Source organism: Streptomyces phaeoluteigriseus (genome assembly GCF_001896135.2).
GTDB classification, from domain to species: Bacteria; Actinomycetota; Actinomycetes; order Streptomycetales; family Streptomycetaceae; genus Streptomyces; species Streptomyces phaeoluteigriseus.
Genome location: NZ_MPOH02000016.1, coordinates 523,010 through 580,680, shown reverse-complemented (window position 1 = coordinate 580,680; position 57,671 = coordinate 523,010). Strand labels below are relative to the sequence as shown.

47 protein-coding genes and 6 pseudogenes (1 of these 53 cut by a window edge) are annotated in these 57,671 nt (G+C 70.2%); 28 read left to right on the top strand and 25 right to left on the bottom strand.

The window, feature by feature from the left end; translation table 11 throughout:
- The 5 genes and pseudogenes from BM536_RS44975 to BM536_RS27220 form a co-directional block, all read left to right on the top strand.
- A pseudogene (locus BM536_RS44975) lies at window positions 1–1,074 on the top strand (type I polyketide synthase); its annotated part reaches 8,723 nt to the left of the window's first position; the annotation flags it as partial.
- Window positions 1,075–1,188: 114 nt separating this feature from the next.
- Window positions 1,189–1,968: pseudogene (locus BM536_RS44970) on the top strand (polyketide synthase dehydratase domain-containing protein); the annotation flags it as partial.
- Window positions 1,851–2,504, top strand: a pseudogene (locus BM536_RS44965) (SpnB-like Rossmann fold domain-containing protein); the annotation flags it as partial. The pseudogenes BM536_RS44970 and BM536_RS44965, both read left to right, overlap by 118 nt.
- 57 nt (window positions 2,505–2,561) lie before the next feature.
- Complete coding sequence (locus tag BM536_RS27225) at window positions 2,562–4,901, top strand: thioester reductase domain-containing protein (RefSeq protein WP_170109959.1); 2,340 nt, start codon at window positions 2,562–2,564, stop codon at window positions 4,899–4,901.
- 103 nt (window positions 4,902–5,004) lie between these two features.
- A complete protein-coding gene (locus BM536_RS27220; RefSeq protein ID WP_073493394.1) occupies window positions 5,005–6,177 on the top strand; it encodes an acyl-CoA dehydrogenase family protein in 1,173 nt (390 codons plus the stop codon).
- 167 nt (window positions 6,178–6,344) lie between these two features.
- Here BM536_RS27220 and BM536_RS39750 read toward each other — a convergent pair whose 3' ends face one another.
- From BM536_RS39750 to BM536_RS27175, 10 genes are all read right to left on the bottom strand, one after another.
- Window positions 6,345–6,548 carry a ferredoxin gene (locus tag BM536_RS39750; RefSeq protein ID WP_073493396.1) on the bottom strand — a complete coding sequence of 68 codons (204 nt, stop codon included), beginning with the start codon at window positions 6,546–6,548 and terminating at the stop codon, window positions 6,345–6,347.
- Window positions 6,549–6,574: 26 nt separating this feature from the next.
- Window positions 6,575–7,798: a cytochrome P450 family protein gene (locus tag BM536_RS27215; protein WP_211362954.1), complete on the bottom strand. Its 1,224-nt coding sequence runs from the start codon at window positions 7,796–7,798 to the stop codon at window positions 6,575–6,577.
- Between the two features lie 145 nt (window positions 7,799–7,943).
- Window positions 7,944–9,380: a flavin monoamine oxidase family protein gene (locus BM536_RS27210; protein WP_073493400.1), complete on the bottom strand. Its 1,437-nt coding sequence runs from the start codon at window positions 9,378–9,380 to the stop codon at window positions 7,944–7,946.
- Window positions 9,381–9,923: 543 nt separating this feature from the next.
- On the bottom strand, window positions 9,924–10,544 hold the full coding sequence (locus BM536_RS40390) for a hypothetical protein (protein ID WP_094103622.1): 621 nt from the start codon (window positions 10,542–10,544) through the stop codon (window positions 9,924–9,926).
- 27 nt (window positions 10,545–10,571) lie between these two features.
- On the bottom strand, window positions 10,572–11,102 hold the full coding sequence (locus tag BM536_RS27200) for a flavin reductase family protein (RefSeq protein ID WP_073493404.1): 531 nt from the start codon (window positions 11,100–11,102) through the stop codon (window positions 10,572–10,574).
- 57 nt (window positions 11,103–11,159) lie between these two features.
- Window positions 11,160–12,044, bottom strand: coding sequence for a 3-hydroxybutyryl-CoA dehydrogenase (locus BM536_RS27195; RefSeq protein WP_073493406.1), 885 nt, complete (start codon window positions 12,042–12,044; stop codon window positions 11,160–11,162).
- Window positions 12,041–13,039, bottom strand: coding sequence for a 3-oxoacyl-ACP synthase III family protein (locus BM536_RS27190; protein WP_073493408.1), 999 nt, complete (start codon window positions 13,037–13,039; stop codon window positions 12,041–12,043). Before BM536_RS27190 ends, BM536_RS27195 begins: the two co-directional genes overlap by 4 nt.
- Window positions 13,039–14,364, bottom strand: a complete 1,326-nt coding sequence (gene ccrA / locus BM536_RS27185; protein WP_073493410.1) for a crotonyl-CoA carboxylase/reductase — start codon at window positions 14,362–14,364, stop codon at window positions 13,039–13,041. Before ccrA ends, BM536_RS27190 begins: the two co-directional genes overlap by 1 nt.
- A 41-nt stretch (window positions 14,365–14,405) precedes the next feature.
- The gene (locus BM536_RS27180; protein ID WP_073493412.1) at window positions 14,406–14,804 is read right to left on the bottom strand and encodes a YybH family protein; all 399 of its coding nucleotides are present in this window, start codon (window positions 14,802–14,804) and stop codon (window positions 14,406–14,408) included.
- A 75-nt stretch (window positions 14,805–14,879) separates the two neighbouring features.
- Complete coding sequence (locus tag BM536_RS27175; protein WP_073493414.1) at window positions 14,880–15,269, bottom strand: YybH family protein; 390 nt, start codon at window positions 15,267–15,269, stop codon at window positions 14,880–14,882.
- 325 nt (window positions 15,270–15,594) lie between these two features.
- Here BM536_RS27175 and BM536_RS27170 point away from each other — a divergent pair, with 325 nt between their 5' ends.
- Genes BM536_RS27170 through BM536_RS27145 form a run of 6 tightly spaced genes read left to right on the top strand, consistent with a single transcriptional unit; the run spans window position 15,595 to window position 22,103 of the window.
- Complete coding sequence (locus BM536_RS27170) at window positions 15,595–16,749, top strand: DegT/DnrJ/EryC1/StrS family aminotransferase (RefSeq protein ID WP_094103621.1); 1,155 nt, start codon at window positions 15,595–15,597, stop codon at window positions 16,747–16,749.
- A gap of 33 nt (window positions 16,750–16,782) precedes the next feature.
- The gene (locus tag BM536_RS27165; protein ID WP_073493416.1) at window positions 16,783–17,397 is read left to right on the top strand and encodes a dTDP-4-dehydrorhamnose 3,5-epimerase family protein; all 615 of its coding nucleotides are present in this window, start codon (window positions 16,783–16,785) and stop codon (window positions 17,395–17,397) included.
- A complete protein-coding gene (locus BM536_RS27160; protein WP_073493418.1) occupies window positions 17,394–18,461 on the top strand; it encodes a glucose-1-phosphate thymidylyltransferase in 1,068 nt (355 codons plus the stop codon). Before BM536_RS27165 ends, BM536_RS27160 begins: the two co-directional genes overlap by 4 nt.
- Window positions 18,458–19,495, top strand: a complete 1,038-nt coding sequence (rfbB, locus tag BM536_RS27155) for a dTDP-glucose 4,6-dehydratase (RefSeq protein WP_079275003.1) — start codon at window positions 18,458–18,460, stop codon at window positions 19,493–19,495. The genes BM536_RS27160 and rfbB overlap by 4 nt, the downstream gene beginning before the upstream one ends.
- On the top strand, window positions 19,492–20,877 hold the full coding sequence (locus BM536_RS27150) for an NDP-hexose 2,3-dehydratase family protein (protein WP_073493420.1): 1,386 nt from the start codon (window positions 19,492–19,494) through the stop codon (window positions 20,875–20,877). Before rfbB ends, BM536_RS27150 begins: the two co-directional genes overlap by 4 nt.
- Window positions 20,878–20,930: 53 nt before the next feature.
- The gene (locus BM536_RS27145) at window positions 20,931–22,103 is read left to right on the top strand and encodes an acyl-CoA dehydrogenase family protein (protein WP_073493422.1); all 1,173 of its coding nucleotides are present in this window, start codon (window positions 20,931–20,933) and stop codon (window positions 22,101–22,103) included.
- Between the two features lie 92 nt (window positions 22,104–22,195).
- On the opposite strand, the gene BM536_RS27140 is transcribed toward BM536_RS27145, so the two are convergent.
- On the bottom strand, window positions 22,196–23,074 hold the full coding sequence (locus BM536_RS27140) for an NAD(P)-dependent oxidoreductase (RefSeq protein WP_211362953.1): 879 nt from the start codon (window positions 23,072–23,074) through the stop codon (window positions 22,196–22,198).
- 338 nt (window positions 23,075–23,412) lie between these two features.
- On the opposite strand from BM536_RS27140, the gene BM536_RS27135 reads away from it, so the two are divergent.
- Together BM536_RS27135 and BM536_RS27130 are read left to right on the top strand one after the other, a co-directional pair.
- Window positions 23,413–24,756, top strand: a complete 1,344-nt coding sequence (locus BM536_RS27135; RefSeq protein ID WP_094103620.1) for a nucleotide disphospho-sugar-binding domain-containing protein — start codon at window positions 23,413–23,415, stop codon at window positions 24,754–24,756.
- Window positions 24,757–24,765: 9 nt separating this feature from the next.
- Window positions 24,766–25,752: an aldo/keto reductase gene (locus tag BM536_RS27130; protein WP_073493426.1), complete on the top strand. Its 987-nt coding sequence runs from the start codon at window positions 24,766–24,768 to the stop codon at window positions 25,750–25,752.
- A 114-nt stretch (window positions 25,753–25,866) separates the two neighbouring features.
- On the opposite strand, the gene BM536_RS27125 is transcribed toward BM536_RS27130, so the two are convergent.
- The gene (locus tag BM536_RS27125) at window positions 25,867–27,297 is read right to left on the bottom strand and encodes a flavin monoamine oxidase family protein (RefSeq protein ID WP_073493428.1); all 1,431 of its coding nucleotides are present in this window, start codon (window positions 27,295–27,297) and stop codon (window positions 25,867–25,869) included.
- Between the two features lie 106 nt (window positions 27,298–27,403).
- On the bottom strand, window positions 27,404–28,642 hold the full coding sequence (locus BM536_RS27120; protein ID WP_245873799.1) for an acyl-CoA dehydrogenase family protein: 1,239 nt from the start codon (window positions 28,640–28,642) through the stop codon (window positions 27,404–27,406).
- Window positions 28,643–28,765: 123 nt separating this feature from the next.
- Here BM536_RS27120 and BM536_RS27115 point away from each other — a divergent pair, with 123 nt between their 5' ends.
- A complete protein-coding gene (locus tag BM536_RS27115) occupies window positions 28,766–29,392 on the top strand; it encodes a TetR/AcrR family transcriptional regulator (RefSeq protein WP_073493432.1) in 627 nt (208 codons plus the stop codon).
- A 61-nt stretch (window positions 29,393–29,453) separates the two neighbouring features.
- Here BM536_RS27115 and BM536_RS27110 read toward each other — a convergent pair whose 3' ends face one another.
- The 3 genes from BM536_RS27110 to BM536_RS27100 form a co-directional block, all read right to left on the bottom strand.
- Complete coding sequence (locus BM536_RS27110; protein WP_073493433.1) at window positions 29,454–30,326, bottom strand: NAD(P)-dependent oxidoreductase; 873 nt, start codon at window positions 30,324–30,326, stop codon at window positions 29,454–29,456.
- Window positions 30,327–30,431: 105 nt separating this feature from the next.
- Window positions 30,432–31,694, bottom strand: a complete 1,263-nt coding sequence (locus BM536_RS27105; protein WP_342748843.1) for a nucleotide disphospho-sugar-binding domain-containing protein — start codon at window positions 31,692–31,694, stop codon at window positions 30,432–30,434.
- 148 nt (window positions 31,695–31,842) lie between these two features.
- Window positions 31,843–32,217 (bottom strand): GNAT family N-acetyltransferase, encoded by a 375-nt coding sequence (locus BM536_RS27100; RefSeq protein ID WP_073493437.1) that lies wholly within the window; start codon window positions 32,215–32,217, stop codon window positions 31,843–31,845.
- A 165-nt stretch (window positions 32,218–32,382) separates the two neighbouring features.
- Between BM536_RS27100 and BM536_RS27095 the strand changes: the two genes are divergently transcribed.
- A complete protein-coding gene (locus BM536_RS27095) occupies window positions 32,383–33,147 on the top strand; it encodes an SDR family NAD(P)-dependent oxidoreductase (protein WP_073493439.1) in 765 nt (254 codons plus the stop codon).
- Between the two features lie 157 nt (window positions 33,148–33,304).
- Here BM536_RS27095 and BM536_RS27090 read toward each other — a convergent pair whose 3' ends face one another.
- A complete protein-coding gene (locus BM536_RS27090; protein ID WP_143650972.1) occupies window positions 33,305–34,087 on the bottom strand; it encodes a ScbA/BarX family gamma-butyrolactone biosynthesis protein in 783 nt (260 codons plus the stop codon).
- Window positions 34,088–34,350: 263 nt separating this feature from the next.
- On the opposite strand from BM536_RS27090, the gene BM536_RS27085 reads away from it, so the two are divergent.
- From BM536_RS27085 to aspA, 4 genes and pseudogenes are all read left to right on the top strand, one after another.
- Window positions 34,351–35,010 (top strand): ScbR family autoregulator-binding transcription factor, encoded by a 660-nt coding sequence (locus tag BM536_RS27085; RefSeq protein WP_073493443.1) that lies wholly within the window; start codon window positions 34,351–34,353, stop codon window positions 35,008–35,010.
- A gap of 169 nt (window positions 35,011–35,179) precedes the next feature.
- Window positions 35,180–36,349 carry an IS701 family transposase gene (locus BM536_RS27080; RefSeq protein ID WP_245873797.1) on the top strand — a complete coding sequence of 390 codons (1,170 nt, stop codon included), beginning with the start codon at window positions 35,180–35,182 and terminating at the stop codon, window positions 36,347–36,349.
- A 242-nt stretch (window positions 36,350–36,591) separates the two neighbouring features.
- Window positions 36,592–37,353 (top strand): AfsR/SARP family transcriptional regulator, encoded by a 762-nt coding sequence (locus BM536_RS27075; RefSeq protein WP_245873795.1) that lies wholly within the window; start codon window positions 36,592–36,594, stop codon window positions 37,351–37,353.
- A gap of 289 nt (window positions 37,354–37,642) precedes the next feature.
- A pseudogene (gene aspA / locus BM536_RS43220) lies at window positions 37,643–37,804 on the top strand (aspartate ammonia-lyase); the annotation flags it as partial.
- 153 nt (window positions 37,805–37,957) lie between these two features.
- Here aspA and BM536_RS27070 read toward each other — a convergent pair.
- Entirely contained in the window at window positions 37,958–39,487 is a 1,530-nt protein-coding gene (locus BM536_RS27070) for a helix-turn-helix domain-containing protein (RefSeq protein ID WP_073493449.1), read from the bottom strand.
- 64 nt (window positions 39,488–39,551) lie between these two features.
- A complete protein-coding gene (locus BM536_RS27065) occupies window positions 39,552–39,752 on the bottom strand; it encodes a DUF4236 domain-containing protein (protein WP_073493451.1) in 201 nt (66 codons plus the stop codon).
- A 515-nt stretch (window positions 39,753–40,267) separates the two neighbouring features.
- Here BM536_RS27065 and BM536_RS27060 point away from each other — a divergent pair.
- Window positions 40,268–42,568, top strand: a complete 2,301-nt coding sequence (locus BM536_RS27060) for an aconitate hydratase (RefSeq protein ID WP_425444685.1) — start codon at window positions 40,268–40,270, stop codon at window positions 42,566–42,568.
- The gene (locus tag BM536_RS44960; protein WP_425444684.1) at window positions 42,511–43,101 is read left to right on the top strand and encodes a hypothetical protein; all 591 of its coding nucleotides are present in this window, start codon (window positions 42,511–42,513) and stop codon (window positions 43,099–43,101) included. The genes BM536_RS27060 and BM536_RS44960 overlap by 58 nt, the downstream gene beginning before the upstream one ends.
- 200 nt (window positions 43,102–43,301) lie before the next feature.
- Here BM536_RS44960 and BM536_RS43215 read toward each other — a convergent pair whose 3' ends face one another.
- Both BM536_RS43215 and BM536_RS43210 read right to left on the bottom strand, forming a co-directional pair.
- Window positions 43,302–43,703, bottom strand: coding sequence for a hypothetical protein (locus BM536_RS43215; RefSeq protein WP_245873793.1), 402 nt, complete (start codon window positions 43,701–43,703; stop codon window positions 43,302–43,304).
- Window positions 43,704–43,762: 59 nt separating this feature from the next.
- Window positions 43,763–43,987 carry a hypothetical protein gene (locus tag BM536_RS43210; protein WP_245873791.1) on the bottom strand — a complete coding sequence of 75 codons (225 nt, stop codon included), beginning with the start codon at window positions 43,985–43,987 and terminating at the stop codon, window positions 43,763–43,765.
- A 59-nt stretch (window positions 43,988–44,046) separates the two neighbouring features.
- On the opposite strand from BM536_RS43210, the pseudogene BM536_RS27050 reads away from it, so the two are divergent.
- Window positions 44,047–44,720, top strand: a pseudogene (locus BM536_RS27050) (hypothetical protein).
- A 42-nt stretch (window positions 44,721–44,762) separates the two neighbouring features.
- Here BM536_RS27050 and BM536_RS40860 read toward each other — a convergent pair.
- On the bottom strand, window positions 44,763–44,906 hold the full coding sequence (locus BM536_RS40860; RefSeq protein ID WP_158086545.1) for a hypothetical protein: 144 nt from the start codon (window positions 44,904–44,906) through the stop codon (window positions 44,763–44,765).
- 100 nt (window positions 44,907–45,006) lie between these two features.
- On the opposite strand from BM536_RS40860, the gene BM536_RS27040 reads away from it, so the two are divergent.
- On the top strand, window positions 45,007–45,561 hold the full coding sequence (locus BM536_RS27040; RefSeq protein ID WP_073499682.1) for a hypothetical protein: 555 nt from the start codon (window positions 45,007–45,009) through the stop codon (window positions 45,559–45,561).
- A gap of 502 nt (window positions 45,562–46,063) precedes the next feature.
- Here the strand turns inward: BM536_RS27040 and BM536_RS27035 are convergent.
- From BM536_RS27035 to BM536_RS27025, 3 genes are all read right to left on the bottom strand, one after another.
- A complete protein-coding gene (locus tag BM536_RS27035; protein WP_245873790.1) occupies window positions 46,064–46,348 on the bottom strand; it encodes a helix-turn-helix domain-containing protein in 285 nt (94 codons plus the stop codon).
- Window positions 46,348–46,845, bottom strand: coding sequence for a DUF2975 domain-containing protein (locus BM536_RS27030; RefSeq protein ID WP_073498535.1), 498 nt, complete (start codon window positions 46,843–46,845; stop codon window positions 46,348–46,350). The genes BM536_RS27035 and BM536_RS27030 overlap by 1 nt, the downstream gene beginning before the upstream one ends.
- 138 nt (window positions 46,846–46,983) lie before the next feature.
- Complete coding sequence (locus BM536_RS27025) at window positions 46,984–50,760, bottom strand: GH92 family glycosyl hydrolase (RefSeq protein WP_073498533.1); 3,777 nt, start codon at window positions 50,758–50,760, stop codon at window positions 46,984–46,986.
- A gap of 907 nt (window positions 50,761–51,667) precedes the next feature.
- Here BM536_RS27025 and ngcE point away from each other — a divergent pair.
- The 5 genes and pseudogenes from ngcE to BM536_RS27000 all read left to right on the top strand — a co-directional run.
- Entirely contained in the window at window positions 51,668–53,131 is a 1,464-nt protein-coding gene (ngcE, locus tag BM536_RS27020) for an N-acetylglucosamine/diacetylchitobiose ABC transporter substrate-binding protein (RefSeq protein WP_073498531.1), read from the top strand.
- A gap of 28 nt (window positions 53,132–53,159) precedes the next feature.
- Window positions 53,160–54,086 (top strand): carbohydrate ABC transporter permease, encoded by a 927-nt coding sequence (locus BM536_RS27015; protein ID WP_073498541.1) that lies wholly within the window; start codon window positions 53,160–53,162, stop codon window positions 54,084–54,086.
- 2 nt (window positions 54,087–54,088) lie between these two features.
- Window positions 54,089–55,006 (top strand): carbohydrate ABC transporter permease, encoded by a 918-nt coding sequence (locus BM536_RS27010; protein WP_073498529.1) that lies wholly within the window; start codon window positions 54,089–54,091, stop codon window positions 55,004–55,006.
- Window positions 55,007–55,221: 215 nt separating this feature from the next.
- On the top strand, window positions 55,222–56,421 hold the full coding sequence (locus BM536_RS27005) for an ROK family transcriptional regulator (protein WP_073498527.1): 1,200 nt from the start codon (window positions 55,222–55,224) through the stop codon (window positions 56,419–56,421).
- 122 nt (window positions 56,422–56,543) lie between these two features.
- A pseudogene (locus tag BM536_RS27000) lies at window positions 56,544–57,671 on the top strand (sugar ABC transporter substrate-binding protein); the annotation flags it as partial.

Sequence of the window (57,671 nt, the reverse complement as noted above, 5' to 3'; positions counted from 1 at the left end):
CTGGCCACCGGCCGCTCCCAGCTCGGCCATCGGGCCGCCGTCATCGGCACCGGACAGGACGAGGTGCTCGCCGGTCTGCGTGCGCTGAGCACCGGCGAGAACTCGGCGCACGTGGTCACCGGACGGGTCGCCGAACCCGGCAGGACCGTCTTCGTCTTCCCCGGCCAGGGCGGCCAGTGGCCCGGCATGGCCGTCGAACTCCTCGACAGCTCCGAGGTGTTCGCCGCGCAGATCCACGCCTGCGCCGAAGCGCTCGCGCCCTACGTGGACTGGTCCCTGGAGGACGTGCTGCGCCAGGCCGACGGCGCCCCGTCGCTCGACCGGGTCGACGTCATCCAGCCCGTGTCCTTCGCGGTGGCCGTGTCCCTGGCCGCGCTGTGGCGTGCGCACGGAGTCGAGCCCGCGGCCGTCGTCGGATCCTCCCAGGGCGAGGTCGCCGCGGCCTACGTCAGCGGCGGACTGACCCTCCAGGACGCGGCGCGCGTGGCGGCCATCCGCAGCCAGGTCACCAGCGTCCTCGAAGGCCGGGGCGGCATCGCCTCCGTGGCCCTGTCCCGTGACGAACTGGCCGCCCGCATCGAGGGATGGGGCGACCGGCTGTCGATCGCGGTCGTCAACGGTCCGGGGTCCACGGTCGTGTCCGGCGACCACGAGGCGTTGGAGAAGTTCGTCGAGGGGTGCAAGGCCGAGGGCATCCGCACCCGCCGCTTCCACGCCGACTACGCCTCCCACTCCGCCCAGGTGGAGGAGATCCGCGACCGGCTGCTGCACGACCTGGCGCCCATACGCCCCCGGCAGGGCACCGTGCCCTTCTACTCCACGGTCACCGCCGGCCCGCTGGACACCACCGAACTCGGCGCAGAGTACTGGTACCGGAACCTGCGCCGGCCCGTGGAGTTCGAGGAGACGACCCGCGTCCTGGTCGGCCACGGGCACCACACCTTCGTCGAGGTCGGGCCCCACCCGGTGCTGGCACCCGTTCTGGAGGACGGTCTCGACAGCCCCGTCGTCGTCGGAACCCTGCGACGCGAGGCGGGGGGCATGACGCAGTTCCTGACCTCGCTGGCCAAGCTGCACGTAGGCGGCGGAACCGTTGACTGGCCCACCCTCTTCGCCGGGCACGACGTACGTCGCGTACCCCTGCCCACCTACGCCTTCCAGCGCGAGCGCCACTGGTACGAGGCGTCCGTGACCGCCGGCGACCCGGGCCGCCTGGGGGTGGCCGCGGCCGGCCACCCGCTGCTCGGCGCGGCCGTCGCCGTGGCCGCCTCCGGCGAGACCCTCCTCACCGGCAGACTCTCGGCGCGCACCCACCCCTGGCTGGCCGGACACACCCTCCACGGCGCGACGGTGGCGGCACCCGCCCTGCTCGCGGAGCTGGCGGTGCGGGCCGGCGACGAACTCGCCCTCGACGCCGTCGACGAACTCACCGTCCACGAGCCCCTGGTGCTCCCCGAACGGCAGGGAACACAGATCCAGATCGCCGTCGCCGAAGAGGACCCGTCCGGCGCGCGCGCCTTCACCGTGCACGCCCGGCCCGACGGCGGCGACGTGACCTGGCAGCGCATCGCCTCCGGCCGGCTCGGCCGGCAGGGCACCGGCGGCGCCGACGGGCTGACCCAGTGGCCGCCGGCCGGAGCCCGTGCGCTCTCACCGGACGCCGTCCACGAGCGGCTCGGCGACGGCCACCCGACCTCCGTCTGGCGCCGCGGCGACGAGGTGTACGCGGAGGTCCGGCTGCCCGACGAACTCCAGCGCCAGGCAACGGACTTCGCCCTCCACCCCGTACTGCTCCAGGCCGCGCTGCGGCCGCTGCCGCTCGCCTTGGACCCGGCCGGAGCGACCGGGGCGTGGCTCGCCACCCGCTGGCGGGGCTTCCACCTGCACGCCACCGGCGCCGCCGCCCTGCGGGTACGCATCCGCCCCCTGGGACCGGACGCCGTGACCGTGACCGTCGCCGACCAGCAAGGACGGCCGCTGGCCACGATCGAATCGCTCACCGCGCGCGCCGTCACCCCCGCCGAACTGGGCCGCGGCGCGGCCCGTGTACAGGACGACCTGCTGCGCGTCGGCTGGCGGCACCTCCGGCTCACCGCCGACGAGGAGCCCCTCGCCCTGGTGCAGTTGGACACCGACCGCTTCGACGCGGCACCGGCGGCGGACCTGGACGCCGTCGCGCGGCCGTCGCCGGGCCCCGTCCCCCGGCCGCCGTGCTCTCCTGGCACGCCACGCCCGCGGGCGGTGACCCCGTGCGCGCCGTGTACGACGCCACGCACCGGGCCCTGGAACTGGTCCGGCGCTGGCTCGCCGACGACCGCCTGGAGAACGTGCCGCTGGTTCTGGTCACCCGAGGCGCCGTCGCGGTCGGCGACGAGGACGTCACCGATCTCGCGGCCGGCGCCGTGTGGGGCCTGCTCCGCTCGGCGCAGGCGGAGTCGCCGGGCCGGTTCGTCCTCGTCGACATCGACGGGGACGAGGCCTCCCGCGCGGCGCTGCCCGCCCTCGTACGCTCAGGCCAGGCCCAAGCCGCCCTGCGCGCCGGGCGGGCCCTCGTCCCGCGCGTGGCACGCGTCACCGAACCGGCCGCCGACACCCTGCCCGGCGGCACCTGGAACCCGGACGGAACCGTTCTGATCACCGGCGGCACCGGCACCCTGGGCGCCCTGCTCGCCCGGCACCTGGTCGTCGAACACGGCGTACGGCACCTGCTGCTGACCAGCCGCAGCGGCCCCGCCGCGCCCGGTGCCGACGACCTGCGCGACGCGCTCACCGCACTGGGCGCCCAGGTCACCATCGCCTCCTGCGACACCGCCGACCGGCAAGCGCTCGCCGAACTGCTCGCGGCCGTCCCCGCCGACCGGCCCCTGACCGGTGTCGTGCACGCGGCGGGTGTGCTCAGCGACGGCCTCGTCACCGCGTTGAGCCCCGAACGGCTCGACGCCGTGCTGCGCCCCAAGGTCGACGCCGCCTGGCATCTGCACGACCTCACGCGGGACCTCGACCTCTCGGCGTTCGTGCTGTTCTCCTCCCTCGCCGGGGTGATCGGCAGCGCGGGCCAGGCCAACTACGCCGCCGCCAACTCCTTCCTCGACTCGCTGGCCCTGCACCGCAAGGCCCACGGACTCCCCGCGACCTCCGTGGCCTGGGGCCTGTGGGAGCAGCTGAGCACGATGGCCGCCGGTCTGGACGAGGCGGACGTGGACCGCATCGTCCGCTCCGGCTTCGGCCTCGTGGCCTCCGACCGCGGCCCCGCCGCCCTGGACCTCGCGCTGCGCCTCGGCCACGCCACCCTGGTCGGCGTCCCCGTCGACGTGGCCACCCTGCGCGAACACCCCACCCGGGCCCCCCTGCTCTTCGCGGACCTGGCCAGGACCCCGCTGCGCCGCAGCGCACAGGACGGCGCCCTCGGCGCGGCCTCACTGGCCACCCTCCTTCAGGGCTGCTCCGAGGAGGAGCGCTTCCGCGTCGTCCTCGACGTGGTCCGCGCCGAGGTGGCCGCGGTACTCGGCCACCCCGACCCCGGTGCCATCGGCGTGGACCATCGCTTCACCGAACTGGGCTTCGACTCGCTCACCTCCGTCGAACTCCGCAACCGCCTGAGCGAGGCGGTGGGCAGCCGGATGCCGGCCAGCCTCGTCTTCGACCGGCCCACCCCCGGTCAGCTCGCCGCCCACCTGTGCGCCGAGGTGCTGCCCGGCGGGGACCCGGCGTCGGCACCGGTGCCGGAGACCGACTTCGCCGCGGAGATCACCCTCGCGGAGGACATCCGGCCCGCCGACGAGGTGGTCCGCGTCGCCCCGAACCCGCGGGAGGTGCTGCTGACCGGCGCCACCGGCTTCCTCGGTGCCTTCCTGCTGCGCGACCTCATGGCGACGACCGGGGCGACCGTGCACTGCCTGGTCCGGGCCGCCGACGAGGACGGGGGACTGCGGCGCCTGAAGGCCAACCTCGAGTGGTACCGCATCTGGGACGAGGTCGACCCCGAGCGGCTCCGCGTCGTCGTGGGCGACCTGGCCGCACCCCGGCTCGGGCTCGACGAGGACCACTTCGACCGGCTCGCCCGCACCGTCGACGCCGTCTATCACGCCGGGGCTGCGGTCAACTGGATCCAGCCGTACCCCACGCTGCGCGCGGCGAACGTCGACGGCACGCGGGAACTGCTGCGGCTCGCCGCCCGGCACCGCACCGTGCCCCTGCACCACGTCTCGACCACCGGCGTCTTCCCCGGGCCCGTGACCCGGGGCGTGCCCCTGGAGGTGACCGACCCGACCGGACCCGGCCGGGCGCTGCCCAACGGCTACACGCAGAGCAAATGGGTGGCCGAGCAGATCATCGACCTCGCACGCGACCGGGGACTGCCGGTGAACGTCTACCGCGTCGACCAGGTCGCCGGAGACCGGACCAACGGCGCATGCCAGACCCGGGACTTCGTGTGGCTGACCGTCAAGGGCATCCTCCAGGCGGGCTGTGCCCCCCGGGACCTGCCCGGCGTGTTCCGGCTGATGCCGGTCGACTACGCCAGCGCGGCCCTGGTGGCCCTGTCGCGGGCGGAGTCCGCCGCGGGAGACACCTTCCATCTCTACAACGACAGCCACGTGACGCTGGAGCGGATCGTGAGCCGGCTGCGCACCGCCGGCTACCAGGTGACCGAGACGGCACAGGCCGACTGGTTCGACCTGATCAGGGCCGGCGCGGACAACGCCATCGCCCCTCTGCTGGACGCCGTCGAACTGCTCATCGAGGACAGCGAGTCCTTCTACCCGGCGATGTCCACCACCGGCACGACCACCGCCCTCGCCGGCACCGGAATCGACTGCCCGCCCGTCTTGGACGAACTCCTCGACACCTACATCGAGTTCTTCGCGCGCAGCGGCTACTTCCCGGCCCCCGAACACGGCTGACGCCCGCCGGGCGGCGGAGCACGGAACGGACCGGTACGCCGAATTACCGCCCCGTGAGTGCCGCCCGGAAAACTCACGGGTGCCATCGAAACGAGGAGACAGCATGACCCGTACGGATATCGAAGCCGCGTCCGTCCTCGACGCGGTGCGGGCAGTGGTGCCGACACTCCGGGAAAACGGAAAGGACGGTGAGGACCGCCGCTGGATCGCCGACGAGAACGTCGAAGTCCTGGCCAAGGCGGGTGTTTTCAGGACCGGTGTACCCAAGCGGTTCGGCGGCCTCGAATTCTCCGTACCCCAGCAGATAGACCTGCTCCTCGAGATTTCCCGTGGCTGCGGATCCACCGGCTGGGTGTGCGAGGGCTGGATCACCGGAGCCTGGATGATCCGGCTCTTCTCCGAACAGGCACAGCAGGAGGTGTACGCCGGCGGCAGCGCCCGGGTCTCCGGCGGCTTCACCCCGTCCGGCACGCTGGTGCCGGCCGAGGGCGGTTACGTCCTCAACGGCCGCTGGAGGTTCACCACCGGCTGTCGCGGCGCCGACTGGAACCTGGCCGCCACCAACCTCCAACTGCCCGACGGTTCGGTGCGCCAGGCCCTGACGGTGCTGCCGATCGACGACCTCGTCCTCGAGGACGACTGGCACACCATGGCGGCCGCCGGCACCGGCAGTTCGACGACCGTCGCCACCGACGTCTTCGTCCCCGAACACCGCGTCGTCGACATGGAGGAAGCCTTCACCACGGGCGGCGGCAGCCCCACCGGACCCGGTGAGGGCCGGGACTACGGGTTGATCAGCGTCGTGATGGCGGAGTCCACCGCCACCCTGATCGGCATGGCCCAAGGCGCCTACGAACTGTTCCTCGAGCGGGTGCACCGGCCGATCTCCTACACCCCGTGGCTGGACCAGGCCGAACACCCCCTCACCCAGGTCCAGGTGGCCACCGCCGCCGCCCGGATCGCCGCGGCACGGGCACTGCTCGCCGGCCAGGCCGACCTCGTCCAGCGGCGTGCCGACGCCGGGGAGAAACTCACCCCCGAGGAGCGGGCCACCCTGCGGGGCACCTGCGGCTACGCGGTACAGCTGGCCAAGGAGGCCACCCACGCGCTGTTCACCGCCAGCGGAGCCTCGGCGATCCAGCGCAGCCTGCCCATCCAGCGGTTCTTCCGCGACGTGCAGGGCATCTCGATGCACGCCATGATGACGCCCGACGCCAACCTGGAGGTGTACGGGCGGGTACTGCTCGGACTGGAGCCGAACACTCCGTTCCTCTGACAGCGGCCGGGGCACCAGCGATGGGTCGCTCCACGACACCGCGTCGTGGAGGCCGACCCATGTGCCGTGCACCCGCCGCGAGGCACCCCGGATCCGCCCGTACCCGCCGTGCGCGGCATGACGAGACGCCCGTACCAGGCGGTGGTACGGGCGTCCCGTGTCGTCACTCAGGCCGAATCCAGCACGGCGACGGCAGCGCCCGGGCAGCAGGCGGCGACGTCCTCGGCGGACTCGACGTCGTCGGCCTCGGTGAGGTCGCCCCGCACCGGCTCGCCCAGGCCCTCCTCGGTGAGCCGGAAGAGAGCGGGATGCATGGCGGCGCACAGCCCCGATGCCACACACGCCTTCGGATCGACTCGCAGTACCGCCACAGATACCCCTTCCGAAGGGTGGTCGCTCACCGCTTCCCGTCGCCGTGCAGACGGACCGGGAACGAATTGATGCTGCGCACCAGCCACATCTCGTCGTAGCGCAGCTCCTCGACGGGCACCGCGAGGGTCATCTGGGGAAACCGCCGCATGATCGCGGGGATGGCGACGGCCGCCTCCAGCCGGGCGAGCGCCGCTCCCAGACAGTTGTGCAGGCCGTGCCCGAGCCCCACATGCCGTGGTCCGGTACGAGTGATGTCGAGCCGGTCGGCGTCCGGCCAGCGGCGCGGATCCCTGTTGGCCGACCCGACCGCGGGTATCACCGGAGAGCCCGCGGGCAGTGACACCCCCGCGAACTCCAGGTCCTCCTTGGCGAAGCGGAAGAAGCCCACCGCGACACCGCCGTTGAAGCGCAGGAACTCCTCCACCGCCGTGTCCTTGAGCTCGGGACGCTCCAGGAGCAGCCTGCGCTGGTCGGGCCGTTCCAGCAGGGAGAGGACGGACGTCCCGATCAGGTTCCGGGTGGTGTCCAGGCCGGCCATGATCAACACGGCGATCATGGCGACGAGTTCGGTCTCGTCGAGCCGGTCCTCGCCGTCCCGGGCCTCGATCAGCGCGGACGCCAGATCGTCCGAGGGGTTGCGGCGCTTGTGGGCGATGAGTCCGCGGCCGTACTCCGCGATCTCCTCGAACGCGAGGCGATTGGCGTCCGCGTCCTCCGGATCGGTGTGGAACGCGCGCTCGATGGCATGGATCATCTCGTTGAAGCGGTCGAGCGGGAAGCCGAGGATGTTGCCCATCAGCGCCGCCGGGATCGCGCCCGCGTAGTCCATGACATCCGGCTGGTCCTGCTTCTCCAGGCGGTCCAGCTCCGCCTCGACCACCGCGTGGGTCGGCTCCTCCCACTGCGCGATGCGCCGCGGTGTGAAGGTGCTCATCGCCAGTCGGCGCACGCGCGTGTGGTCCGGCGGATCGAGCATCGTGATGATCCGCTCGATCGCCGTGCCCTTGCCCACCGCCATTCCGCCGTCGATGAACTCCTTGCTCGCCCAGGCCGGGTTGGTGCTGAACCGAGGGTCGCCCAGGAGCTGCTGCACATCGTCGAAGCGCGTGGCGATCCAGAGCGGAATGTCCCCGACGGGAAAGCGGAACGGGTGCATCGGAGAATTCTCGCGAAGCCATTCCAGAGTGGGATACGGGTTCTGGTAGTAGTCGTACCCGAACAGTTCGGTGGGCGGTGCTGGTGCCGTCATGGAATAGCCTCTCGCCTGGGTTGGGGACACATGTGCCTGGGCCGACCGAAAATCAGTGAACACGCTAGGGCGCACGGCCCAGGGCACAGTCACGCGTCGGTAATCAGAGGGGCCGCCCGCCCGTCAGGGCGGCACCGGCCCCGGATCACCCGCCGAGGATTTCGGCCACCTGGGCCGCCGCGGTGAATCCGGTCTCGATGGCACCGTCCATGAACCCGTGCCAGCCGTCGGCTATGTCGCCGGTGGCGAACGCCACCCGGCCCCGGGGCTGCTGGACCGACCTGAGCGGACCGGTCAGCACCCCGGGCCGCCGTACCGCCCAGCCGCCACGGGAGTACGGGTCACGGCCCCAGTGCTGTGCTTTCACCGCCACGACCTCGATGCCGGGCACGACCTTGCGCAACTCGGCCTGCACGGCCGAGGTGTCGGTCGGGTCGAAGGTGGGACTGGCCGAGAAGCCGACCATGATGTTGCCGTCCGCGCGTTCCTTGAAGGGCACCACGTTCAGCAGAGGCGCGCCTGCCGGGCCCTCCACGTAGAAGCGGCCGAGGTCCGCGCCCCGCACGTGCATGAGGAACTTCTGCGAGGTCCGTACACCCAGGCCGTCCGTGGACAGCCTGGTGTACTCGGCGGGCAGCCCCGGGGCGAAGGCGATGGTGTTCCACGTGTTCACGGGCACGGCGACGACCACGGCACGGGCGGTGTACGTCTTGCCGGCACGCGTGGTCACCTTCACCTTGCGGCCGTCGTCCGTGACGGACGCCACCGGCGAGCGGAGCACCGGCGTGACCCCGGAGTCGTCGAGGATCGCCTTGACCAGGGCGGTCGACCCCGCTTCCGGGCGGTCGGTGTTCACGCTCATGTAGCCGTCGAAGCTCCAGCCGGACAGGGACCACCAGTGGGCTACGCACGCGAGACCGACCGTCGACGCCGAACCGGTCAGCCCGCCGACGGTGTTGCTGACCAGCAGCTCGTCGTCCGCGCTGTACCGCAGCTGGTCGAGCCGGTCGCGCATCGACAGGGCGTCGACCGGACGCACCAGGTCCGCGCGGTGGAGCGGCTCGTAGGGGCGGGGGAAGTAGTCGCGCGAGCCTTCGAAGAACGGCGTGATCAGTTCCGACTGGCGGGCGTACACCTCGGCGGGGGACATCTCACGAAAGCCGCTCGCCGCGGGCACGAAGGCACGGGTCGGCGCGGCGTCCGAGACGATGCGCATGCCGTAGCGCTCCACCTCCGCCCAGACGTGTTTCTGCTTGCGATCCAGCCAGGTTCCGCCCATCTCGACCTGCTCGCCGGCGAACGAGGAGGTCCACACGCGGCCGCCGATGCGGTCACGGGCCTCCAGGACCCGCACGCTCAGTCCCCCGGCCGTGAGTTCCCGGGCGGCGGTGGCACCCGCGAAACCCGCGCCGATGACGACGACGTCGGTGGGCGCGTCCTCGGGACCGTCGGCACGGGCGGTGTTCAGCGTGACGGCACCGACTCCGGCCGCCAGTGCGGTGGCCCCGGTGGCTTTGAGAATCGTTCGGCGCGAGGCCGCATGCCTCGGTCCGGAACCGGGAAGCTTGTCTGCAGCGTTCATGGTGCCTTCCTTGACGACCCCGTTCCAGGACGACGGGGAGAGGTGGCGAGCTGTGTGGACGACGGGTGTCCCGACGCGAGGCGCGGCCGGATGCACCTGTGTGGGGCATCGCGCGTGCGGGGGAGGTATCCGCGTCAGCACGTTGCGCGTCACCGGGGCGGGGACCGTGGGACGGACGCGCGAAGGCCGGCCGTACGGGACACGTCGCGACGGCCCCCACCCGCGCAGGGCGGGGCTCCGGCCATGGCGAACGGCGCGTCGGACACGGACCGTTGGGCCGGGCGGCGGCGACGCGCCGCCCGCGCGGGCTGTCAGAGGTGCTGGATCGCAGCCCGTGGCGTGCAGTTCGAGACCATGGCTGTCCTGTCTCCCTTCGATTCCCCCGTTGGTGCCCGTGCGCGGTCCGTCACCGGTGGGCGCGGGAACACGGGCCGACCCCGCCGGCTCGCATCGCGCCGCAGGATCCGAAATCCACCCTACGGGTGAGGAATTCGGCCACTGCCATCGCGCGGTAACGGCCAGGTAATCGAGGGACACCCCGGCTCAGGAACGACCGCTGCCCGTCAGCGCCGCGCGCGTGGACCGGCCCAGTTCGCGTGCCAGGGAGTGAAGGTGCTCGGGGGCGTCCGTCGGGTGCGGGCGTTCGGCGAGGACGAGGACCAGACATTCCAGGACCAGCGCCGACACCAGCGCCCGGTGCCGGGCCGACAGTTTCGTACGGCCGCCTCGGACGGCGGAGCGCCCCGCCGTGCCCCGCCCGGCGTCGAGCGCGCCGAGCAGCACCCTGCGGGCCTCGTGGGAGAGGGCCCGGCGCAGGGTGCCGTCACGGCGTTCCGCCGTGGTGAGCGCGCGGGCGAGAGACGCCTCGAAAGCAGTCAGCACGGCGGTCGCGAAGGGGATGGCCGACTTCGTGTGCGGCCCTCCTTGGCCGGCGGGCAGGGGGTCGATGACGGTGCGCCGCGGGTCGGGGCCGTCGGCGGGAAGGCGGCCGGGGGCGGTACGCCCGGCGGGCCGGCGGTCGGTCTCGGTGTGGTCGGCCGCGGTGTGGTCGCGTTGTGCCGTCGCCCGCGCCAACCCCTCGGTGAGGGCCTCGGAGAACCAGCGCCCCGCGGCGGCCGCGTCCACCATGCCGAGGCTGTCCCCGGCTTCGGTTCCGGTAGGCATGGCTGCTCATCCCCCCGCGACGGTCACTCAGTGACGGGACACGGTGTGCTCGAACCGGCCACCGAAGAAGAGCAGTCCGGCCCCGGTCGATCCGCTGCTCGCGCCGGCCACGTCCCCGATGAATATCGAGTGGTCCCCCGAGTCGTGGAACTCGGACAGCTCGCACTCCAGCCAGGCCAGCGCGCCCCGCAGCAGCGGTGCCCGCGTCAGCGGGCCGGGCTCCCAGTCGACGCCGTCGAACTGCTCGGCGCCCAGCGGCCGGTTCCGGTCCGCGAAATGACGTGCCAGGCCCTCGTGGTCCGCGCTGAGGACCGACACACCGAAACGCCGCTCGGCCGTGATCGCCTTGTGCATCACCGCGCTGTGGGACACGCAGCACAGCACGGTGGGCGGGGTGAGGGAGACGGAGCTGAAGGCGTTGGCCGTCATCGCGTGGATGTGGTCGCCGCCGACGCTCAGCACGACGACACCGGTCGCGAACCGCGACATGGCCTCGCGCAGCTCGGCCGGTGTCGCCCGGAGCGCCTCGGCGCCCTCCGAGGCGGTCGTGGAACTCATCCTGAAACCTCCGGGAGACTGTGACGAGGGACGTGAGGACCGGTACCGCCGGCCCGGTCAGTCGGCATACGAGTAGAAGCCGTGCGCCGTCTTGCGCCCGAGCATGCCGCCCTCGACCATGCGCACGAGCAGCGACGGCGGTGCGTACAGCGGTTCCTTGAACTCCTCGTACAGCGAGTCCGCGATCGAGGCGACGACATCCAGCCCGATGAGGTCCGCGAGCCGCAGCGGGCCCATGGGGTGGGAGCAGCCCAGCCGCATGGCCTGGTCGATGACCTCGGCCGTGGCGAATCCCGACTCCACCATGCGGACGGCGGCCAGCAGATACGGGATCAGCAGGGCGTTGACGACGAACCCGGCCCGGTCCTCGGTACGGATCACCTGCTTGCCGAGCACGTCCGTCACGAAGCGCTCGGTGCGGTCGCGGACCTCCTCGTCGGTCAGCAGCGACCCCGTCAGCTCCACCAGCGGCAGCACCGGCACGGGGCTGAAGAAGTGGACTCCCACCACCCGTTGGGGGCGACCGGTGGAACGGCCCAGCCGCATGATGGGCAGGGAAGAGGTGTTGGAGGCCAGGATCGCCTCCGGATCCTTGACGATCGCGTCCAGGCGGGCGAACAGCTCGACCTTGGCGCTCTCGTCCTCGCGGATGGACTCGATGACGAACTGCCGGTCGGCCAGCTCGTCGAGGTCCGCCGTCAGGGTGATGCGGGCCAGGGCGGCGTCCCGTTGCTGCACGGTCAGCTTCTCCTTGTCCACCGCGCGGTCGAGCGACGCCTCGATGCGCCGACGTCCCGGGGCGACGGACTCCGGCCGCGAGACCACCACGGTCACGTCCAGGCCGGCCTTCGCGCAGATCTCGGCGATGCCGGCGCCCATCTGGCCGCAGCCGACGACGCCCACCCGGTGGATGTCCGGCGCGCTCTGCACAGTCGTGGTCATGCTGTCACTCCCCAGCGGATGAGGCCGGCGCCCATCGACATGCCGCCGCCGAAACCCGCGAGCAGCACGATGTCGCCGTCGTTGAGATGGCCCTGCCGGTTCGCCGTGTCGAGCGTCACGGCGACGGCGGCGTTGCCGGGATTGCCGTACCGGTCGAGGGTCCGGTGGGTCATGGCGGCCGCCAGGCCCAACCGCTCGACGATCTGCGCGAGCATGACCCCGTTGGGCTGGTGGGGCACGAAGTGGTCGATGCGGTCCCGGGACACACCTGCACGCCGGCACAGCGTCTCGACGAGGCCGGGCAGGTTCTCCAGGACGAAGTCCCGCACCGCGCGGCCCTCCATGCGGAAGAAGTGCGAGCCCTCCCGCAGGGTCCGCTCGGACGCGGGCAGCCGGCTGCCGCCCGCCTCGACCCGGATCAGCCGGTGGCCCTCGCCCCGGCTGGCCAGCTCCATGTCGACGAACCCACGGGGCGGCTCGACCTCCCCGATCACGGCGGCTCCCGCCCCGTCCGCCATCAGCACGGCCGTACGCCGGTCCGTGAAGTCCAGGATCCGCGAGTACACGTCGGCTCCGACGACCAGCGCCCGGCCTCCCGGGCGTCCGGCGAGCAGCCGGCGCGCGACCTCGAGTGCGTACACGAAGCCGCTGCAGACGACGTTGACGTCGAAACAGACCGCGGCACGGGCGTCCAGTCCCCGCTGGACGTGGTACGCCGTCGGGGGCTGGGGGGAGTCCGGCGTGGAGGTGGACACGATGAGGTAGTCGATGTCGCCGGCCGTCAGTCCCGCCGACTCCAGCGCGCGTTCGGCGGCCCGCACCGCCAGGTCCGAGGTCGCCTCGTGCGGCGCGGCGAAACGCCGGGCGGTGATGTGGGTGCGCTCCTCGATCCACTGCGGGCTCACTCCCACCCGGGCGGCGATCTCGTCGTTGCCGACCTCGTCCTTGGGAAGGTAGGAGCCCGTGCCCAGGATCCCGATGGGCCGCTCGTCCATCACAGGCTCCGCAGCGGATTGAGCGCGTCGGCGCCGATCCGCTCCCGCAGCTGCGGGTCGGTGACCCCGAGGCCCTCCCGGGGCGCCTGGCACAGCACGGCCACCTTGCCGAGGTGCTGGTTGGTCTGCACCAGTCGCGCCGCCTCGCCCACCTCGTCCAGGGTGTACACCGAGGAGAGCACGGGGGCGATCCTGCCGAGCGCGACCAGCCGGTTCAGCTCGGCCTGTTCCTGGAGGTTCGCGGCGTGACTGCCGACGATCCGCTTGGAGTTCATCCACAGGTAGCGGTTGTCGTAGGTGTGCTGGTAGCCGGTGCTGGAGCCGCAGGTGACCACGGTGCCGCCGCGGCGTACGACGAACACCGAGACGCCGAAGGTGGCGCGGCCGATGTAGTCGAAGGCGACGCTGGGGTCCTCGCCGACCTCGCGGCGGATGAACCGCCCCAGGCGCTTGCCCTGCTCGACGGTCTCCTCGGGCGTCGTCGCGTCGCCCAGGCCGATCTCGGCCCGGTTGACGATCACATCGCAGCCCAGGGCGCGCAGGGCCTTCGCCTTCCGCTCGGAACCGACCACCCCGACCGGGATCCCGCCGGCCTGCTTGACCAGTTGCACCGCGAACGCCCCGAGGCCACCGGTGGCGCCCCAGATCAGCACCACGTCACCGAGCTTGATCCGGGCACCCTTGTCGCTGATCAGCATCCGGTAGGAGGTTGCCGCGGTGAGCAGCACACCGGCCGACTCCTCCCAGGTCAGATGGCCCGGCTTCGGCAGCAGCTGACTGGCCTTGACCACGGCGTACCGGGCGAGGCCGCCGAAGTTCGTCTCGTAACCCCAGATGCGCTGCTCGGCACCCAGCATGGCGTCCGCGTGCGTGGCCGGTTCGTGGTCGTCCACCTGGACGCAGGAGACGACGACGTGGGCGCCCGGGCGCCAGCGCCGCACGGCGGAGCCGGCCCGCACCACGACACCGGAGGCGTCCGAGCCGATCACCTGGTACGGCAGGTCGTGCCGGGCGGCGTGGCCGCCCTGGCGGCCGAAGCGCTCCAGGAACCGGAAGGTCGGCACCGGCTCGAAGGTCGCGGACCACACCGTGTTGTAGTTGATCGCGCTGGCCATGACCGCCACCAGCACCTCGTCCGGCGCCAGTTCCGGCATGGCCACCGGGCCCACCCGGATGGACCGGCGTACGTCCTTGTCCTGCGCTCCCTCGAACATGCCGACGTCCTCGGCGCGCAGGTGGGCGGCGTCGAAATGGTCCGGCACCTGCTCGCGCGCGAGAACCTCCTCCGGAGCACCCGTAAGGAGAGCCTCGGTCAGAGAATCCATCGTGATCCGTCCTCGTGAGATGGGGTCCGCGGGGCGGTGGCCTAGGTGTTGGGGGTGTGCATCACCGGACGGTCGATCGCCATGATCCACTTGCCGTTCCCGTCCCGCACGAGCACGTCCGTGCACCGGCCGTCGAGCTTCTCTGGGGAGCCGTCCGCGCCCACGGCCTCCACCGAGAAGTCCACGATCAGCAGCATCGTGTCGCCCGTGCGGTAGGTCTGCCGCACCGTGGCGGTCAGCTTCGGCCTGGTGGCGAGGAACTCCGTGATGGCCCGGGTGCGCTCGGGGCCGGTCAGCGTCGTGCCGGTGAGGTTGGAGATCGCGTCCGACCGGTACAGCTGGTCGAAGACGGCGCCCTCACCGGAGTTGAAGGCGTCGGTGAACACGTCGTTCTGCTGGTGCGGGTCGTCGGTGAGGGTGAGGTCCAGGGCCTGGCTCATGGTCGGGCTTCCTCGCTTCGTGGTCGGGGTGCGGGCAGCCGGCAAGGCCGCCGGGACGGGACGGGGGAGGGCGGGTCAGATGTCCGTGCCGTACGGGTTGTCGATGGCGAAGCGCCACCGGCCGTCGGCGCCGCGCCGCAGCACGTCCACGCCGATGCCCTGTTGGCGCTCGGTGCCCTGCGACGTGGGGGTGTCGATCGTCCAGTCCACGGCGAGCAGCGCGGTGTCGGAGATGACGTACGACTCGAGAATCTCGATCTTCATCACCGGCTTCCGCGCCAAGAATTCGGCGAGGCCGGCCCTGCGCTCGGCGCCGCTCACCGGCTTGCCCTTTTCCCAGACGGAGACCGCGTCCTCGGTGTAGAGCAGGTCGACGGCGGCCGCGTCGCCCGAGTTGAAAGCACGCACGTAGTTCTCGGCGTGCGCGAGAACTTCTTCGGTCAGCTCGTCACTGGCTACGGTCATGGCGATACCGCTCCCCTTCTTGGTGAATTCGACGCCGCTGTGTCTTCGGCGTGGTGGAGCCACGGAACTGCGAATGCGCCGTCACACGGTATGGGCGGCCGTTCCATCAGCCGGTCATCGAAGGGCGGAGAGCCGGTGGTTACCGCGCCGTTACTGCCTTCCTGAGGGGCCCGTGTAGCTTCCTCAGGCGTTAGGTGGCGGCTGTTGAATTCCGCTGCCCGATTCGGTGCCGGAAACCCCGCCTGTCGGGCGCAGGAGCGGTCCCTGTCCGCTGCTGCCGGTGCGGCAGTGCAATTCACCGCGACCTCCGATCGGAGCATTTACGATGATCAACGTGTTCCAGCCCAGCCTGGGCGCCGAGGAACTCGAGGCCGTTTCAGAGGTGTTCGCCGACAACTGGCTGGGACACGGCCCCCGCACCAGGGAGTTCGAGGCCCGGTTCGCCGAACACCTGGGCGTCCCGCCGGAACACACGATCTTCATCAACGCGGCCACGGCCGGACTCTTCCTCGCCACCGAACTCCTCGGCCTCGGCCCCGGTGACGAGGTCGTGCTGCCCTCGGTGAGTTTCGTGGCCGCCGCCAACGCCGTGGCGTCCACCGGCGCCCGCCCGGTGTTCTGCGACGTCGACCCGCGCACCCTCAACCCGACGCCGGCCCACGTGGAGAGCGCCCTGTCCCCGCGCACCAAGGCGGTGCTCCTGCTGCACTACGGCGGCCTCCCCGGCGAGGTGGCGGCCATCGCCGAGCTGTGCCGCTCCCGTGGCGTGACGCTGGTCGAGGACGCCGCCTGCGCCGTCGCCTCGGGCGACGGCGAGACCCGGTGCGGCACGTTCGGCGACCTGGGGGTGTGGAGCTTCGACGCCATGAAGGTCCTGGTCACCGGGGACGGCGGCATGCTGTACGTCCGCGACGCCGAACTCGCCCGCAAGGCCCGCAGGCTGGCCTACCACGGCCTGGACAACAAGGCCACCGGCTTCTCCAAGGCCAAGGTGTCCGACCGCTGGTGGGACCTGGAGGTGCGGGAGTTCGGCCGTCGCCTGATCGGCAACGACCTGACCGCGGCGATCGGCACCGTGCAACTGCGCCGGCTGCCCGGGTTCGTCGCACGGCGCCAGGAGATCTCGGGGCTCTACGACCGGCTGCTGGCCGGTGCCGAGGGCGTCGTGCTGCCGCCCGCCCTGCCGGAGGGCCAGCACGGCACGTACTACTTCTACTGGGTGCAGCTGGACGCGGCGATCCGGGACCAGGTCGCAGCCGATCTGCTGGCCCGCGACATCTACACCACCTTCCGCTACCCGCCGCTGCACAAGGTGCCCGCCTACGGTGCCGGACCGCGGGACCTGCCCGGTGTCGAGGAGGCGTCCGCGACGACGCTGCTGCTGCCCCTGCACCAGGGGCTCGACGACTCCGAGGTGCGCACCGTCGCGGACGAACTGCGCAAGGCCGTCGAGCACCGCCTGACCGCGGCAGCTCACTGACGGCCGGCGCGAGAAGGAAGGCGGTCCCCGCCCGTGCACATCTCCGAGACAGCCGTCCCCGGGGCGTACGTCATCACGCCCCGGCACCTCGTCGACGAGCGCGGCGCGTTCTTCGAACACTTCCGGTCCGATCTGCTCGCCGACACCCTGGGGCACCCCTTCGTCCCCCGGCAGATCAACTACTCCGTGTCCCACCGCAACACCCTGCGCGGCCTCCACAGCGTGGCCATACCGCCGGGGCAGGCCAAGTACGTCACCTGCGTCCGCGGCGCACTCCGTGACATCGTCGTCGACCTCCGGGTCGGCTCACCGGCCTTCGGGACGTACCAGACGACCCTCCTGGACGCGGAATCGGGACGCGCCCTGTACATACCCGAAGGCGTCGGGCACGGATTCCTCGCGCTCGACGACGACACCTGCATCTGCTACGTCCTGTCCAGCGAGCACGTGCCCGGCACCCAGATCGACATCGACCCGCTCGACCCCGATCTCGCCCTGCCCTGGGGTTTCGACGAACCACCGCTGATGTCCCGGAAGGACGCCAACGCCCCGAGCGTCGCGGAAGCCGAAGCGGCCGGAGTTCTCGCCAGGTGGCCGGTTGCTGCACGAGGCACACAATCCAACGCCGTAAGGAATTCACTGACATGAAGGCTCTGGTGCTGTCGGGCGGGTCGGGTACACGCCTGCGCCCCTTCAGTTATTCGATGCCCAAACAGCTCATCCCGGTCGCCAACAAACCGGTTCTGGAACACGTGCTGGAAAGCATCCGCGACCTGGGCGTGACCGACATCGGGATCATCGTCGGTGACCGGGCCTCCGAGATCGCCGAGGTCGTCGGCGACGGCGCGCGCTTCGGCGCGCGCATCACCTACGTCCGGCAGGACCGGCCGCTGGGGCTCGCGCACTGCGTGCGGCTGGCACGATCGTTCCTCGGCGAGGACGACTTCGTGATGTACCTCGGCGACAACATGCTGCCCCAGGGCATCGACGCCCTCGCCGCCGACTTCCACCGGCACCACCCGGCCGCGCAGGTCGTGGTGCGCAGGGTCGCCGACCCGCGGGCGTTCGGCGTCGCCGAACTGGGCCCCGACGGCACCGTGGTGCGTCTCGTCGAGAAGCCCGAGAAGCCCGCGAGCGACCTGGCCCTGGTCGGCGTGTACTTCTTCACGCCCGCCATCCATGAGGCCGTCGACGCCATCCGGCCGAGCGCGCGCGGCGAACTGGAGATCACCGACGCCATCCAGTGGCTGGTGACCCAGGGCGCCGACGTGCGGGCCGGGGAGTACGCCGGCTACTGGAAGGACACCGGACGAGCCGAGGACGTACTCGACTGCAACCGGTGGATGCTGGCCCGGCTCGTCCCGCGCGTCGACGGAGACGTCGACGCCGCCAGCGAGATCGTCGGCAGGGTCGTCGTCGAGGCCGGGGCCCGCGTCGTGCGCTCCCGCATCGTGGGACCGGCGATCATCGGCGCGCACACCGTCGTCGAGGACTGCCACATCGGGCCGGACAGCGCCATCGGCGAGCACTGCGTGCTGCGCGCCACCCGCCTCGCCGACTCCATCGTCATGGCGGGCGCCTCGATCACCGAGGTCCCCGGCCTGGCCGCCTCCCTGATCGGGCGAGCGGCCAGCGTCGGACCCAGCGCCCACGTCGACGCCCACCACCGGCTGGTCGTCGGCGACCACACGCGCGTGGAGGTGGCGGCATGAGGGTCCTGGTGACCGGCGGTGCCGGGTTCATCGGCTCGCACTACGTGCGCACCATGCTCGCGGGTGGCTACGCGGGCTACGAGGACGCGCACGTGACCGTGCTGGACAAGCTCACCTACGCCGGCAACCGCGACAACATCCCCCTCGGCCACCCGCGGCTCGACCTGGTCGTGGGCGACATCTGCGACCGCGACCTGCTGCACGACCTGCTGCCCGGGCACGACGCGGTGGTCCACTTCGCCGCCGAGTCCCACGTGGACCGCTCCCTGGCCTCCGCCGACGCCTTCACCCGCACCAACGTCCTCGGCACGCAGGTGCTCCTGGAAGCCTGCGTGTGGGCCGGCGTGCCACGGGTGGTGCACGTGTCCACCGACGAGGTCTACGGCACCATCGAGCACGGCTCGTGGACCGAGGAGTGGCCGCTGCTGCCCAACTCGCCCTACGCCGCGTCCAAGGCGGCCTCCGACCTGATCGCCCGAGCCTTCTGGCGCTCCCACGGCCTGGACCTGTCCATCACCCGCTGCTCCAACAACTACGGCCCCCACCAGCACCCCGAGAAACTGATCCCGCTGTTCATCACCAACCTCCTCGAAGGCGAGCCCGTCCCGGTCTACGGCGACGGCCTGAACATCCGCGAATGGCTGCACGTCGACGACCACTCACGCGCCATCCAGCTGGTCCTCACCCGCGGCCGGGCCGGCGAGATCTACAACGTGGGCGGCGGGAACGAACGGACGAACCTGGCCGTGACCGAGCGCCTGGTCGAGCTGGCCGGCCTCGACCGGTCCTGGATCCGCTACGTCCCCGACCGCAAGGGACACGACCAGCGGTACTCGCTGGACGAGACCAAGATCCGTGAGGAACTGGGCTACGCGCCCACCGTCGACTTCGACTCGGGCCTGGCCGACACGGTCGCCTGGTACCGCGACAACGTCCACTGGTGGAAGGCGTCCAAGCACCGTGGCGTACCGGCGCCGACGAGCGACCACGCGGAGAACCCCGCCTCCCGGCGGCCCGCGAAGGGAGCGCGATGAGCACCGCGACGGTCCTGCGCCCCCGCCTCGACGACCGCCTGACCGCGCGGTTCGCCCGGTCGGCCGCCGCCACCCGCACCGGAGCCTTCCTGCCCACGGACGCCTTCACCGAGTGGCTCGCGCGGCGTGCCCGGGCCCACCGGTTCCGCGTGGACCGCATCCCCTTCGCGGAGCTGGACGGCTGGTCGTTCCGCGACGACTTCGGGGTGCTCGGCCACCACAGCGGCCGGTTCTTCACCGTCGAGGGGGTGTCCGTCACCACAGGCCCCGACCCGCTCCTGCACTGGCAGCAGCCGATCATCAACCAGCCCGAGGTCGGCATTCTGGGCATCCTCGCCAAGGAGTTCGACGGAGTCCTCCACTTCCTGATGCAGGCGAAGATGGAGCCGGGCAACCCGAACCTGCTGCAGCTGTCGCCCACCGTCCAGGCCACCCGCAGCAACTACACCAAGGTCCACCGGGGCGCGGACGTCAAGTACATCGACCACTTCGTCGAGCCGGGGCGCGGCCGGGTGCTGGCCGACGTGATGCAGTCGGAACACGGCGCCTGGTTCCTGCGCAAGTCCAACCGGAACATGATCGTGGAGACCGACGAGGACGTGCCGGTCGACGAGGACTTCTGCTGGCTGACCCTCGGTCAGATCGGTGAACTCCTGCACCGCGACAACGTGGTGAACATGGACGCGCGCACCGTGCTGGCCTGCGCTCCCACGGAACCCGCCGAGCGCGAGGCGCTGCACTCCGACACCGAGGTCAGGTCCTGGTTCACGGCGGAACGCTCCCGCCACGACGTGCGGGTGGACCCCGTGCCCCTGGCCCGGGTCACCGACTGGGTGCGCACGCCCACCACCATCGAGCACGTCGCACAGCGGTACTTCCGCGTGGTGGCCGTCTCGGTGCAGGCGGACAGCCGGGAGGTGACCGCCTGGTCCCAGCCGCTGATCGAACCCTGCGCCGAGGGCGTGATCGCCTTCGTGACACGCCGCTTCGCCGGCGTCCCGCACGTGCTGGTCCACGCCCGCGTCGAGGGCGGCTTCCTCGACACCGTCGAACTGGCGCCCACCGTCCAGTACACCCCGGAGAACTACGCCCACCGCGGCGCCGGCCGGCGGCCCCCCTTCCTCGACCTCGTGCTGGACGCGGACCCGGCCGACATCCGCTACGAGGCGATCCACTCGGAGGAGGGCGGCCGCTTCCTCAACGCGGAGAGCCGCTACCTGTTCGTGACGGCCGACGCGGACCAGGCCCCGGACGAGCCCCCGCCCGGCTACCGCTGGGTCACCCCCGGTCAGCTCAACTCCCTCGTCCGGCACGGGCACTACCTCAACGTCCAGGCGCGGACCCTGCTCGCGGTACTCAACTGCGCTGCCGTGCGGCTCTGACACCGCCCCGGCCTGCGGCGGGAACCATCCACGACGATCAGAAGGAAGACAAGATGCGAGCCGACCCGAGCAGCGCCTCAGCCGTCCTGGAGGCGGTCACCGCCGTCGTGCCCACCCTCAGGGAGAACGGCCGGGAGGCCGAGGACCGGCGCTGGATACCGGAGGAGAACATCGACCTGCTCGACAAGGCGGGGGTGTTCCGCATGGCGGTGCCGAGCCGCTACGGCGGGCTCGACCTGCCGTTGGCGGACCAGGTGGCGGTCCTGGAGGAGATCTCCCGCGGCTGCGGATCCACCGGGTGGACCGCCGCCGCCTGGGTGTCGACCGCCTGGATGGCCGGCCTGTATCCGCAGAAGGCACAGGAGGAGGTCCTGGGGAAGGGTGCCGTGCGCGTCTCGGGCGGCTTCACCCCCAGCGGCAGCCTGACGCCCACCGAGGGCGGCTATCTCCTCAACGGCTCCTGGCGCTTCAACACCGGCTGCCGGGCCGCCGACTGGGACATGCTCGCCGCGCTCCGCGAACACCCAGACGGCTCGGTGGACCTGGTCTACGCCCTCGTTCCGATGACCGAACTGCAGATCGCCGACGACTGGCATGTGTCGGCCGCCATCGGCACCGGAAGCTCCACCACGACGGCCAAGGACGTCTTCGTGCCGGCCCATCGGGTCGCGGACGGCGAGGCGGCCGTCGAGGGCACCCTGCTGGACCACGTCGGCAACGCCGGCCGTCGCTACGGACTCATGGGGTTCGTCCTCGCCGAAGGCGCGGCCGTCTACATCGGCATGGCGCAGGCCGCCTACGAACTGTTCGTCGAGCGGCTGCCGGGCAAGGCCATCGCGTACACCAACTGGGAGGAGCAGAGCCGGCACCCGGTCACCCAGATCGGCGTGGCCACGGCCGAGAACAAGATAGTGGCGGCCAGGGCCCTCAACGCCCAGGTGATCGACCTCCTGCAGCGTCTGGCCGACAGCGGCGCGCACCCCACGGTGCAGGAGCGGGCCACCATCCACGGCCGCTGCGGATACGCCATCCAACTGGTGAAGGAGGCCGTGGAGACCCTGCACGCCATGAGCGGGGCGTCCGCCCTGTCCCGCGGCGCCCACTTCCAGCGTTTCTACCGTGACCTGGAAGGTCTGTCACTGCACGGCATGATGACGCCCGTCTCCAACCTGGAGGTGCACGGCCGCGTCCTGCTGGGCCTCGACCCGGACAGCCCCGTCCTGTAGGCGCCCACGGCGCCACGACCCCGTACCGGGGAAACAGCTCGGCCCGGCCCGGCAAACCGATGTTCGGCTTGCCGGACCGGCGAGTACGTGTGTCAGGCCTTGGGCTGCTTCAGCACCTCGGTCAGCGCCGAGATGCTGTGGTCGCCGTGACCCGCCTCGACCGCCCGGTGCAGCAGGTCGTGGAACGGCTTGTGCCACGACATGTCGAGCCCGGCCTCCTTGCCCAGCTCCGCGTCGTGCGCCGCGCCCGCGACGAACAGGTTCACCGACGACGCCGGCTTGCTGTAGTCGCCGGAGTCGATCTCCTCGGCGAACAGCGGCAGCACGGAGTTGATCATCTCGAACCACTTGACGCTGAAGCGGACCATGGAGGACGCTTCCAGGCCGCGCGCCTGAAGGGCCGCGGCACCCTGGAAGAAGCCGACGAGCGCGGGCAGCAGCGTGCCACCCACCGCCATCTCGTACAGCGCGGCCAGATCCGCGTCCTCACCGAGGAACACGGTGTCGCCGCCCATCACCCGCAGCGTCGACTCGAACTCCTCGAAGACACCCTTGTCGCCGCCGTAGTACAGCAGCGTGTCCTCGGCTCCCACGGCGGAGGGCACGTTCTTGACCGCACCGCCCAGGAAACGGGCACCGTGCCCCAGCGCCCAGGCAGCCGTCTCACGGGCACCGGCGGGGGACCCGCTGTTCAGGGTGACAAGGGCTCGCCCCTTCAGCGCCTCGCCGGCCGGCTCGATCGCCGCGCGCGTGTCGTCGTACGTCGTCAGACAGGTGATGACCAGAGGGCCGGCCGCGACCGCGTCCTTGACCGACTCGGCCTGGACGGCGCCCTTTTCCACCAGCGGAGCGGCCTTCGAGGCCGTCCGGTTCCACACAGTGGTCGGGTGGCCCGCCTCGATGAAGGCTTCGGCCAGGGCCGTGCCCATCGAGCCCAGCCCGATGACGGTCACAGGGGTGCGGTTGTCCACAATTGCTCCCAGAACTCGGATGGTTGGCGCTGAAGTAGGGGGGGCGCCGCCGACATCAGGACCTGACGCGTGCGTCCCGCAACACCGGCTCCATCGTGGTTCGCGGCCCCACAACCCTCAAGCGCGCTCCCCTGTGTTTGTCACTTACCTCTCGGAAAGTGCGTGACCACCCGGGCCGGCGCCCCGACTCGAGTGAGGTGCCGTCGCGACACCCGTTCGGGATTACCCCGCAGTGGACGACGATTGGGCGCGCTTGCGTAGCGTCACTCGGGCCCCGTGCGCCGTTGTGCCGACCGCGCCCCACGAGGAGCCGGCACTGAGAACGAGGAGATTTCTGCATGCGCGTGCTCATGACGGTGTGGCCGGCGGCCGCGCATCTGTATCCCGTGGTCCCTCTCGCATGGGCCCTGCACAGCGCCGGACACGAGGTCGTCGTCGCCTCGCACCCCGACATGGCGGCGACCATCGCCTCGGTGGGACTCACCTCGATACCCCTCGGTGACGCGCGGAGCATGCCGTCCCCCCGGGCCGCCACCCGCCCGGTCCCCCCGGCCATGGCCGAGGAACTGGACGCCGTCGAACGGGCCTTGGACCTGCCCCCCGCCGACGCCGACCCGTGGAAGATGTTCCGTACGTTCGTGCTCCCGGCGATCTGGGACTTCCACCCGGCCGACGCCACGCCGGCCGCACCGCCGCCCGGCATCGACGACCTGGTCTCCTTCTGCCGGTTCTGGCAGCCCGATCTGGTGATCTGGGACCCGTGCTGGCCGTCGGCCGCCGTGGCGGCACGGGCCTCGGGTGCCGCCCACGCCCGGTTGCTGTGGGGCCTGGACTACTGGAGCTGGGTGACCGAACGCATCGGCGGTCTCGCGCCCGGAGCCAGGGCCGGCGTGGACCATCCGCTCGCGCGCGCGGTGCGGCCCGTCGCCGAGCACTACGGGGTGGACGTCGACGACGAGCTGCTGCTCGGCCAGTGGACCATCGACCCCGTTCCGTCCGCGATGCGGCTTCCCACCGACAACCGGGTCGTCCCGGTCCGCTGGGTGCCCTTCACCGGCACCGGAGCGGTCCCGCCCTGGCTGCGCCACGAGCCCGACCGGCCGAGGGTGGCGCTGTCCCTGGGCGTGTCGGTCCGCCAGTTCTTCAAGGACGGCGAGGAGTTCATCGCCACCATGCTGCGCAGCGTCGCCGACCTCGACGTCGAGGTGGTCGCCACGCTGGACAGCGCGCAGACCCAGGGCATCGACGTGCCGCGCAATGTCCGCACGGTCGACTACGTCCCCCTCACCCAGCTGCTGCCGAGCTGCTCGGCCATCGTCCACCACGGCGGGATCGGCACGTTCGGCGCGGCGTCGGCGATGCGGGTGCCACAGCTCGTCACCGTGGGGGACATCGAGATCGGTGTCCGGCACGACGACGGCACGCACACCTCGTTCACCGCCAAGCACATGGACGCCCCACCCACGTCGCGGTACGTCCTCAGCCGCGGGGCCGGCCTGGTGCTGGACCGCGCCGAGCACTCCGTCGAGGAGATGAGCAAGCGGCTCGCCCGCGTCCTGACCGAGCCTTCCTTCCAGGCCGGTGCCGACGGCGTCCACGAGGAACTTCTCGCCACCCCGAGCCCGCACGACATCGTCCCGCTGCTCGAACGGCTGACCGACAACCGACGGAACGGGGGCTGACACACCGCCATGCGCTACACCCACCTGGGCCGCACCGCCCTCAAGGTCAGCGAGATATGCCTGGGAACCCTGAACCTCGGGGTCAGGGCGAGCGACGAGGAGAGCCACGCCATCCTCGACACCGCGCTCGACCACGGCGTGAACTTCATCGACACGGCCAACCAGTACGGCTGGCAGAAGCACAAGGGCTTCACCGAGGAGTTCCTGGGTTCCTGGTTCGCCCGCGGCGGCGGCCGGCGCGAGAAGGTCGTCCTCGCGACCAAGGTGGCCAGTCCCATGAGCGACTGGCCCAACGACTCCGGGCTCTCGGCCCGTCACATCATCGCCTCGTGCGACGCGTCGCTGCGGCGCCTGGGCACCGACTGGATCGACCTGTTCCAGATGCACCGCCTCGACCGGCACGCCCCCTGGGAGGAGGTGTGGCAGGCGATGGACACCCTCACCCAGCAGGGCAAGGTGCGTTACGTGGGCTCCTCCAACTTCGCCGGATGGCACATCGCCGAGGCCCAGGAGGCCGCCACGCGCCGCCACTTCCTGGGCATCGTGTCCGAGCAGAGCGTGTACAACCTCGTCACCCGGCACGTCGAACTCGAGGTGATCCCGGCCTGCCTGCGCTACGGAGTGGCCGTACTGGCGTGGTCACCGCTGCACGGCGGACTGCTCGGCGGGGCCCTGCGCAAGCTGTCCGAGAACAGCGCGGTGAAGAGCGCCCAGGGCCGGGCGGCGGAGGCACTGGAGGACCACCGCGAGGCCGTCACGGCGTACGAGAAGCTGTGCGCGGACCTCTCGGCGGACCCCGCCGAGGTCGGTCTCGCCTGGGTCATGTCCCGCCCGGGCGTCACGGCCCCGGTGATCGGCCCGCGCAGCGTGGAGCAGTTGCACGGAGCCCTGCGGGCCACACGACTGAGCCTCGACGACGAGGTGCTGCGCACCCTCGACGAGCTGTTCCCACCCGTGGGAAGGGGCGGCCCCGGCCCGGAGGCCTGGGCGCGGTGACCGGCGCCGTGTCGCTCCGCGGGGCTCGGGCGCGAGAGCCCGTCCCCCGGCGGCACGGCACATGGCGAAGCGCCGCCGCGGACCGGAGGATCCGCGGCGGCGCTTCGGCGTCCGTCACCCAACGAGTGCGACAGCCTGGCTCGCGGCACGCAGCCCGGACTCGATCGCGCCCTCTATGTAGGCGCCGTGCCAACCCCGCGCGATGTCCGCGCCGGCGAACAGGATCCGGCCGTGCGGTTCCTCGATCCGCGGAAACAGGTTGAGCAACTGGCCGGGCCTGCGCAGGCCCCAGCCACCGCGCGCGTACCGGTCCCTGCCCCAGTCCATCGTCCGGTACCGGATGAGCGAACTGCCGGGCAGGAACTGCCGGACGGCTTCCTGCACGGCCAGGGGGTCACTGGTGTCGAGGGACGGTCCGGCGAAGGCGACCATCAGACGCCCGTCGGCCAGCTGCTGCTGCGGCAGCATCATGCTGATGGGGGAGCCCTCCGGCGTCTGGGCGAACAGCGCCTCCGTCCGGCCACGGACGTGGAGCCACAGCTTGTTCGAGTGCGGGACGCCGATTCCCTGTCGTGCCGCCGTCGCGTGGGCAGGGGGAAGGCCCGGCTGGAAGACGATGTCCTGCCACACGTTCGTCGGAGTCGCGACGACCACCAGCGGGGCCGTGTACCGCTTCCCGCTCGATACCTCCACGGTCACCGCACCGTTGGACTCGGTGATCCTGGTGACCGCCGACTGGAGGCGCACCTCGGCCCGGGCCTCCGCGAGCATGGCCCGGAGCAGCGAGATCATGCCGCCCGCGGGCTTCTGGTTCATCGACAGGAAGCTCTCGTAGTTCCCGCCGGCGAGCTGGAACCACTGCGACATGCCGGTGAGTGCGCCGATCGAACTCGGCCCGCCGGAGTACAGGGACGTCTCACTGTTCAGCCGGTGGAATTCCCTGGGGGACAGGGAGAGCTGCCGGAGCCGGTCGGCGAGGGACAGACCGTCCACGTCCACGAGCAGGTCCCTGCGGTGAAGCGGCTCGTACGGGCGCTCGAAGTAGCTCTCGGAGCCGCGGTAGAACTCCGCCCACAGCGGACCGAGTGCCCCGACGGCCTCCTCCGGCGTCATGCTCTCCAGGCCGCTGTCACCCGGCAGCAGCATGCGCTCCGGACCTATGTCGGGGCTGGTGGTGATGCCGTAGCGGGTGAGTTCCCGCTGCACGAGCGCCTGCTGTTCCCCCACCCAGCCGCCGCCGATCTCCACCTGCTCGCCGGAGAAGGTGTCGGTCCATATGCGGCCGCCAGTGCGCTTCCTGGCTTCCAGGACGAGCGGCTTCATCCCGCGCGCGGACAGTTCACGAGCCACGGTCACACCGGCATAGCCCGCACCGATGATGAGGGCGTCCGCGGACTCGTCCGCCGCCGCGCCGCGCCGGTCGGCCGCCTGGGCGGACCCGACGCCGCCGACGGACGCGACGACCATGGCAGCTCCCGCTGCCTTGAGGAAGGGGCGCCGGGCGATACGGCGATGACGTGCCGGTTCGGTTTCGCGAGATGTCACGGATCTTCCTTGTTGGTTGTTCTGTTCGTACGTCGCTGCGCGGGCTCGGAGTACGAGCCCGCGCGGTCGCCGACCGGGTCGTCCGGCGGCTGACGCGGAGGCGTGGTCAGAGGTAATCGGTGCCGGGTTCCAGCCCGAGCAGAACTCGGCCCTGGGCCTCGAGCGAGCCGATCGGGGCGAGCAGACCGTGCAGCGAGAGCGCCGTGATGTCCCGGTGGATGCGCTGCAGCGCCATGCCGCGCGTGATGGAGGAGGCCGGGCTCAGCGTGAGCAGCATGGCGACGGCCTCTTTCGTGGTCTGTGCCACGAAGGCGAGTTGGCCGCGCACCGTGGCCTTTTCCTCCAGCGTCATCTGCTCCCCGTCGTCCGCGCGTCGCTGCACGGTTTCGAGCAGGGCCCGCTGAAGCCCTTCGCAGGATGCGATCTTGTTGGCGGCCATGGCCACCTGGAACTGGATGTGCGGGTGTTCCTTCTGCTCGGACCAGTTCGTGTAGGTGATGCCCTTTCCGGGCAGGCGCGCGGCGAATTCGTCCAGGGCCGCCTTGGCCAGGCCGATGAACACGGATGTGGTGACGGCCAGGATGTAGCTGAACAGGCTGTAGTTGCGGCCGGTGAGGTGTGCGTTCCACCGATCCGCTGTGGCCGACTCGTACACCGCTGCGTCGACCACGCGGTGCGCGGGGACGAAGACGTCCTTCGCGGTCGAGGTGACGCTGCCGGTGCCGGCGGCGCCGAAGACGTCCCAGTCGTCGGCTGTGGTCAGCTCACCGGTGGGCACCAGCGGGAACACTTCCTCGACCTGCCCGTCCTCGTGCTCGACCAGGGCGGTGCACACGTTCCAATGGGCGCCGAGAACACCGGTGTTGAACCGCCAGGACCCGTTCAGGACGTAGCCGCCCTCGGTCGGGACGAGAGTGCCGGAGGGCGTGAAGCCGCCGGAAATGCGCACCTTGCCGTCCGCGAACACCTCCTCCTGCGCGGTGTCGGGGTAGAGGGTGGCCATCCAGGCCGTCGTCACCCAGACCACGGAGACCCAGCCCGTCGAGCCGCAGGCTCGTGCCGTCTCCGTGAGGAGAGCGGCCTGCTGCTCGGCGGGCAGATCGAGACCCCCGAAGCGCTCGGGTACCGCGGCGCCGAACAGGCCGGTGCTTTCCAGCAGTTCGATGTTGGTCCGCGGAATCCAGTTCTCCTCCTCGGCGCGTCTGCCGTTGCCTCGGAGGGTCGGAGCGATCTCTCGAATCGCTTCGAGCACCTTCAGGAAATCCTTCTCCGTGGCGACCATTCGGCCTTCTTTCTCTGCAACGGTCCTTGCGGCGGGGGAAATTGCGTACCGCTCGGTTCGCACGGACCGTATCGGGGCACCGTCAATGAGCCGGTAATTCCGGTAATTCCGGCTCGGGATCATGAGGGTCGCCACCTCTGGAAAGAACGCTCTACCTGGTAGCCTCGCACTGTGAAGACGAAGCCCATGAGTGACGAGAAACGGTCGGCGGACGCCCCCGAGCCCGTCGTCGCCACCCGTGAACGCATCGCCCGGGCGGCCTCACGACTGATGCAACGCCAGGGATACGACGGCACGGGGATCAAGCAGATCTCCGCCGAGGCAGGCGCGACGCTCGGCTCGGTCTATCACTTCTTCCCCGGCGGCAAGCTGGAACTGGCCCTCGAGGCGCTCAACCGCGGCAACCGGGAGTTCGTCGACGAACTGCGCGCCGTCTTCGACGAAGAGGAGGACCCGGCCGCGGCGATGGTGCTCCTCACCCGCAGACTCGCCGACGGGTTGCGCGCGTCGGACTGGATGGACGGCTGCCCCATCACCACCACGGCACTGGGCGCTTCCGGCCGTCTTCCCCAGATCCAGGCGGCGGCGTCGGAGGCGTTCGTGCGATGGCACGCCCTGGTCTTCGACAGGCTGACGGAGTCGGGGGTGGCGGAGGACGCCGCCCGCGCACTGGCGCACACCGTCATCAGCATCTTGGAGGGCGCCGAGCTGACGGCTCAGGTGACCAGGAGCAGTGCGCCGTTGGAGGCCGCGGGCAGGCACCTGGCCCGGCTGATCGACGGGGACCGAGAGGCGGCCACCGGACAGGAGTGAGTCGACATGCCGAGGGCGCGCGCGCACGCCGTTCGGTGTGCACGCGCGCCCTCGAAGCGGTTCAGGCCGTGGGCTTCCTGAAGGTTTCGATCAGGCTGGTGAAGCTGTCGGCCGCGTGTCCCGCGTCGACGCCCCGCCGGAAGATCTCCAGGACCGCCTCGGGCAGTGCGGCGTCGACGCCCGCGTCCTTGGCGGTCTGCACCACGTGGTCGACGCTGGCCACGCCCATGGCCAGCCTGTCGACGTCGCCCGGGTGTTCGCCGGCGTCGATGCGGGGCGTGTAGAACGCGAAGAAGTCCGGCATCGAGCCCACCGTGCCGGAGAGGTACGGCAGCATGTCCTGTGCGCTGATCCCGTGGGCGTCGGCCACCGCGAGCGCGTGCAGGTACGCGAGCGCGGCGGTCCAGAAGACGTCCAGCTGGAGCTGGTAGTACAGCGCGGCCAGGCCGGGGTCCTCACCCCGGTAGTCGGTCTTGGTGAGTACCTCGAGGGTCTCCTTGACCGACTCGAACACCTGCTGGGGGCCGCTGTAGAAGGAGAAGGACTCGGGGTCGCCGATACCCGTGGGAGAAGCCTGCACGCCACCCGTGAGGTACTCGGCGCCATGGCGTGCCGCCCACTTGGCCGCCTCCCGTGCCTTCTCAGGGGTGTCCGAGCTGAGGTTGACGACGACCTTGCCCGACAGCGCATGCGTGGCGGGTTCCAGAATGGCGTACATCGCGTCGTAGTCCGTCAGGCTGAGGACCACTAACCCGCTGGCCGACAGCGCCTCCGCCGGGCTGGACGCCAGCACGGCCCCCTTGGCCACGAGGTCGTCGGCCCTGCTCGCGGTGCGGTTCCACACGGTCACCCGGTGGCCGTGGTCGATGTACGTGCTGGCCATCGCATGGCCCATCGGGCCCAGCCCGATGACGGTGACCGGCTGCTTCTGCATGAAGACCCCTTACGCGCTGCCCATTGAATCGATCGTTCTAACAAGTGCTCAGGCTAGCACGGGCGCTAGTAAGAACGCTCTAACCAGCCCTAACCGGCGCCGTGTTCAGACGGTTGCGCGGTGCTCCGCCACCAGGCGTTCGAGAACCGGCACCACGTCGGCTGGGCTCGGGGAGGCGAGGAGATCACGGCGCAGCCCCTCCGAGGCCCGCTGGAAGGACGGCTCCTCCAGGACCCTGATGACCATCTTGCGGATGTCGTCCACCGAGCACTCCGCGTGCTCCAGCCGGAGGCCCGCGCCCTGTTCGGTCAGGTAATGCGCGCTGATCGGCCCTTCCATGACCGCGTCGCCGTCCATCGCGACGATCTGCGGCACCGCCGCAGCCGCGGCAGCGCACATGGTGCCGTACCCGCCGTGGTGGATCACCGCCGAGCAGGTCGGCAACAGGTGGGAGAGCGGCATGTAGTCGATCGTCCGCACGTTGTCGGGCACGCGGTCGATCCCCTCGAGTTGTGCGGCGTTCAGCGTGGCCACGACGTCGATGTCCAACTCGCCGACGGCTTCGAGGAGATTGGCGATCAGTGGCTTGCTGTCCTTGCTGAAGGCGCGCATCGACGCGCCCAGCGTGAGGGCCACGCGCGGTCGGCCGGTGCGCTCGTGCAGCCACTCGGGCAGGACGCCGGACCCGGTGTACGGGACCCAGCTCATGGGCACGGTTCGACGCCCCGTGGGCAACCGCATCCCGGGCGGCATGGGATCCAGGGACCACTGACCGTGCAGCAGTTCGTCGTCGAACGCCATCTCGTACCGTTCGGCCATCGCGCGCACCGCCGCCACCACCGGGTCCACGTCGGTGAGCGCCTCCCCCAGCTCGTCCTTGCGCCGGGCGTAACGGTCCACCGACCACCCCACGTGGTCCAGCCCCCAGAGCAGGCGTGCGTGGGCGGCTCCCACGGTCCTGGCCGCCACGGCGGAGGCCGGCATCGTGGGGTCCCAGAGCACCAGATCCGGCTGCCAGCTCCGGCAGAACCGGACCAGCGCGTCCAGCACGGGCTGAGGACGGTCGGGCGGGGCGTCGGCGGGCTGCAGGTCGTTCAGCGCCGGGGCGACATAGTCGCGCTGGAGGCGCCAGATGTGCGGAGCCACGGGGTCGACGGGGTCGATCGCCATCGCCTCGGTGATGCGCGACCACGCCTGCCGCGACTCCTCCGGAGCCGGAGTCGCGGCACCGACGGAACGCGGGAGGTCGTTCTCGTCGACGAGCGAGACGGCGGCGAGTCCGGCGGCCGTGGTCGGACCGGCGAGGGCGGGCCGGGAGGCCACACGGACATCGTGTCCCGCTGCCTGGAGGGCCCAGGCGAGCGGCACACTGGGAAAGAGATGTGCCGCAGCGGGCCAGACGGTGAACAAGACGCGCACAGGAATCTCCGATTCTCTTCTCTCACTGACGGCATGGCGCGCCTCATCCGCTCTCACCCCGGTGGCGAGCCGGGGAAAGCGGAGGAGGGCCGCGGGTTCAGGTGCCGATGTGTGCGGGGCGCTGCGGACCGGCCGTCCGTTCCTCGGCCAGGACGGACCGGACCTCCGGGTTCGGGCGTCGGCCACGATGAGGAAGGTGGCCGCGGCCGACACCCTCGAAGGGCATGCCGAGCCGCTCGGCCACGGCGATGCCTGCGTGGTCGTCCGGTGCCACCCGGCACCGCACCCGGGACATGCCGCGCAAGCGGACCGCCCGGTCGGTCGTCAGCTGCGCGGCGAAGAGGGCGAAGCAGGTGCCGCCGGCACACTCGCCGTCGAGATGGATGCCATGGATCCGGGGCCCGAACTCGGCGGCCTGCCACGGTCGCGTGGGACGCGGTTCGGCGCCGTCGCCAGGGCATGCACCGAGCAAGGCAATCTCCTAGGGAGCCGTGGTTTCCCGACGAGCTGGACGACGGGCCGCAGGGCCACGTCCTCACGTGCCGGGACCGAGCCGTCGCAGCGTATGACGGGCGGTCGAGGTCGCAGTCATCGCGCGGTAATCACGCCCGCCGCCCCCGCCTGTCAGACTCCCGCCATGACCAGTGATCTTCTGAAGGGGAAGGCCGTACTCGTCACCGGCGCGAGCAGCGGCATAGGCGAGGCGGCGGCACGGGTGTTCGCGGAGGAGGGGGCGGTGGTCGTGGTCACCGCTCGGCGGGAGGAGCGGCTGGCCGCTCTCGTGGGGGAACTGCGCGACAAGGGGGCGGAGGCGGCGTACGTGGTCGGCGACGTCCGCGTCGCGCAGGACGTAGCGAGGGCGGTGGATTTCGTCGTCGCGCGGTACGGTCGGCTCGACGCGGCGTTCAACAACGCCGGGATCGGTGGTGACCGCACCCCCTTGCACCAGATGTCGGACGACGTCTACGACAGTGTCATGGACACCAATGTCCGGGGCGTCTTCAACTGCCTGCGCCACGAGATCGCCGCCATGCTGCCGAACGGCGGCGGCTCCATCGTCAACAACAGCAGTGTCGGTGGTCTGGTGGCCATCCCCACGGCCGCCCCGTACATCGCGTCCAAGCACGCGGTCGTCGGGCTGACCCGGGCCGCCGCCGACGAATACGCCAAGCAGGGTGTCCGGGTGAACGCCATCGCCCCCGGGACCACACGCAGCGAGATCACCCTCGACTGGTTCAGCCGCAACCCAGGGCTTCAGGATCTGGTCAACTCCCTGACGCCCCAGGGGCGTACGGCCGAGCCGGAGGAGGTCGCACAGGCCGCCGCATGGCTGCTCAGCGACCGCTGTCCCTTCCTGACCGGCACGGTGATGCCGGTGGACGGCGGCTTCGTCAACCAGTGACAGCGGACCGGGGAGCCGGCCGACGGGCCGCTGTGGGCGGGCGACGGCGGGGTCTCGGCGGCCTCCGGTCGATCAGTGACAGCGGACCGGGGAGTGCGTCCGGCCGCGGTGGCCGCGGCGCACTCCCCGGTCCGGGAGTCTCACGGCATCGGCCGCGTCACCGTACGGATGTCCGCCGTGAAGGCCGGCGCGTCGGCCTGGGCGCCCGTGACCCGGACGGCGAACCGCCCGGACCGGCCGGGCCGATCACCCGAGCGTCGATCAGACACGGCTCCCCGAACTCGACATAGCGCAGAAAGGTGGTGGTGACCGAAACGGGCAGGGAGACCACCGGGGCGAGCAGCGCCTGGACAGCCTGATGAGCCGCCTCCCACAGGACCAGCCCGGGGACGTGGTCGACGGGGTGGTCGAAGAGCAGCACATTGCTCACGTCGTTGCGCAGCTGCCAGCGGTGCGGCACGGCCGTGGGCGCGAGCACCACGTCCGCGGCGCGGCTTCGGCCGACGAGTGCGGCGTCGACGGGGGCGGGGAGGGGCCAGTCGCCCCAGTCGACGGTGAGGTGGTCGCCGCGCACGCGTCGGTACGCGGCCGGGGAGATCCACGCGAACTCGGTGTCGGCCCGCACCACGGGATCGCCGCCCGGGGACGTCCGGATCTCCATGTGCATCGCGTGAGCGGCACGACGGCCGCTCCTGCCCGGGGAGACGGTGATGTCGACGACCAGCGTCGAAGGACCGGTGTCCGACACCCGGAAGTCCGGTGAGACGGTGAGGTCGAGGGAGTTCAGCATGGTGTGGTGCTCGAGCGGAACCTCGTACTCTGCGTGCGCGACGGTCAGGCCGCTCTGTCTGATCGTCTGGGTGAGTATGCGCGGATCGTACGGCTGTCCGTGCGGGGCGGCGGGCCAACGGAGGCACAGCGTGAACGCGTTCTCGCTCACGCGCCGCCAACTCTGGACGAGAACGGCTTCGGCGTGTCTGAGGTGGGTGTAGGCGCCGAGGAGCAACCGGGAGGGCGATTCCCCCCGAGGGCTGGGTAAACAGCGTGGCGCTACAGGGACTTCGGGCAAGATCTCCCCCTTGGATCCGGCCTACAAGGCAGCTGCGTGAGTTGCGTTGTTAAAGTACCGGCCCTCCGTCCGGTTTCGGAGACTGAGTAAGTGTGAGTTCAAGCACCAGTAAAGGAAAGGTCATGGTGGAGTGAGTGGCCAGACAGGAACGCGCCATCCGTACACGCAGGGCCATCCTCGAGGCCGCCGCTCGGATGTTCAACGAGCTGGGCTACGAGGCCAGCACCATCGGCATGCTCATCGAGCGTGCCCAACTCACCCGGGGCGGGGTGTACTTCCACTTCACGTCGAAGGAGCAGCTGGCACGCGCGGTGCTCGACGAGGCCGTGACCAGGGAGGGGCTCGTGCCGCAGGCGCTGAAGCTGCAGGAGTGGGTGGATCTGGCGCTTCTGCTGGCGTACCGCGTCCCCCGTGAACCCGTGCTCAGTGCCTCGATACGACTGTCCGTCGACTCCAAGGCACGGTCCCTGTTCGGCACCCGTTGGCCGGACTGGATCGCCGTGTCGACGGACCTACTCACGGAGGCCAAGGAGCGGGGTGAACTCCGGTTCCACGTCGATCCGGCGGAGATCGCCCGGCTCCTGGTCGGGGCCTGGACCGGTGTCCAGCTGGTCACCGAGACGCTGCCCGACCGCGACCTGTCCCAGGAGGTGTCGGCCCTGTTCGCCCTCGTGCTGCCCAGCGTGGTGCCTGCCGAGGTCCTGGCCAAGCTGGACATCTCCCACTACCGGGCCGAACACCTGCTGGCAGCCGCCCGGTCGGACGAGAAGTCCGTCGCGGTTCCGCCGTCCTGACGCGGTGTCGGCGGCTCCGGCGGACGTCGATGGCCGCGGGCACCCGGAGGCGGTCGATCTTCGCGCAAATAAACAGGACTGATTGACGGTTTATGTAAGAGTGGACGGGCGGGTGCGTGCGTTACGCGCCACCTCGTCGAACGCATGACCGACGTCAACTGGGGGATCCGTGCGTCTGAGCCTGCTCAAACCCGTCTGCACACACATGGACTCGTCCTGCGAGTCCCTGCTGGAAGAACTCGGTGCTCACCTCTTCGGATCCCTGCAGCGCAGTGGCCAGCGACTCAAGGCCGAGCGGTACGTGCGCGGCCTGCTGACCGTGCCGGGGCGCAAGACGCTGCGCAACATCGCCGCCCAGTTCGAGGGCGGCGCGGCGCAGCAGAGCGTCCACCACTTCATCAGCGAGTCGCCGTGGGAGTGGATGCCGGTGCGCCACGCACTGGCGCAGTACGTGCAGAGGAACCTGGCGCCGGACGCCTGGGTCGTCAGGTCCACGGTGATCCCCAAGGTCGGTCTGCACTCGATCGGTGTCGACCAGCACTTCCTCCCGCACATGGGTCAGACCGTGACCGGTCAGCAGGCGGTGGGGGCGTGGCTGGTGTCCGGCAGGTCCGCGGTGCCGATCGACTGGCGCCTGCGGCTGTCGGGCCGCTGGCTCAGCAGTCCTCGCCGGCAGCGGGCCGGCATCCCCGCCGGAGTCACGGCCGACTCCCTGGACGACTGCGTGCGCGAGGCCGTCGCCGCCATCGCGGGCATCCCCCAGGTCCGCCACCGTCCCGTGGTGGTGGACGTCGACGGCATCGACGCGCCGGCCCTGGCCCGGCACTTCACCTCGGCCGGGGTCCCCTTCGTCGTGCGGGTCGACCCTCAGGAGCAGTTACGGATCGACCGGTCGCAGCTGCCGACGTACGGCGACAGGGTGCGTACCGCGGCGGAGCTGGCCTCCTCCCTCGTCAGCCTGAGGCAGCAGGTCAACACCGGTGAACGCCCTGTGACGGCCGTGGAGATACCGGTCACCGCCGCCGAGCCGGCCGCCGCGGGAGGCGGTGGCATGACGCTGGTCGGCGAGTGGCGGGGGGCGGACACCAGGCCCGGGAAGCTGTGGCTGGCCGGTGGTGGCCTCCAACCGCTGCCGCTGGTCCTGTGGCTCACCGCGCTGCCCCACGTCGTCGCGCGCGACTTCCACGCGATCTCCGACAAGGTGGGGATACGGGACTTCGCCGGCCGGTCCTTTCCCGGCTGGCACCGCCACGTCACCCTGGCCTCCGCCGCCCACCTGGCCGTAGCCCTGGAGGACAGCGCCGTGCTGCCCGCCCTGCACCCCGCGGCACGCGCGTGACGGGCCCCACAGTAACCAACCTACCGTCCGGTAATGTGACACTCTCGGCCTCGCACAGAAGACTCACAGTCTTCCGCCGCCTACCGTCTCAGCTGTCCGGATCGACCGACCGGACACGGCCACGAGCGCCGGACGGCGGCGGAAGGAGTGTGCGGCCAGTGCAGTTCCACCTCATCGGCCCATTCCGGATCACTACCGATGAAGGCGAGACGTTCGCTCCCAAGGCTCCGAAGGTCTGTCAGATGCTCGCCGTCCTGGCACTCCAGCCACGCGAACCCGTCGCGGCGGAAACGCTGGTCCGTGAACTCTGGGGGGAGAACCCGCCGAGCGGCGCACCCCGCACCCTCCAGACGCACGTCTACCACGCCCGTCGTATGCTCCACGACGCCCAAGTCACCGATGACAAGAGGAAGTTGCTGCTCACCCAGGCTCCCGGCTACTTCCTCGACCTCGCCCGAGACGAAGTCGACGCATGTGTCTTCGAGGAACTCGTGCGACTCGCCCAGCAGGAACTCCTCCAGGAGGCACCGGAAAGAGCGGCGGCGCACCTCGACCGGGCGCTCGGTCTGTGGCGCGGCCCCATGTTGAGCAACGTGCCGGTCGCCGGGGTGCTCTCCGGCCGCATGGCCCACATGGAGGAACTCAGGATCCGCGCCCTCGAACTCCGTGTGGAGACCCAGTTCCGGCTGGGCCGCTACCGGGAGATCCTCCCGGAGCTGCGCATTCTGGTCAACGACCACCCCCTGCACGAGTGGTTCCACGGCCGGCTCATCTCGGCACTGCACCGCGCCGGCCGCCGGGCCGAGGCCCTCCAGGCCTACCAGAACCTCTACTCCGTACTCAGGCGCGAACTGGGCCTGGGTCCCTCGGAGGAACTCCAGCGGCTCCAGGCCGACATCCTCAACGCGAGCACCGACGGACCTCTCCTGCACAGATGCCGCCCCAAGTCCCTTTCCGCACCGGCCGAGTTCACGCAGCTGTGGGACTCCGCCGTCGCCAGCTGACGAGGCACCACCGGAGAGGTCGCCGGCCACGCCTCCCCGCCGATCACCGCCCGACGCGCAGGAGCGAGCGGGCGCCGGCGACGGGGCGCGCCGGTGAAGTGGCGGTGTACGCCGGGGGGCGGTCAGGCCCGGCACGGTGCCTGTCCTCGTAAGGCCCGCGCACGCATGACCGGATACGGCAGCGAAGCGCCTGGCGAACCCCGCCGTCCCGCCGCCGTCCGCCGGTCGTCGTCACTGCGCACCGCGGCCGGCGCGACCGCTGACGCGACGGCGTTGCCCCGCCCCGTTGCCGACCGGTCAGGACTTCTCCGCGTACACGGTCGTGATCGAGGAGGAGCGCTCCCGGCTCGCCGAGGCCGTGGGGCTCGCTCCCGGGCTCGACCTGGGTGCCACCGCGACCGGCACCGGACTCCATGCCCCCGACGGACACGCCGAGTCGGTTCGCCGTCATGGACGCGGTCCCCGGCCGTCCAGCACCGGACGACTGCCGACGGCCAGGCCCCGGCCCGAGGTCCCGGGAACGTCCCCCGGCTGCCGCCGCACCTTGACGGACCCGCGTCCGTGCAGGTCGAGCCATGTGCGGCGGCCCGTCGGCGACGAGGGCTCAGATGTCCCGGAAGATCTCGATCTGTGCCCCGATCGAGTTGAGGCGCTCGGCCAGGTCCTCGTAACCGCGGTTGATGACATAGACGTTGCGCAGCACGGACGTCCCCTCCGCCGCCATCATCGCCAGCAGGACGACCACCGCGGGCCGCAGCGCCGGCGGGCACATCATCTCGGCGGCGCGCCAGCGGGTCGGGCCCTCCACCAGGACCCGGTGCGGGTCGAGGAGCTGGAGCCGGCCGCCGAGGCGGTTGAGGTCGGTCAGATAGATCGCGCGGTTGTCGTAGACCCAGTCGTGGATGAGGGTCTTGCCCTGGGCGACGGCCGCGATGGCCGCGAAGAACGGCACGTTGTCGATGTTCAGGCCGGGGAACGGCATCGGGTGGATCTTGTCGATCGGCGCCTCGAGCTTCGACGGCCGGACGGTGAGGTCGACCAGGCGCGTACGGCCGTTGTCGGCGACGTACTCCGGCGTACGGTCGTGATCGAGCCCCATCTCCTCCAGCACGGCCAGCTCGATCTCCAGGAACTCGATCGGCACCCGTCGCACCGTCAGCTCCGACTCCGTGACGACGGCGGCGGCCAGCAGGCTCATCGCCTCGACCGGGTCCTCGGAGGGGGAGTAGTCCACGTCGACGTCGATGTCCGGCACACCGTGCACGGTGAGCGTCGTGGTGCCGATGCCCTCGACCTTGACGCCGAGCGCCTCCAGGAAGAAACAGAGGTCCTGGACCATGTAGTTGGAGGAGGCGTTGCGGATGACGGTCACCCCGTCGTGCCGGGCGGCGGCCAGCAGCGCGTTCTCCGTGACGGTGTCCCCGCGCTCGGTCAGCACGATCGGCCGGTCCGGGCGGACGGCACGGTCGACGACGGCGTGGTACTGCCCCTCCGTCGCCGCGATGTCCAGCCCGAACCGGCGCAGCGCGATCATGTGCGGCTCGATGGTCCGCGTCCCGAGGTCGCAGCCGCCGGCGTACGGCAGCTTGAACTGGTCCATGCGGTGCAGCAGCGGACCGAAGAACATGATGATCGAGCGGGTGCGTACGGCGGCCTCGGCGTCGATCGCCGCCATGTCCAGTTCGGCCGGCGGCACGATCTCCAGGTCGACACCCTCGTTGATCCAGCGTGCCCGTACGCCGATCGAGCTGAGCACCTCCAGGAGGCGGTAGACCTCCTCGATGCGGGCGACCCGGCGCAGCACTGTGCGCCCCCGGTTGAGCAGCGAGGCGCACAGCAGGGCCACACACGCGTTCTTGCTGGTCTTCACGTCGATGGCGCCGGACAGCCGTCGGCCGCCCACGACGCGCAGATGCATCGGCCCCGCGTAGCCCAGTGAGACGATCTCACTGTCCAGGGCTTCACCGATTCGAGCGATCATCTCAAGGCTGATGTTCTGGTTGCCGCGCTCGATGCGATTGACGGCGCTCTGGCTTGTTCCGAGCGCCTCGGCCAACTGCGCCTGTGTCCAGCCCCTGTGCTGTCGGGCGTCACGGATGAGCCTGCCGATGCGTACGAGGTAGTCGTCTGCCATGGGGTTGAGGTTATCTCAGATATGAGATCGCACCTCTTGGGGGGTCCGATGGGGTGATGCCCCGTCAACGCCGCTTGGTGTTACGCGTACGACGCCACCCGAAAGGTCCGGGCAAATCCATCGATGTCGTACGACGTCCCGTGCTGCTGTGGGTGTGGCGCGGGCCGTGCGAGCCGCCACCGGTGGTGATGGACCACGAACGTCGGTTGATGTTCAGGCGCACCCCCGGAAGGATGCGGAAACTCTTGCGGAACGTGAGAGCCATCGGAGTTCTCCTTCTCGGTCGGTATGTCGGGGTGTCGTGCGGAAGCGCTCCGCCTTCGTCTACCCCCGCCCGGCCGGGTCATGGCCGGGTCATGACCGAGTCGAGGTCGGGGCGTGGCGGGGCCGGCCGCTCCCTGGACCGGGCTGACGCACCGGCAGGTGACGCCATGTCGGGAAGATCCCGAACCGCTTCGCGAACATCGCCCCCCGGCCCCCCGGCCCCCCCCGGCGGCCCGGGTGCGGTGCGGGGCGGAAGGCCTGGCGGGAGGGCGTGTGGGGTGCGGAGCCGCGCACCGGGGGTCCGGCCGTCGTGGGCGTGCCGTGTCGCGGCGTGGCGGCCCCGGGCATGACCAACCGGCGCCCATGTACTAGAGTTATCTCGACATCGAGATATCTGCCGAGGCGCACCGCAGCCGCCACCCCAGTAAGGGTGACCTAACTTGACCTTAGCGGATCGGCCAAGCCCGCGTGACGGCAGGATGCGGTGATACGCGCACATCAATGAAGGAGACTGTCGTGTCGGCGAACAGCTTCGACGCCCGCAGCACGCTGCCGGTGGGCGACGAGTCGTACGAGATCTTCCGGCTGGACAAGGTCGAGGGCTCCGCGCGCCTTCCCTACAGCCTGAAGGTGCTGCTGGAGAACCTGCTCCGCACGGAGGACGGCGCGAACATCACCGCCGACCACATCCGCGCCCTCGGCAACTGGGACTCGCAGGCCCAGCCCGCCCAGGAGATCCAGTTCACGCCGGCCCGCGTGATCATGCAGGACTTCACCGGCGTGCCCTGTGTCGTCGACCTCGCCACCATGCGTGAGGCCGTCAAGGAGCTGGGCGGCGACCCGGCGAAGATCAACCCGCTGGCGCCGGCCGAGCTGGTCATCGACCACTCCGTCATCGCCGACAAGTTCGGCACGGCGGAGGCCTTCGGCCAGAACGTCGAGCTGGAGTACGGCCGCAACAAGGAGCGCTACCAGTTCCTGCGCTGGGGCCAGACCGCGTTCGACGAGTTCAAGGTCGTCCCGCCGGGCACCGGCATCGTCCACCAGGTGAACATCGAGCACCTGGCCCGTACGGTCATGGTCCGTAACGGTCAGGCGTACCCCGACACCCTGGTCGGCACCGACTCGCACACCACCATGGTCAACGGCCTCGGTGTCCTCGGCTGGGGCGTCGGCGGCATCGAGGCCGAGGCCGCGATGCTCGGCCAGCCGGTCTCCATGCTCATCCCGCGCGTCGTCGGCTTCAAGCTCACCGGCGAGCTGCCCGCCGGCACCACCGCCACCGACCTCGTCCTCACGATCACCGAGATGCTGCGCAAGCACGGCGTCGTCGGCAAGTTCGTCGAGTTCTACGGCGAGGGCGTCTCCGCCACCTCCCTCGCGAACCGCGCCACCATCGGCAACATGTCGCCGGAGTTCGGCTCCACCGCCGCGATCTTCCCGATCGACGACGAGACCATCAAGTACCTGAAGCTGACCGGCCGTTCCGCGCAGCAGCTCGCGCTCGTCGAGGCGTACGCCAAGGCGCAGGGCCTCTGGCTGGACCCGAAGGCCGAGCCGGACTTCTCCGAGAAGCTCGAGCTGGACCTGTCGACCGTCGTCCCCTCGATCGCCGGCCCGAAGCGCCCGCAGGACCGCATCGTCCTCGCGAACGCCGCCGAGCAGTTCACGGCCGACGTCCTCAACTACGTCGAGGCCGGTGTCACCGGCGGCGACGACCGCAAGCCGGGCGTCCCCGCGAACGAGCAGCCGCACGGTGTCCAGTCCCCGGTGGACGAGGCGAGCGCCGAGTCCTTCCCGGCCAGCGACGCCCCGGCCTACGGCAACGACGACAACGGCGCCGGTGCCCCGCAGCACTCCGCCGTCGTCCCCGGCGCCGGCCCGTCCAACCCGGTCACCGTGACCGCCCCCGACGGCTCGACGTACGAGATCGACCACGGTGCGGTGACGGTCGCGGCCATCACCTCCTGCACCAACACCTCCAACCCGTACGTCATGGTCGCCGCCGCGCTCGTCGCGAAGAAGGCCGTGGAGAAGGGCCTGACCCGCAAGCCCTGGGTCAAGACCACCCTCGCCCCGGGTTCGAAGGTCGTCACCGACTACTTCGACAAGGCGGGCCTCACCCCCTACCTCGACAAGGTCGGCTTCAACCTCGTCGGCTACGGCTGCACCACCTGCATCGGCAACTCCGGCCCGCTGCCGGAGGAGGTCTCCCAGGCCGTCAACGACCACGACCTCGCGGTCACCTCGGTCCTCTCCGGCAACCGGAACTTCGAGGGCCGTATCAACCCCGACGTCAAGATGAACTACCTGGCCTCCCCGCCGCTGGTCGTCGCGTACGCCCTCGCGGGCTCCATGAAGGTGGACATCACGCGCGACGCCCTGGGCGCCGACCAGGACGGCAACCCGGTCTACCTCAAGGACATCTGGCCCACCGAGGCCGAGGTCAACGACGTCGTGGCGAACGCCATCGGCGAGGACATGTTCAACAAGTCCTACGCCGACGTCTTCGCGGGCGACGCCCAGTGGCAGGCGCTGTCGATCCCGACCGGCAACACCTTCGAGTGGGACCCGCAGTCGACGTACGTCCGCAAGCCCCCGTACTTCGAGGGCATGACGATGGAGACCACCCCGGTCTCCGACATCACGGGCGCCCGCGTCCTGGCCAAGCTGGGCGACTCGGTCACCACCGACCACATCTCCCCGGCCGTGCCATCAAGGCCGACACCCCGGCCGGCAAGTACCTCACCGAGCACGGTGTGGAGCGTCGTGACTTCAACTCCTACGGCTCGCGCCGAGGCAACCACGAGGTCATGATCCGCGGCACGTTCGCCAACATCCGCCTGCGCAACCAGATCGCGCCGGGTACGGAAGGCGGTTACACCCGCGACTTCACCCAGGACGGCGGTCCGGTGTCGTTCATCTACGACGCCTCGCGCAACTACATCGAGCAGGGCATCCCGCTGGTCGTCCTGGCCGGCAAGGAGTACGGCTCCGGCTCGTCCCGCGACTGGGCCGCCAAGGGCACCGCGCTGCTCGGCGTCAAGGCCGTCATCGCCGAGTCGTACGAGCGCATCCACCGCTCGAACCTCATCGGCATGGGCGTCCTGCCGCTCCAGTTCCCGGAGGGCCAGTCCGCCGCCTCCCTCGGCCTGACCGGCGAGGAGACCTTCTCCTTCACCGGCGTCGAGGAACTGAACAACGGCACCACGCCGCGCACGGTCAAGGTCACCACCGACACGGGCGTCGAGTTCGACGCGGTCGTCCGCATCGACACCCCCGGTGAGGCCGACTACTACCGCAACGGCGGCATCATGCAGTACGTGCTGCGCAGCCTGATCCGCAAGTAGCGGGCAAGCGGTTCGGCAACGCGGACGAGGGCCGTTCCCCCGATGACGGGGGTGCGGCCCTTCGCCGTGTGTGGCCACGGTTGTCCCGGGTCATCACCCACCCCCAGGGCGGCCACAGGATCCGGGCCTCCGACAAGGGCCGCCGAGAAGAGCCGCCGAGAAGGGTTGCCGGAAGGGCCGTCGACGGCCGTGGCTTGCGGTCAGCCCTCCAGCCAGTCTCCGGGCACGGCCTCGCGGACGGTGTCCAGGGCCGCCCCGGTACGGGCCCTGACGTTGACGAACTCCCCGGCGATCTCGCGCATCAGCACGTCGGGGCCGGTGAACCAGCGCGTCTCACGCCCCACGTCCGGGAGCCGTCGGAAAGCCCGCCCGAGGTCGGTCCCCTCCTCCAGCTCCACGTAGTCCGTCGGCCCCTCGTCCAGCAGCACGAACTCCGACATGACCATCGCGATGCAGGCGACGGAGAGCCGCGCTTCCCAGGGCTCCCACCGTGCGCCGAGGCCGTCGAGCCGCGTCACGGTCGGCGGATCGTCCTGTTCCAGGTCCTTCAGGAGGACGCCCCAGTAGGCGCATCCCTGGTTCTCGACCTGGTACACGAGCACGCCGCCGCCGTCATCGACGTACAGCTCCTTCGGCGGCAGCAGGTTGTCGTGGTTGCGCGTCAGGTCGTCCCGCCGCCCGAACAGGCCGTACGCCTCCCGCAGCGCCGCGGCAACCGCACCCCGAGCCGCCGCTCGGCCGCGTCGATCTCCCCCTCGTCCCAACCGTCCCCCGGTGCCAACGGCCGCTCCCAGCAGGCGGCGAAGTCCCGGACGAACGCCCAGGCCCCCTCCCGTCCGAGCAACGCCCTGGTCATCCCGCCGTACATGTCGAACCCTTCGGTCATGCCCGCACCCTACGAGCTGCCACCGACAGTGCCCGGAGGGCTGTTGATACGGTCCGGCCATGCCCGAAACACGTGCAGCAAGCGGTTCAGCAACGAGTGCCTCCGTCACCGGGGACGACGTGGAGTACGCCGTCCGTCTGGCCGTGACCACCCTGCACGGGGCGGAGGCCTCGCGCTGGGACGCCAGGGCCGGCTCCTTGGAGTGGGACTGCTGGGAGACTATCGAGCACCTTGCCGACGACCTGTTCGCCTACGCCGCCCAACTCGGCCCGCGGCGGCCGCCGTCGGACACCGAGGTGCCGTTCGTGTGGAGCCGGAAGAAGCCGGGTGGTCCGGCGAACGTCATCTTCGCCGACCGTGCGGCCGGCCCGGCCGGACTGTTGCAGGTCCTGGAGGCGTGCGGCGCCCTGCTCACGGCCGTCGTGCGCACCACGCCGCCGACGGTACGGTCCCACCACGTCTTCGGCGTGGCCGACCCGGAGGGCTTCGCCGCGATGGGCGTCGTCGAGACGCTGGTGCACCTGCACGACGTCGCCGAGGGGCTCGGCCTCGACTGGGCGCCCGACGCCGACCTGTGCGACCGGGTGCTGACCAGGCTCTTCCCGGACGCCCCGACCGGCACCCCCCGGTGGCCCACCCTCCTCTGGGCCACGGCCGCGCGGAACTCCCGGGACACCCCCGCCTCACCCACTGGCGCTGGTACGGCGCACCCGCCGGGGAGCGGCAGCGATGACGCGTCCGGAAAACCGACGCCGACCGTCTCCTCGGCAGTGGCTCACACCTGCCCGAGGAACCCGGGATCGGCAGGGCCCGTCCGGCGGGCGAAGTCGGCGGCGACTCCGAGGACCTCGCGCATCGGCACCACCCGCCGGCTCGCGGCCGCGAGATCGGCGTGGGCCTCCTCGGTCGGTGGCGCCATCGGCACTGCCGGGTCGACGGGATCGACCGGGTCGCGAGTGGAAATAGGCTGACGCCGGAGCACAGTCGCTGCGTCCTGCAGAGCGAGACCGGGGGAGACCATGAACCGACCACTGCTGTTTCTCGACGTGGACGGACCCCTCAACCCCTATGCCGCAAAGCCGGAGAGGCGCCCCGAGGGCTACACGACGATCAGGGTGCCCCAAAGCACCGGTGCCGCCGAGGAGCGACGCGGTCTCACGCTCAGCCGGCGTCCCCTACGAGTATGGCTGAACCCGGAGCACGGGAGAGCCCTGCTCCGGCTCGGCTACGAACTCTGTTGGGCGACCACATGGATGGCGGACGCCAACCGGTGGATCGCCCCGGTGCTGGGCCTTCCCGACCTCTCCTTCGTCGACTTCGGTGACGCTCTGTTGCAGGACCGCCCCGATGGGGTCCACTGGAAGACGGGCCCTCTGGTGGAGTACGCGAACGGCCGCCCGTTCGCCTGGGTCGATGACGAACAGGCAGATGTCGACCAGGAATACGTGACCGCCCACCATCGGGCGCCGGCGCTTCTGCACCACGTCAGTCCGCGGCTCGGTCTGCGTGAAACCGATTTCCGAGACCTTGCCGAGTTCACCCGTTCCGTAGGCATTTCACCACCGGCCGGATGAGGCGCGCGTCTTTGCCGGACTCTCGATTCCGCGCAACGACGTCACTTTCGTTTACAAGTCCGCCCTACGGCGCTACCTTCCGCACAGGTGGGGTGGGAGCGCTCCCATATGGTGGACCGGAACCCGCCGGGGTCGCTCCCGCCTCAACCCCTCCCTTCCGTACCGCTTTCGCACCGGTACCCGCTGAACATCCGCACCCGCACCCGCACCCGAACTCGCACCCGCACCCGCGCCGATCCATGCCCGCACGGTCCGTAGATGGAAGGACGGACTCCCTGTGCGAGGCGGTTGATTCGTGGGGTTGAGTCGTCACGCTCGCCTCATGCTGGAAGCGGAGCCACCGGAGCGTTTCCGGAGCCACCGGTCCCGGAGCCCACGGAACCCCGTAACCTCCGGGACGCACCAGACCCTGAACGCACCGGGCCTTGACGGGTCCACCCCGCTTCGGCCTGGTGCGTCGGGTCGGCGTGCGGCGGCCGGGGCCGCCGGCGTCGCGGACGCGTCACGTCACCCGTCCGCGACGGCCCCGGCCGCAGCCCTCGCAGTGGTCTCGGTTCCCCGACCCGGCCCCGCCGTCCTCCGCACCGGCCTCCCAGCGCAGCAGGTCCCCGGGCTGGCACTCCAGCACCTCGCAGAGGGCGGCCAGCGTCGAGAAGCGCACCGCCTTGGCGCGGCCGTTCTTGAGGACCGCCAGGTTGGCGGGTGTGATCCCGACGCGCTCCGCGAGTTCGCCCACGGACATCTTTCGCCTGGCCAGCATCACGTCGATGTCGACGACGATCGGCATCAGATCACCTCGGCGAGTTCGGCCTGCAGCTGTGCCGCCTCGACATCGCGGGCCACGGCCTGGGCGAGCAGCATGCGCAGCACGAGCACGACGAGCGCCACGCCCAGGATCGCCATGACGGCGCCGCCGATCAGCAGGACGACCCCCGGGGCGACGGCCTCGCCCGGAGCCAGCAGGACCCCGAGCGTGAACATCAGAAGGGCGGCCGCCACGAAGGCGCCGATCACGATGTGGACGTACCGGAAAGCGGCGTGGGAGAAGACGGTTCCCCGCCGCACCATCGTCACCAGGCGCCATACGCAGACCAGGACGACCTGTGCTGTCACGATGCCCAGGATGACGGTCACCAGGAACGCGGAGGGCGGGTAGGCGAGGTCGGTGTCGGCCTCGTCCAGGTCCCTGCCCAACAGTGGCACCATCACCGCCTGCAGGAACACCGAACCGGCGAGCAGTGCCACGAGCACGCCACGCAGCGCGAGCACGGTCAGCTTTCCCATGATCTCCCCTTCCATCGACCTGCGATGGAAATCTATCGAGATTCGATAGATCAGGCAAGTGGGTGGCCGTGTCGACCGGGTTCCAGCGGCTGCGGGGGGCCTTTCGGCGCACCCCGCCCCGCCTTCTGCTGCTGCGGATCACGACAGCAACTCGACCTCCGTGACAACGGCCTGCCCGTCGAAGACCAACCGGTAGTGCCGGTACGAGCCCGGCCGTGCGACCGAGAACGCCCGGGTCTGCCGGTCCCAGCGGAACGACTCGGTGGAGCGCCGGTCCAGGTCGGTCCAGGTCACGCCGTCGGACGAGCCCTGAAGGGTCCAGGCCGTCGGTGCTTCGGCCTGTTCGGCCGACGTCAGCGTGTACTGGACCGCCGTCTCGTCGACGCCGACCGGCAGGTCCACGGTCCCCGACACGTCGGTCCCTGTCGCCGACGTGTTGTCGAACAGGGCGCCGTCGCCCGTGAGGACGTCCGTGCGTGGCGTCGGAACCTTGTCGTCCTTGGTGATCGACACGGGCGCCGCGCCCTTCCCGCTGCCCCACGCCGAGGGCTTCGGGCCCATGTCGAATTCGAGGACCGCGCCCTTCGCCAGCAGCGAGTGGGGGAGCGAAGTCGACGTCCAGGCGCGGCCGTTGACCTTGAGGCCCTGCACGTACACGTTGCGGGCGCTGTTCCGCGGCGCCCGGATCACCAGGTCCTCACCGTTCTCCAGGTGGACGGTGGCCTTCTTGAACAGCGGGGAGCCGACCGCGTACTCGCCGCTGCCCATCACCAGCGGGTAGAAGCCGAGCGCGGAGAAGAGGTACCAGGCAGACTGCTCGCCGTTGTCCTCGTCACCGTGATAGCCCTGCCCGATCGCGCTGCCCGTGTACAGCCGTGCCAGCGCCTCCCGTACCCCGGCCTGCGTCTTCCAGGGCTGCCCGGCCGCGTCGTACATGTAGAGGGAGTGATGGGCCACCTGGTTGGAATGCCCGTACATCCCCATCCGTACATCCCGTGCCTCCGTCATCTCGTGGATGACGCCGCCGTAGGAACCCACGAACTCGGGGGAGGCGGTTTCCGGGGTCGCGAAGTAGGTGTCGAGCTTCTGCGCCAGGCCGTCCCGGCCGCCGTAGAGGTTGGCCAGGCCCCGGCTGTCCTGCGGGGCGGTGAAGGCGTAACCCCAGCCGTTGGTCTCGGTGTAGTCGTAGCCCCACACCCGCGGGTCGTACGCCGACGACTCGACCCGCCAGTCGCCCTGGGTGTCCCGTCCCTGGAAGAAGCCGGCTTCCGTGTCGAACAGATGCACATAGCCCTGCGCGCGGTTGAGGAAGTACTCCGACTCCTCCTTGTAACGCTTCTCGCCCGTCTTCCTGAACAGTTCCCGGCCCATCCGGGCGATCCCGTAGTCGTTGAGGTAGCCCTCCAGTGCCCAGGACAGGCCCTCATGGGTGTCCGTGGCCGTGTAGCCGAGGAAGGGCGAGGTGGCCATGCCCTTGCGGCCCACGCCGGACGACGGCGGCACGACCGTCGCGTTCTTCACCGCCGCGTCGTACGCCGACTCCGCGTCGAGCCCGACGCCCTTGACGTAGGCGTCCGCGAAGGCGACGTCCGACGAGGTGCCGGTCATCAGGTCGGCGTAGCCCGGGGAGGACCAGCGTGAGGTCCAGCCGCCGTCCTTGTACTGCTGCACGAACCCGTCCGCCAGCTCCGCCGCCCGGCTGGGCGTCAGAAGCGAGTACGCCGGCCAGGTCGTCCGATAGGTGTCCCAGAACCCGTTGTTGACGTACACCTTGCCCTCAACGATCTTCGCGCCGGTGTGCGTCGAGGTGTCCGGGCCCGGCATCGGGGAGAAGGGCGAGGCGTACTTGTACGTCGAACCGACCTGCTCGAAACCCGAGTTGGGGTACAGGTACAGCCGGTACAGGTTGGAGTACAGCGTGGTGAGCTGGTCCGGCGTGGCGCCCTCGACCTCCACCGTGCCGAGGAGTTCGTCCCACTGCCCCTGGGCGCGCCGCTCGACGGTCTCGAAAGCGGTTCCCTCCGGGATCTCCCGGCGCAGGTTGTCGCGGGCCTGGTCGACGCCGATCAGGGAGGTCGCCAGCCGCAGGGTGACCGAGCGGTCGGCGCCCGCGTCGAACCTCAGATAGCCCTTCACCCCGCTCGACGCCCCGTCCGTCACCGGCGCGTCGAACTCGCCGTACACGAACAGCCGGGTGGCACCGGCGGACAGCCCCGACTTCACGTCCGAGTAGCCGGTGACGACGCCCTTCTCCGTGTCGAGCGTCAGGCCCGCCTGGTCGGTGACATTGTCGAAGACGACGCTCGCGTCGTCCCCGGGATAGGTGAAGCGCAGGGCCGCCGCGTGATCGGTCGGCGCCATCTCCGCCGTCAACCCGTTCTCGAACCGCACCTTGTAGGAGTGCGGCCGGGCCGTCTCGTTCGCGTGCCGGAACGGCAGCGCCCGCGCCACCCGCCCGGTGTCCGGAACGCCGGCCGCGGCGGACGGCATCACCTGGAACGTCTGCCGGTCACCCATCCACGGACTCGGCTCGTGGCTCGCGCTGAACGCCTGGATCGTGGGCAGGTTGTCGGCGTTGTTCCCGCGCGAGTAGTCGTACAGCCAGCCCAGCGTGGACGCGTTGGTCACCGGCGTCCAGAAGTTGAAACCGTGCGGCACGGCGGTCGCCGGAAACGTGTTGCCGCGCGAGAAGCTCCCGCTGGAGTTGGTGCCGCGCGTGGTCACCGCGTAGTCCGACGGATGCGCTTTCGGAGCCTCGGGCGGGGCCGGGCGCAACGCGATGTCGTCCACCCAGCCCCGGAACCGCGCGGGCCCGCCGGGGGAGTCGTAGGCGACGAGTATCCGGTCGACCGTCTTCCCGGCGGCCACCGACCCGATCGCCGCGACCACGTCGTTCCACTGGTTGACGTACAGCGACTTGGCCACGCCCTGGCCGCGCGGCGACAACGCGAAGCCGTACTGGTCGGTCGCCCCGAGCCCGCTCAGATAGGTCCCGTCCGTGAACGCCAGGTCCACCGCCACGTTCGTCGCCGCGTAGTCCAGGTCGCCCTCGGCCATCGAGGGGAAGATCCGGTACGCCAGCCTCGTGCGCGGACCGACCCGCACGTTCACGTCGAAGACCTTGTTGTACGAGTAGCCGCGTCCGTCGGCGGTGTGGCGCCCGGCGTAGCGCAGGGCCCGCAGCCCGGTGAAGCCTGCGCGTGCCTTGGCGGTGGGGGAGCCGCTCGGCCCGCGGTCGACGACGGTCTGCATGTCCGGCGGTACGGGGTCGGAGCCCCCGCCCGTACCGAACCGCACATCGGCGAGCTGAAGGATCCCGGCGCCGTGGTTCCTCGTCACCTCCAGCCGGAAGTGGCGGTAGGAGGCGGGGGCGCCCAGCGTGTACGTCTTCGTCTGCAACCGCTTGTCGAAGGTTTCCCCGGCACGGCTGTCGAGGGTCGTCCAGTCGGCCCCGTCGGCCGAGCCCTTCAGGGTCCAGTCCGCCGGGTCGCGCTGGGCCGCGTCGTTGGCGGAGGTGAGCGCGTACATGGTGACCGCCGCCGGCTCGGGCAGGTCGAACTCCACCCAGCCGGTGGCCTCGAAGGCCAGCCACTTGGTGCCCGCCTCGCCGTCGACGAGGTTCTCCTTCACCTCGCCGCCGGCCGTGTTCTCCGCACTCGCCCGGACGTCCGTGACCCGGTCGGTCACCTCGCCGGGCAGCCCGCCGCCGTAGCCGCCGTCGACCCCCGCCGCCCGTTTCCCGCCGCCCGGCGTCGACTCCACGGTGCTCCGCCAGTCGGGAGCACGCTCGCCGGTCTCGAACGAGGAGGCGAACTCCCGCCCGGTCACCGGCACATGGCCGGACCCCCGGCCCGCCCCCGGGTCCGGCCCTCGGTCCGGCTGGGCGACCGCCGCCCCCGGAGCACTCGCCGCCATGACAAGAGCGGCCGTGCACACGACCGCCCGTCTCCATCGGATCCACCTCGGCCGAGCCACGAAGCGCTGCATCCGCGAGCACCCTCCCTGCGCCGGACAACGTTGTCTTCATCGATGCGCAGGAATCAGTAGGTGGCCAAGTGGCGAGTGATGTCAAGGATGTTGACTGCGCCGTCCGAGACATTCGAACGACCTCGGCCGGTTCGGTGAGCCGTGTCTCGAACGACCTCAGCCGGTCTCGCGAGCCGCCTCCTGACGGGCGTCTGCCGGTTCGGTGAGCCGTGTCTCGAACGACCTGGTCCGGTCCGGCGAGCTGCCTTCCGAAGCGCGTGTGCCGGTTCGGCGAGCTGCCTTCTGAAGGGCGTCCGCCGGTTCGGTGAGCCGTGTTTCGAACGACCTGGTCCGGTCCCGCGAGCCGCCTTCCGAAGGGCCCCGGTCGATCCCGCGACCGGCTCCTCGCGCGAGGCGCGGCCGGACCGGCTCCTCGCACGACCCCGTCCCGCGCCCCGCCCCTCCGAGCGACCTCGGCGCTCCGGCGCCCCCTGTCCCGAAGCGAGCCCCGGTCTTGCGCGCCGCCCTCAGTGGGCCCTGCGAGGGCCCTTCGCGGATCCTCCGAAGCACCTCCCGCGGATCCCCCGCAGCACCCCTCGCGGGTCCGTCATGTGCCTTCCGCGGGCTCGTGTCCGGCGATTTTCCGGCAAGCCGGTCGTGGTGTGCTCATATTTCCGCGAGGTCTCAACTCGGAAAAGACCCATGGCCAACCTTGCATTCGATCTTGTCCGGTGGCGTGAAGTGGACTATACCTGTCGGCGATTCACCCGATCCGCACGAACCTGCTTGACCTGACCGCGGTGCCGGGAAGGATCCGGTTCACCGCCTGAGTCCTGGAGAAGGCGAGGACTTGAGCATGGGATCCACTTCTGCGTCCGATTCGGCCGAGAACCGCGGTGTGAAAGGTGTCGGCCGCCGCGATCTGATCAGGAGATCGGCCGCACTCGGGCTGATCTCCGTCCCCACGGTCGGTTTCCTGTCCGCCTGCGCGAGCAGCGGGGGCGGCGGCGAGGACAAGGCCAAGACCGGCAAGAAGACCGACAAGAACCCGCTCGGCGTGAATGACACTGCCCAGTTGGAATTCGTCCTGTTCGACGGCGGTTTCGGCAAGGAGTACGCCGAGGACGCCGTGAAGATCTACGAGCAGAACTTCCCGAACGTCAAGGTGAAGTTCTCGGCCACCCAGAAGATCCAGTCCACCCTCCAGCCCCGGTTCAACCAGGGCACCCCGCCGGACCTCATCGACAACTCCGGTGCCGAGCAGATGGACATGGGCGTCCTGGTCGGCAAGAGCCAGCTGGCCGACCTCACCCCGCTGCTGGACGCCCCGTCCTACGACGACCCGGCCAAGAAGGTCCGCGACACCCTGCGCCCCGGCATCGTGGAGATGGGCCAGTTCGACGGCGACCCGGTCTGGATCATGTACTACGCGTACACCGTGTACGGCGTCTGGTACTCGCAGAAGGCCCTGGACTCGCTGGACGCCACGTATCCCGAGACCTGGGACGAGATGCTCGCGGTCTGCGCGAAGGCCAAGAAGAAGGGCATGGCGGGCTGGACGTACGCGGGCAAGTACCCGTACTACCTGCCCTTCTCGCTGTACCCGATGATCGGCAAGGTCGGCGGTCGCGAAGTCCTCGACGCCATCGACAACCTGGAGCCGAACGCCTGGAAACACCCGGCGGTCAAGGCCTGTTTCGACGCCTACCACGAGCTGTACGCGAAGGGTTACGTGCTCCGCGGCACCCCCGGCCTGGACCACATCCAGTCGCAGACCGCGTGGGCCAAGGGCAAGGCCCTGTTCATCCCGAACGGCTCCTGGGTGGAGAACGAGTCGGCGAACGTCATCCCCACCGACTTCGGCCTCGCCGTCTCCGCGCCCACCGGTCTCGACAGCTCCGACAAGCTGCCGTTCGGCACCATCTGGGCCTCCGGCGGCGAGCCGTTCGTCGTCCCGGCCAAGGCGGAGAACCCGGCCGGCGGGATGGAGCAGCTGCGCATCATGCTCAGCGAGGCGTCCTCGAAGAACTTCACGTCGAAGGTCAAGTCGCTGACCGCGTACAACGGCGGAACCGACGGCATCACACTCACTCCCGGTCTCAAGTCGGGTGTCGCCGCGCTCGACAAGGCCGGCCAGAACGTGGTGAATCCGCGACTCCAGGACTGGTACGTGCAGTTGCAGAAGGAGAAGATCGGCGTCTCCGGCCTCGGCGAGATGATGGCCGGCCGGCTCACCCCGGCGGAGGCGATCAAGAAGATCCAGGGGTACGCCGACGAGACGGCCAAGGACACCTCGATCAAGCACTACAAGCACCAGTAACCGGCATTATCACGACACCGGAGTGGCGATGCAGCACGGCAAGTACCGGTTCATCGTGGGGTTCCTGGCGCTGCCGCTGGGACTGTACGCGCTCTTCGTGGTGTGGCCGTTCATCCAGTCCATCTACTACTCGTTCACGGACTGGACCGGGCTGAGCCCCGAATTCGAGATGGTCGGCCTGGACAATTACCGGAGGATGCTGGACGACGAGATCTTCTGGAAGTCCTTGCAGCACAGCCTGATGTTCGCGCTCGTTCTGCCGCTGGTGACGATCGGTCTGGCACTCTTCTTCGCCTTCATGATCAATGTCGGCGGTCGGAGGAGGAGGGGCGGCCCGGTCATTTCCGGCGTGCGGGGTTCGTCCTTCTACAAGATCGTGTATTTCTTTCCGCAGGTGCTGTCGATCGCCATCGTGGCGCTGTTGTTCGCCTTCGCGTACAACCCCGACAGCGGCGCCGTCAACTCGTTCCTGCGGGGGATCGGCCTGGACGGCGTGCAGCCGCTGTGGCTGGGCGATCCGGATCTCGCGCTGTGGTGCGTCATGGCGGTGCTCGTCTGGTCCACGGTCGGCTTCTTCGTGGTGCTGTTCTCCGCGGGCATGGCGTCGATCCCGGCGGACCTGTACGAGGCGGCACTGCTGGACGGCGCCGGCCGCGCCACCACGTTCTTCCGCATCACCCTGCCGCTGCTGTGGGACACCGTGCAGTCCGGCTGGGTCTACCTGGGCATCCTCGCGCTCGGCGCGGAGTCGTTCGCCGTCGTCCAGATCATGACGACCGGGCCCGGCGGCCCCGACTACTCGACCACCGTCATGGTCCTCTACGTCTACCAGAAGGCGTTCCGTGACGGTCAGGCCGCCTACGCCACCACCATCGGAGTCGCCCTGCTCGTCGTGACGCTGGCCTTCGCCGCGCTGGTGATGCGGCTGGGCCGGCGCGAGCGGCTGGAGTACTGATCATGAGCATCGAGAAGACCACAGAGCCCCCGGCGCCCGTCGCGGTCACGAAGACGGCCGCTCCGGGGGGCGGCGGACCGCCGAGGCCGCAGAAGGAGGGGCAGGTCCTCAACGCCTTCTCGCACGGCATCCTCGTCGTGTGGGCGGTGATGGTCGTCCTGCCGCTGCTGTGGGCGGTGATGACCTCGTTCAAGGACGACGGCGCCATCTTCGGCTCGCCCTGGTCGCTGCCCGACAAGCTGCACTTCGACAACTGGTCGCGGGCCTGGACCGAGGCCAACATGAGCGACTACTTCCTCAACACCGTGCTGGTGGTGGGAGGGTCGCTCATCGGCACGCTGGCGCTCGGCTCGATGGCGGCGTACGTGCTGGCCCGGTTCGACTTCCCCGGAAACCGTTTCATCTACTACCTGTTCGTCGGCGGCATGAGTTTCCCGATCATGCTCGCGCTGGTCCCGCTGTTCTACGTGGTGAACAACATGGGCCTGCTGAACACGATCCACGGCCTGATCCTGGTCTACATCGCGTACTCGCTGCCGTTCACCGTGTTCTTCCTGACGGCGTTCTTCCGCACCCTGCCCTCGTCGGTGGCGGAGGCGGCGTTCGTCGACGGCGCCTCGCACAGCCGTACGTTCTTCCAGGTGATGCTGCCGATGGCCAAGCCCGGCCTGATCAGCGTGGGGATCTTCAACTTCCTGGGGCAGTGGAACCAGTACATGCTCCCCACCGTTCTCAACACCGACCCCGACAAACGCGTCCTCACCCAGGGACTCGTCCAGCTGGCGGTAAGCCAGGGCTACAAGGGTGACTGGTCGGGTCTTTTCGCGGGCCTCGTCATGGCGATGCTGCCGGTGCTCGCGGCGTACATCGTCTTCCAGCGGCAGGTGGTGCAGGGACTGACCGCGGGGGCGCTGAAGTAACTGCCCTTTTGATCACTTGGACGCCGCCGTAGCGCTCCGAAGCCACTCGTACGCGTGCCGTTCCCGAGTGGGGGAACGGCACCGTTCAGTGTGTGCACGAACGCGATTAGTGTTCAACCTCTTGACGGGAGGCAACCCGAACAGCTCAGCTTAGAGTTCACTAGTTGGACATAGACGGGGCCTCATCGAAGCGGTCCCGTGCGCAGGAGGTCGTCGTGGAGACTCCAGGGTCGCAGTCGTCGCTGCACCGAGCCAACCTGGAGCGAGTCGTACGCGCCGTGCGTCTGGCCGGGTCCCTCACACAGGCGGAGATCGCCCGGTCGACGGGCTTGTCCGCGGCGACCGTATCCAACATCGTGCGCGAGCTGAAGGACGGCGGGACCGTCGAGGTCACGCCCACTTCGGCGGGCGGCCGCAGGGCCCGCAGCGTCAGTCTGAGCGGGGACGCCGGCATCGTCATCGGGGTGGATTTCGGCCATACGCACCTACGGGTCGCCGTAGGAAATCTCGCCCATCAGGTACTGGCCGAGGAGTCCGAGCCACTGGACGTGGACGCCTCCTCGACGCAGGGCTTCGACCGAGCGGAACAGCTGGTCAGCCGCCTGATCGAGGCCACCGGGGTGGACCGCTCGAAGATCGCCGGGGTGGGTCTCGGCGTCCCCGGTCCGATCGACGTGGAGTCCGGCACGCTCGGCTCGTCGGCGATCCTGCCCGGCTGGATCGGCACCAAGCCCGCCGAGGAGCTGCGGGGGCGGCTCGGCGTGACGGTGCACGTGGACAACGACGCCAATCTGGGTGCCCTCGGCGAGATGGTCTGGGGCAGCGGCAGAGGTGTTCGTGATCTTGCTTACATCAAGGTCGCGAGCGGTGTCGGCGCCGGTCTCGTGATCGAGGGGAAGATCTACCGGGGGCCCGGCGGGACTGCGGGAGAAATCGGGCATATTACACTCGATGAGTCCGGCCCCGTCTGCCGCTGCGGAAACCGGGGCTGCCTGGAGACCTTCACGGCCGCGCGCTATGTGCTCCCGCTCCTCCAGTCCAGCCACGGCACGGACCTGACCATGGAGGGAGTGGTGCGGCTGGCCAGGGACGGAGACCCGGGCTGCCGTCGCGTGATCGCCGACGTCGGCCGCCACATCGGCAGTGGAGTCGCCAATCTCTGCAACCTGTTGAACCCGAGCCGGGTGGTCCTGGGCGGTGATCTCGCCGAGGCCGGTGAGCTGGTGCTCGGGCCGATCAGGGAGTCCGTCGGCCGCTATGCGATCCCGAGTGCGGCGCGTCAACTCACCATTCTGCCGGGGGCACTTGGCGGCCGCGCCGAGGTGCTCGGAGCACTCGCTCTCGCGCTCAGCGAGATGGGTGATTCGACCCTTTTGGACGGCACGCTGTCGGCTGCCACGCCTGCCTTCACTTAGAGAACGAATGACGCCGTTGCCATCTCGTTAAGTATTTACTTCTTGACGTCGCACGTGTGGCCGAGTTGACTTCCAGCCACCTCGGCCGCAGCGTTGCGGCCCTGTCAGGGAGGCACAACCCAATGAACGCAACGATGCGTAGAGTCGTGATCGGCGCCACCGCCGTCTCCATGGCCCTGTCGGTTGCCGCGTGCGGCAAGGCCGGCGACGACGACTCGGACAGCAGCAGCTCCGACAGCAAGTCCATCGGCCTGCTGCTCCCCGACAGCGTCACGGCGCGCTACGAGAAGTTCGACAAGCCGCTCTTCGAGGCCAAGGTCAAGGAGCTGTGTTCCGACTGCGACGTGCAGTACGCGAACGCCGCCGCCGACCCGGCCAAGCAGGCCCAGCAGATGAGCAGCATGGTCACCAAGGGCGTCAAGGTGATCGTCGTCTCCGCCCAGGACTCCGCCGCCATCAAGTCCTCCATCAAGTCCGCGGTGGACAAGGGCGTCAAGGTCGTCGCCTACGACCGCCTCGCGCAGGGTCCGGTCTCGGCGTACGTCTCCTTCGACAACGTCAAGGTCGGTGAGCTGCAGGGCCAGGCCCTCCTCGCCGCCCTCGGCTCGAAGGCCACCCCGTCGGCGAACGTCGTCATGATCAACGGTGACGACGCCGACCCGAACGCCGGCCAGTTCAAGGAAGGCGCCCACAAGGCCCTCGACGGCAAGGTCAAGATCGCCTACGAGCAGTCCGGCCTGTGGAAGGACACCGTCGCCGCGCAGAAGATGTCCGCCGCGATCACCCAGCTGGGCGCGAAGAACATCGCGGGCGTCTACGCCGCCAACGACGGCATGGCCGGTGGCATCGCCAACACCCTCAAGGGTGCGAAGATCAGCGGCATCCCGCTGACCGGCCAGGACGCGGAACTGGCGGGCATCCAGCGCATCGTCGCCGGTACCCAGTCCTCCACCGTCTACAAGGCCTTCAAGCCGGAGGCCGACGCCGCCGCCCAGCTCGCGGTCAACCTGCTCGAGGGCAAGGACATCAAGTCCCTCGCCACCCAGACGCTGACCAGCGGCTCCGGCGACAAGGTCCCCTCGCAGCTGCTGACCCCGGTCTCGGTCACCAAGGCCAACATCAAGGACACGGTGATCGCGGACAAGCTGTACACGGTCCAGGAGATCTGCACCGCCCGAGTACGCCGCCGCCTGCAAGGCCGCCGGCCCTCCAGTAGCGGTCCTGCCGCCCCGCGCGCACCCCCGCTCGGG

What these genes read in the sequence shown, in the direction of transcription:
- BM536_RS27190 (WP_073493408.1), bottom strand. Translation starts at nt 13,039, where the DNA reads ATGGACGAGCGGCCCATCGGGATCCTGGGCACGGGCTCCTACCTTCCC.
- BM536_RS27145 (WP_073493422.1), top strand. Translation starts at nt 20,931, where the DNA reads ATGCGAGCCGACCCGAGCAGCGCCTCAGCCGTCCTGGAGGCGGTCACC.
- BM536_RS27010 (WP_073498529.1), top strand. Translation starts at nt 54,089, where the DNA reads ATGAGCATCGAGAAGACCACAGAGCCCCCGGCGCCCGTCGCGGTCACG.
- BM536_RS27095 (WP_073493439.1), top strand. Translation starts at nt 32,383, where the DNA reads ATGACCAGTGATCTTCTGAAGGGGAAGGCCGTACTCGTCACCGGCGCG.
- BM536_RS27160 (WP_073493418.1), top strand. Translation starts at nt 17,394, where the DNA reads ATGAAGGCTCTGGTGCTGTCGGGCGGGTCGGGTACACGCCTGCGCCCC.
- BM536_RS27170 (WP_094103621.1), top strand. Translation starts at nt 15,595, where the DNA reads ATGATCAACGTGTTCCAGCCCAGCCTGGGCGCCGAGGAACTCGAGGCC.
- BM536_RS27070 (WP_073493449.1), bottom strand. Translation starts at nt 39,487, where the DNA reads ATGGCAGACGACTACCTCGTACGCATCGGCAGGCTCATCCGTGACGCC.
- BM536_RS27210 (WP_073493400.1), bottom strand. Translation starts at nt 9,380, where the DNA reads ATGAACGCTGCAGACAAGCTTCCCGGTTCCGGACCGAGGCATGCGGCC.
- BM536_RS27200 (WP_073493404.1), bottom strand. Translation starts at nt 11,102, where the DNA reads ATGAGTTCCACGACCGCCTCGGAGGGCGCCGAGGCGCTCCGGGCGACA.
- BM536_RS43210 (WP_245873791.1), bottom strand. Translation starts at nt 43,987, where the DNA reads ATGACCGAAGGGTTCGACATGTACGGCGGGATGACCAGGGCGTTGCTC.
- BM536_RS27030 (WP_073498535.1), bottom strand. Translation starts at nt 46,845, where the DNA reads ATGGGAAAGCTGACCGTGCTCGCGCTGCGTGGCGTGCTCGTGGCACTG.
- BM536_RS27130 (WP_073493426.1), top strand. Translation starts at nt 24,766, where the DNA reads ATGCGCTACACCCACCTGGGCCGCACCGCCCTCAAGGTCAGCGAGATA.
- BM536_RS27175 (WP_073493414.1), bottom strand. Translation starts at nt 15,269, where the DNA reads ATGACCGTAGCCAGTGACGAGCTGACCGAAGAAGTTCTCGCGCACGCC.
- BM536_RS27015 (WP_073498541.1), top strand. Translation starts at nt 53,160, where the DNA reads ATGCAGCACGGCAAGTACCGGTTCATCGTGGGGTTCCTGGCGCTGCCG.
- BM536_RS27180 (WP_073493412.1), bottom strand. Translation starts at nt 14,804, where the DNA reads ATGAGCCAGGCCCTGGACCTCACCCTCACCGACGACCCGCACCAGCAG.
- BM536_RS27065 (WP_073493451.1), bottom strand. Translation starts at nt 39,752, where the DNA reads ATGGCTCTCACGTTCCGCAAGAGTTTCCGCATCCTTCCGGGGGTGCGC.
- BM536_RS27025 (WP_073498533.1), bottom strand. Translation starts at nt 50,760, where the DNA reads ATGGCGGCGAGTGCTCCGGGGGCGGCGGTCGCCCAGCCGGACCGAGGG.
- BM536_RS27040 (WP_073499682.1), top strand. Translation starts at nt 45,007, where the DNA reads ATGAACCGACCACTGCTGTTTCTCGACGTGGACGGACCCCTCAACCCC.
- BM536_RS40860 (WP_158086545.1), bottom strand. Translation starts at nt 44,906, where the DNA reads ATGGCGCCACCGACCGAGGAGGCCCACGCCGATCTCGCGGCCGCGAGC.
- rfbB (WP_079275003.1), top strand. Translation starts at nt 18,458, where the DNA reads ATGAGGGTCCTGGTGACCGGCGGTGCCGGGTTCATCGGCTCGCACTAC.
- BM536_RS27135 (WP_094103620.1), top strand. Translation starts at nt 23,413, where the DNA reads ATGCGCGTGCTCATGACGGTGTGGCCGGCGGCCGCGCATCTGTATCCC.
- BM536_RS27035 (WP_245873790.1), bottom strand. Translation starts at nt 46,348, where the DNA reads ATGCCGATCGTCGTCGACATCGACGTGATGCTGGCCAGGCGAAAGATG.
- BM536_RS27150 (WP_073493420.1), top strand. Translation starts at nt 19,492, where the DNA reads ATGAGCACCGCGACGGTCCTGCGCCCCCGCCTCGACGACCGCCTGACC.
- BM536_RS27195 (WP_073493406.1), bottom strand. Translation starts at nt 12,044, where the DNA reads ATGACCACGACTGTGCAGAGCGCGCCGGACATCCACCGGGTGGGCGTC.
- BM536_RS27075 (WP_245873795.1), top strand. Translation starts at nt 36,592, where the DNA reads ATGCTCGCCGTCCTGGCACTCCAGCCACGCGAACCCGTCGCGGCGGAA.
- ccrA (WP_073493410.1), bottom strand. Translation starts at nt 14,364, where the DNA reads ATGGATTCTCTGACCGAGGCTCTCCTTACGGGTGCTCCGGAGGAGGTT.
- BM536_RS40390 (WP_094103622.1), bottom strand. Translation starts at nt 10,544, where the DNA reads ATGCCTACCGGAACCGAAGCCGGGGACAGCCTCGGCATGGTGGACGCG.
- BM536_RS27110 (WP_073493433.1), bottom strand. Translation starts at nt 30,326, where the DNA reads ATGCAGAAGCAGCCGGTCACCGTCATCGGGCTGGGCCCGATGGGCCAT.
- ngcE (WP_073498531.1), top strand. Translation starts at nt 51,668, where the DNA reads ATGGGATCCACTTCTGCGTCCGATTCGGCCGAGAACCGCGGTGTGAAA.
- BM536_RS27220 (WP_073493394.1), top strand. Translation starts at nt 5,005, where the DNA reads ATGACCCGTACGGATATCGAAGCCGCGTCCGTCCTCGACGCGGTGCGG.
- BM536_RS27215 (WP_211362954.1), bottom strand. Translation starts at nt 7,798, where the DNA reads ATGACGGCACCAGCACCGCCCACCGAACTGTTCGGGTACGACTACTAC.
- BM536_RS27115 (WP_073493432.1), top strand. Translation starts at nt 28,766, where the DNA reads ATGAGTGACGAGAAACGGTCGGCGGACGCCCCCGAGCCCGTCGTCGCC.